Source organism: Runella sp. R0.1_18 (assembly GCF_057652155.1).
Map to the genome: position 1 here is coordinate 1 of NZ_JBYFCK010000026.1, position 57,671 is coordinate 57,671.

Here is a 57,671-nt window from a genome sequence, read left to right on the forward strand (position 1 = left end):
GCAACACTTCTCTAAGTTATCCACAGCTGCGCAAATTGCATCGGAATACCCTGCTCAATTACTATCGGAATACTCACTTAGGCTCGCTCAAGAATCAAAAAGCCCTAGAAATCAGAGGGAGTTTGGCCGCCAATGTACAGTTTTATCAGGCCAATGGTATCAACAATCGCCGCCAACCCTTCACATGGTACTTGACAGGTACGCCCGTCGTGAAGTGGTTTGGGATGACGTTCCCATTTACACTGGTGGTAAGCGAGCAGGAGCGTAGATTCTCTCAACCGTTCAATCAATACGGAGTGAGTCCTTATTATAAATCACTCAAACTCCATTTGGGATACCGAAATGTACGATTTTCGGATTACACCCTTGGGGGAGCCAATTTTTTGGGTGCAGGGGTTGAATATACCCCTAAAAACATTCGATTGGGGTTTGTATATGGGCAGTTTGCGCGGCCTGTAAATGAAGATGCGACGGGTCAAGATATTCGTTATCAGTACATTCGGCCAGTGTATCAGCGCATAGGATGGGCAGCAAAGGTGGGGGTTGGTTCACCAAAATCTTACGTAGATGTTAGCGTATTTAAAGCCAAAGATATCATCAGTTCAATCGCCGCGCCCTCACCGCAATCTAGGGTGTTACCCATGGAAAACCTTGCGGTGGGACTTAAAAACCACTTCGGCTTTTTTAAACAGAAATTAACATTTGACTTGGATGTGGGGGCTAGTTTACTGACTCGCAATTCACTCAAAGCAGACATTGAAAATCCCGAACCTTGGCAAAATAAATTGTTGGATATAGTGGCGGTAAACGCTAGTTCCAATTTTTTCACGGCGGGTACGGCAGCGATGGGTTGGAGGTTTAAAGAAGGAGCTATACGGGCAATATACCAGCGGGTAGATCCTGATTATCAGTCGCTAGGGGCGTATTATTTCCAAAACGATGTAGAACAGTTGACCATCGCACCCACCTTGCTACTTTTTAAAAATAAGCTAATTATCAACGGTTCCATAGGGCGCTCCCACGATAATTTGAATGGAAATAAGGGGGCGACTACCCATCGAAACGTGAGTTCGGTCAACCTCTCGATGAGTCCCATCAAACGCCTCACTGTTGGCCTTAATTATTCCAATTTTGGGGTAGGTCAAAGCCGAGGGTTGGGAGATTTTTTTAATGACTCGCTGGCCGTAAGTGTCGTTAATTCATCGTACAATGCCACGATTAACTATTCGCTTGGAAGTAAGATAAGTCAGCAATCATTTGGGATAACTGCTACGTACCAAAATACAAACGACCAAAATGCTTTTACGCGTCAATACACGGGAGCTTCGTCGATGATTGGAGTGGTGAATTATAGTTATTTTCTGCTGCCTAAGAAGCTGAATTCGACATTATCAGTAAGTTATGTGTCGATTGAGACGGGAGGGAGAGTGTTGATGACGGTTGGACCCGCGTTGACAGTTAGCAAAGAGTTAACCAAACTTAAACTCCGTGCTTCTCTAAATCATAATAGTCAGTTCAGAAAAACCAATGGCCAAGCTGATGGCTTTATGACCAACTCAGGTTTCAACTTATCGCACTTGTATAAAAAACAGAGTGTGTCACTAGGGGTTAATTATCTCTTTAACCAATTCGGAGTCCAACAAAACGCTTCAACGAATCGCAATTTTAGTGAAATCAGAAGTACTCTAAGCTATGGCATACGATTTTAACATAATACAAATGATGAAGAAGAAAGTCAAGCAATGGATTATCATTGCCTTTTTGATGATGCCAATCACTTTGTGGAGTCAGGCCGTCTCGATTACTTTTTCGGTTGCTACCCAACGCCCTCTTTCTCGCCTTGCTGAATTACAAGATTTGGCTAGTAGTGGGCAAATGATACTAACACTTACGAATTTAACATCGGTAAATCAGCCATTTCAGATTGAAGCGGAGATGTCGTCTCCTACAACAAGCTTTAAAATCGTTACCAATCCAAACGCCATTCCGTCAGGAGGGGTATTGGGACCCGCAGGAACCATAGCAGGTACAAAAACCTACACTGTCCAAGAACTTCAGGATTTATTTTATGAAGATAGCTTTATTACCAATGATGGCCAAACGCTTCGAGATTTCTTTCTAGGAAATCCAGATGGTCAAATTCCGTCGGGGAATTATCAACTTTGTGTGAGGTTACGCCCTGAAACGCTTAACCAACAAAACACCAATCTTCTTAGCAATATAGGTTGTGCAAATATCACCTTTCAGCAGTTTAACCCTCCGCTTATTAATAGCATTGGTAACCAGCCCTGTCCCTTCTGCAATGAAATTACCCCACTGCAAGATCCCAATATGCCGTTCCAAGTGGCCTTTACGCCTCCCGTATTTGAGCTGAACTCGGTGATTATTTCCAATTTTAGTTATACTTTATATATTGTCGAAATGCCAGATGGGGTTTTGGACCCAAATCAAGTTCAAGCTACGCTACAAGATCGAAACGATGGGAATTTTATCGTAAAGTCAAGTATTACGGGGACAGGTGCGCCTTTGCAGGTGGCCAATTTATTATCACAAGATTTTAGTAAGCCCATTGAAATTAGGCATCAGTATGCTATTTGGATAAGAGCATCGACTAATTCGGTGATAGATGCCTCGCTTCCCAATAATGGAAACAGTCAAGCAATTAGTTTTACGTACGGTGAGAACTCAACCAAACCCTACACCAGTTTCACTGCCAATGAAGAAGATCCCAGTTTGCCGTTTAATTGTTTGAATGGTAATTGTAATGAAATTCAACTACCAACGGGAGGGACACCAGCGACTTCGTTGGCGGTTGGAGATGAAGTGTATGTAGGGTGCTTCAAAGTAAAGATTACCCAAGCAACTAAAGAGGGAGACGGATTTAACGGAACAGGTTTGGTTAGAATACCTGTTTTTGCTGCTAAGTTTAAAGTAAGACTGGTTGGACTAAAAGTGAATAGATTTAGCAATAATGTGTTGGTAGCCATCGACGGTTTTGCTGAGGGTCTCAAAGATGAGTCATATCCAGAAAGCGGTCCCATTGCCGCCCTCTATAACGCTTTTCAAACGATTAAACCGCAAGTACTCCAAGCGACTGCTACCATCAAAAACGAGGTAAATCAGGCTGGTAATACCATAAATACAGCCGTAGATAACGTGGCTAATCAGGCTCAAACCGTGACAAATGTGGTAGAAAATGCGTCGGGTGGAGCAAGTCAGCTTCCTTTGCCTACCGATATTTCTAGAATACTCTACGGAGTTTCTGAGACTGCTGGAAATACTGGGCAAGCAGTCAGTGATGTTCAAACAGGGGTACAGCAGGCCGTATCAACGGCTAATCAGTACGCCAATGTTCTAGACGTATCGGCCAAACAAGCGGCCAATACAGCTCAAAGTGCTTTTGGAACGATACGGAACATTGACCGTACCCTCCAACAGCTAGCAAACGAAGATTTTGAAACAGGCTTGCCCATTGGATACAGCGGTAATGCAGGTAGTGAACCTATTCGCATTGGCATATTTGGTATGACGTTCACTCCACGGAAAGCTACAGCTACTCTTGTAGTAGAAACACCTTATATCGCTGGCATCAATAACCGACTCTATTTTGGCGCTTTGAATGTTTGTTTTTCTCCCAGGCAACTTTCGTTGGCTCAATCAACCTTTTACTTAGGAGGTGACTTGAGTTTCTCATTGCCCGATAATCATAAGCTTATTTTGAAAGGTTCTGGCAGTGATCAACCCAATGAGCAAGTAACCTATCTTACTTTAGATAATGGGAATTTTAAAACTATCAAAGTGTCGGGTGAAGTGAAGTTAGACACCACAACATTTATACCGAAAGCTCCAGCCAAAGGTGCCGTTACGATTGCGTTTAAAGGGGAAGCGGTGGATAATTTTGATAATCTGATTTTTACCTCTGATGTAACAACGCCGTTTACATTTAAAGATGCTCCTCAATGGGGTTTCTCATTAAACCAAGTTGCCCTCGATTTATCTACCCTCAAAAATCCAGAAGGGTGGGAGGCTATTCCCGCCGTCCTGAGAAATGGGGTTGCTTCAGAGGCAAGTTTGCAAAATACATGGACAGGCGTTTTTGTCAAAAAGGCGGTTGTCCAATTGCCCAGACAATTTAAAATAGGTAGCGGTACCCAGCCCCCTTCAGCCGAAATAAATGGCCTTTTGATTGGGTTTAAGGGAAGAGGTATTGCTTTTGATGCTCACGTCCGCAACATCATGACGATAGAAGGAGGGGGCAAATTGGCCAACTTTGGTGTATCGGCAGATACGTTGAATATGCAAATGATAGGTGGTGAGTTCACGGCCTTTAACCTAAACGGAAAACTGCATTTTAAACTTTTTGACAAAGGGAGTGCTTTTCCATTTCGTTTGGATATACTTGATCTTTTACGTCAACCTCCTACTGATATTCGAGATATTCCCGAGAAGGTGTCAGACGCCATTGATGACATACCTCCTATTGCGTTTAAGCTTACCTTACCCGAAAACGTCGATTTAAAAATAGAAAAACTCCATACAGTATTCACGTTGGGTGCAGGCTGTAGTATTGATTTTAATTCAGAAGGGCATAATGATGACCCCGATAAATTACTACTATTCAAATTAAATGGAAAGTTATCCATCATTGCAGAAGAAGACGGGATAAAGATGCCAGGTATTGGTTTTGAAAATTTCTATTTTGACGGTTCTAAAATTGTTACGGATAGCCTCAACGTTTCGTTTGCTAGTCCTCAGAAATTTGTGGGAGGTAGTGGGGCTTCCGACGATGATTCAAAAGCGGGAGGTTTTCCAATTTCAGTCGAAAAGTTTCGCCCTATTTTTGAGTTAGCTGCCGATGGCATTCGATTTGGGTTTGGCTTTGATGTAGTTCTCAATCTCAAAGAAGGAGCAGGCTTTGGCCTGACTACGGGGCTAGATTTAACAACCAAACTTAGTGCGGAGTTTGAGCCAATGCTTGATTTGGCCGTTGACTTTAAGAAAATATCCATTGATACCGATGTTTCGGTTTCACACATCAGCGGGTCACTTGAGTTCATTAAAAACGATGCAACGTTTGGAAATGGTTTTCGTGGATGTATCACCCTCGAAATGAAGATTCCCGCACCAATTATGGGCCAAGTTCAAGGAATGTTTGGTTCTGTAAGGGATAACGGCGAGGGTTTTCGTTATTTCTATATTGAAGGTTTTATCAAAGGTCTCAATATTTTGATTCCGCAGACACCCATTGCCATTGATGGTTTTGCGGGTGGTTTTTGGTATAATATGATGAAGGTTCCCAATGCTCCAAGTTTTGCCGCAAGGCTTAATCAAAGTACAGCCAATGGAGCGTGTTTGCCACCGCCTCTTATACCTAGCAAAGATACATTAGGGATAGGGTTAGGGGTAATGGTCAAAGAAGCGGCTTCACAAGGATATAGTCTCAACGGTGTAATGACGTTTGAGGCAGGGCTTACCACCAACCTTGCGCCAATTACATTTACGGTAGGAGGAGCGGTAAGGTTCTTAAAAATACCTGGGCCAGTACCAGAAAACGCTATAGCTATCTCGGATCCCATCAAATTGGCAGCGGATGTAAGTCTTACCTATGATTTTACTCAACATATCATAGCAGGGCAATGTAATGTGTATGTTAATGTCGGGAATGTCGTGAAAGGAACCGAAGGACCCGCTGATAGAGCTGGGCGCTTAGTAATGTATTTTGGGGGAGGTGAATGGTACGTTTATCTCGGCAATCCGTGGGGTAGTTCCAATCAAGGGCTGTATCACAGCGATTTGAGTGGAATGGGACGCTATGCACAAGTTTCCTTAATAGTTCCAGAGGTTGGAAATCTTCAATCAGGGGTGTATTTCTGTATGGGGACGTATGGTATTCGGCAAGTGACGGAATTACCACCACTAGATTTTCCCGAGTCGGTTAGGGCTTATTTAGCGAATCATCGTCCTGATTTTGACCCCCAAGCGTCGAGCGGTACAGGATTGGCTTTTGGGGCTTATTTAGGTGGGAATATTGGCGTTGAAACATCGGTAGTTACTGCATCTATCAATTTTGGGATGGGTTTTGACTTGGCGATGGTGCGTTACCTGACGCCACAATGTGGGCGTAGTGATGACAACTTCGGTATTAACAACTATTATGCTACTGGTCAAGTATATGGCTTTGCCAATGGGCAACTAATCATAGTTACTGATAGCGATTCGGTACGATTAGCTGCCATTTCATTGACGGCCGTAGCCACCTTTGGAGGGCCTAATCCTACTTGGGTGCAAGGACAATTACAATTAGATAAGGAGTCATTTACCATTGTGTTGAAAGCAGCCGCTGGAGTGGCTACTGGAGGTGTTTATACACTGGTTGATAACGGTGTAGAAGTAGCTGATAGAGCTTGGAATTGGGTAACTGGTTCTGACGAGGATGCCAAAGGAATTACCGATAGAATTGTAGATGAGGTAGCGCCGCAGGGGTTATTCATAGATTTTAAATTAGGAGAACCGTGTAGTATTGACAAAGCAGCATCGTTCAATGACCGAGAGAACTCCATGCCGATTATTGCGGCCATTAAGCCACAACTCAGTAGTGGAGAAAGCCTACCATCGTTAGAGCCTGTGCAGGCCATCACCGTGCTATATAATAAACCATTGAGTCAAAGTTGGACAATCAGAAAACCTGATGGGACTGTTCTGAGAAGAGTATGGTATGTCAAATCTGCCAAGGTAGTAAAAGGAAATGGGGAAGAAGTTCCAACACGTTTTGTGTCAGTTTCGTCAACAGAAGAAAACTACTGGCTTACTCCCAATTCTCCTTTGCCAGTAGGAGTAGTGCTAACATTTAGAATCGTGATGGGAGTTAAAGAAAAAATAGGGAATGGAACTTGGAAGGAAAAGCTTTCTTACCAAGATGGGGGCTCTACGGAATATAGCCAAGAGCAACGCTTCAAGATTGTACCTGTCAGCTACACGCTTAATGCGTCAGACATCAAATTTGCGTATCCTGCCGTAGATCAAAAATACTTTTTACAAAATCATGGCCAGAAGTTTGTCATTTTGAAAAAACAATTTCCTGAGCAGAAGACCTTGGCAGCTAGCGATTTGACTACTAAAATTTATAGTAATAATGAACTGATTGCGGAGGGGGTCTTTAAGTATAGAAACATCAATGAGGTAGAGGCGGCTATTGAGTACACAACCCCAAATTTACCAAATGATGCGGATATACGAATCGAGTTTTATGTACAACATCGAGTAGCTAATGCAAGCCAACCAGTTGGAAAAACCAACCAGCGGGAGTCAACAGTTGTTCAAAAACCTGAAACAAAAGGTATAGTAAACTCTATTACGACTGAGATAGCACAAATCTATCGTTTAACGTTTCATACCTCTCGATTCAACACCTTTGCGGATAAAATGGCGACGCTTAAACCATCACCGTGTTACCATCAAGGGCCTGATTCTTATGTGTTTACTAAAACTTTTGTATTGGACGAGGATTGGGATGATTTTGAAGTAGGAACAGAGCCAATTTATAAAAATCTCTACCGCGATGTATGGGTTGATAGGTGTATTTCGACGACAAAAGTGCCTCTGAATACCCCATGGCACAACCAAATGAAGTATATCCTCCAAACCGAATATAGTGCTGGGCAAGTTTCAAACGATCCTAGTTCTATTTTCAGAACTCAACCCTTGGATGTGGCATACTCTGGTGGTAAAATGTGGGTTACGTTTGATTACAACGAGTTTATTAGATATATGATTAGGCCAGAGAGACTTACTTCCCCTACTGCTGGAGATTATACGTTTACGTTTGACTATAAATACCCAGTTTTGGTTGACAATGTGGTTCAAAACAAGGGAGTCAGCAGTAATGCCACTGCGTCCACTGCTACCAATGTCCAACAGAATCAGTTAGCCAATCAGCCGATTTCGGTGTCACAGGCCAACAATGTACAAGGTTTACAATCAAACTATCGCACGGATGAACGTACTACCTATACAGCCCAGGTGCATTACGATGGGATGGATGCCATTGTGAAGAAGCAGCAAGAGGAGCAAAGCCAACTTGTGAGAAATGTAGTACGATTTAATAACAGTTTAAAACTTAAAACGACTCCATGAAAGCGTTATTATCGATCTTTTTGGGGCTTGGTATCGCTACCCAAGTTGTTGCACAGAAAGGTATTCGTACGTCCAAAACGTTTCCCAAAAGTAATCTTGCTGCCTGGAAACAATATCAAAACGATACGGTGAGGCTACGCTGGATGCCTATTGAGGCAACGCATTGGATTGATAATAACTCAATCGGCTATGTGATAGAACGAGCTGAAGTGATTAAAGGGAAAGCTCCTTTGTTTAAGCGATTAACTGTCCAGCCACTTCGACCAACGTTTTCTTCTCCAAATTCGGCAGAAGATAAGGCGGCCGTTAAAGTGATTAATGGAGACCCTGTTGCCACTTCTATTGATAACAAATTGGGTCAGTTAGAGGCTAGTCAGCTAATTATGAGACACCTCACGGCCAGTCTGATTGCGTTTAAATCATTTAAGACGGCGCAAAAAATGGGCCTTGGCTTTACAGATACTCATCTTGAAAAAGCCAAAACGTATGTATATCGTATTTATTCGGCTACTTCTGGTCTTCATGCTGAAAACAAGGTGGATACGGCTTATGTAGCCATTAACACCGCACGAAATACGACACAGAGACTCCCTCCCAATTTGCAAAAAGAAGAACATGAAAAAACTGTTTTGCTTACTTGGCCTGCCGCTTCCTATCTCAGCGACTTTGTGCTGTATCACATTGAAAAATCAGAAGATGGTAGAACATATAAGCGTATTTCTGATTTGCCTATTATGTACTCCAATAAAGAGTTAAAAGTAGCCTTTTTCAAGGATTCACTTGTTCAAAACTATCGCCCTTGTTTGTATAGACTGGTAGGCATCACTCCGTTTGGTAATTGGGTGACGAGTCCAATCTCCATCTTGGCGATGGGACGGGACCGAACACCCCCTAGCCAGCCACAAATAGAAGTGGCCAAACATCTTGGAGGGTCAAAGGTAGAAATCAAATGGAAAATGCCTGTAGCTGATACCGACTTAAAGGGTTTTTGGGTAAGCCGAGCTAAAAATGTGTCAAGTACTTACGAAAAGGTAGGGAGGTTTATACCAAAAGATTCTACGCGAGTAGTGGACTATAAAGCTGACCCAAACAGCGCTAACCATTATAAGGTGGTAGCAGTGGATACCGCTGGTAATGAGCGTGCTTCCTTCCCCGTCTATGTGGCTATGAATGATACTGTAGCACCCGCAGCACCAAAAGGTTTAATGGCTAAAGTAATCACAGATAAAGTCAATAAAGAGGGTGTGGTTACCCTTACCTGGAGACGTAATACTGAAATAGATGTACAAGGTTATTACGTATATTTTGCGAATGACCCAGACCACGAGTTTTCGCAGATTACTAAACGTATGGTAGCGGATACGGTACTCAAAGATACGATTACACTTCATTCATTGACAAAGAATGTTTACTACAAAGTCGTAGCCGTAGATAAACATTTCAATATCTCTGAATTTTCGACAGCAGCCCTTGCCAAACGTCCTGATATTATTAATCCAGTGGCTCCCCTGATAACAGAAGCTACTGTAAAAGAAGATAATACCGTGACGATTCGATGGCAGCGTAGCCCCAGCAACGATGTAACTGAATACCAACTTTACCGTCGAGAAGCTACCAAAGAATGGGTGAAAGTTAAAAGTTTTAAATCTCCCGAGGTCTTTGTAGATAAACTGCAAACCGATGCCATATTTGAATATGGCATCAAAGTAGTGGATGAAAGTGGGCTGATGTCGGAGTTGTCTATGGTAAAAACAGCCAAACGATTGCCCCGTAATTGGGTAGGCGAGACGCCTGTTTTGAAAGTGACGTATAATAAGGAGAGTAAGCAAAATCTTCTTACTTGGTTTTACCCACAGCGTACGTCGTACCGTATGGCTATTTATCGGGCTGAAGCCAAAAAAGGGTATCAATTGGTGGGCTTTGCTGATGCTAGTAAGGCACAATTTGTTGATAAACCGCTTCAACCTGATAGGTACAAGTATGTGCTTAAAGTTGTTTTTTCAGACGGTCAAGAAAGTCCGTTTAGTGTACCTGTAGAAGTGAAAATGTTGTAGTGGATTTTAAAAGAAGAAGAGACTTCTTAGAAAGTAAACATTAAATACCATGTCAAAGAAATTACTGTGGCTTTTAGTAAGCCTAATTATTTACGCCCAAAGCCTTGCCCAAGTAACCCCCACCGACTTTAAAGTCAACGAGACGACTACCTCTACGGTGAGTCTTGCATGGACGCATGATGGTAAAAACGTCGATAAGTTTCTAATCGAACGAAAACCACTGGACGCTACTACCTACACCAACGTAGGTGAGCCAAAAAGTACCGACAGGACTTTTGTTGACAGGAATTTGTCGCCCAATACCCAGTTTCAGTACCGAATCTATGCGGTGTTGAATGGGAAAAATGGCTCGCCCACGGCATTAATTACGGGCTGGACGCTCTCAACTGCCCCTACATTGAGTACGCCCGTAGTGGTTTCTGCTACGCAAATTAATGTGGCATGGATGAGTAATATAACCTCTGGACAATTTGAAATTCAGTATGCCAATAATGCCAATTTTACTAACGCAACTACCCTTCCCTCAACGAGTTCACGAAATTACTCTTTAACAGGGCTGTCACCCAATACGAACTATTACATTCGAGTTCGCGTGGGCAAACAGACGAGTCCAGTTGCTACCAATAACTCTGATTGGAGCGTTACCCAAGCCAAAACACAAGACCCAACGCCTGCTACTCCGTCAGGTTTAGCAATAAGTGGCAAGGCCGAAACCTCCATCGGAGTCTCGTGGAATGCCGTCAAAGAAGCGAATGCGTACCAACTGAGGTATGCCACTGATAAGACCTTTGTGAGAGGTGTCGAAACGATGGAGGTAAATGCTACGAGTGCGAAAATTGCGAACTTAGCCTCTGGGAACACCTATTACATTCAGGTACGCTCTACCGCAACGGTCAACAATACAACATACGCGTCTGGCTGGTCAGATGCAGTATCGGCTACTACTGATGTGACGTTGCCTGCGGCACCTACAGAACTCCAAATGCAAGTAAGTACGGATGGGACGCAAGTAACCCTCAATTGGAAGGATAACTCTAACAATGAAACAGGTTTTGATATAGAGTGGGGCGAAACCGGTACTTATGGAAAGGCGGCATCAGTAGGTAGTGGAGTAACCTCTTACCTAGTGACTGGGTGGGAAGCGTGCAAGGCTTTTTATGTCAGAGTAAGAGCCAAAAATGCTGGCGGTACTTCGGGTTGGATTGATACCAAAACAACGACGATTATTGCTGCCCCTACCGCTCCTCTAAATCTTTCGACGGGTACGATTACCGCTAATTCGATTGCGATAAATTGGCGAGATAATTCAACCAATGAATCTGAGTTTGAATTACAATACGATGAGAATAGTAATTTTTCCAGCCCTACGACTCAAAAATTGGGTATAGGCACGCAATCAAGTACGTTAAATAGCTTAAAAGCCAATACAACGTATTATTTTCGAGTTAGAGCGAACAATTGCGGCGGTTCTTCTAGTTGGATAGACAGTAAAGCTACCACGCTTGGACTACCTGCACAACCTTCTATTCCAAATATCAATGTGAGCGTCACGGGTACGGAAGCCAAAATTGACTGGCAAGATTTTTCATCAAACGAAACGGGATTTGAGATAGAATGGGGAGAAAGCCCAGCGTACGGAAAAAGTGCCTCAGTAGGGGCAAATGTGACCAGTTACACCATTTTTGGGTTGAGCCCATGTAAGGTTGTTTATGTACATGTTCGTTCGAAAAACGCCGCTGGAAACTCCAATTGGAGCGAAAATAAGGCAGAAACAAATCCGACTACCCCATCCAAACCCACGGGGTTACTAGCTTCGGCAACCAATACACTGGGAGAAATTAAGTTGAAATGGGATGATAACTCAACGAATGAAGAGGCGTTTGAACTTGAGTATGATGTAAAAGTTGACTTTAGTGCTCCACAATTAATCAAATTAGATGCTGGTACGACTACGACTGTATTAACTGGGCTAAAACAAAATACCGTTTATTATGTGAGAATAAGAACTAAAAACTGTAGAGGTGTATCAGATTGGGACGTAACTAATAATAAGACGTCGGGGCCGCCAACTGATCCAAGCAAATTGGTGATAACGTTCGTTGGCAGTAATCAAATTGATATGTCATGGACGGACAATGCAGATAATGAAACAAGCTATGAAATCGAGCGTAGCCTTGATAAAACGACTTTTACCAAAATTGACGAAATTAATGCCAACCTGACGAGTTATTCAAATAAAGGCTTGAGCGCTTCGACCCAGTACTACTACCGAGTTCGAGCCAAAAATGCCTTTGGAGCATCTGGTTATAGCAATATCATAGAACCCAAAACGTCGGCTTTGCCCGTGGTAGTTCCCAAGTCACCGAGTGAGTTGACGTTGACAGTAGTGAGCAGTAGTCAAATTGATTTGAAGTGGTTGGATAATTCGGACAACGAAACGGTTTTTGAAATTGAGCGGGGTTTGGACGGGGTTAGTTTTAGTAAAATTGGAGAAGTAGGTGCTAACGTGACGAGTTATTCCGACAAAGGCTTGAGCGCTTCGACGAAGTATTATTACCGAATACGGGCCAAGAACACGGCGGGCGTTTCTGACTACAGCCTGATGAAAGACGCAACGACGTCGGCTTTGCCCGTGTCAGTTCCCAAGTCCCCGAGTGATTTGACGTTGACGGTAGTGAGCAGTAGTCAAATAGATTTGAAGTGGTTGGATAATTCGGAGAACGAAACGGTTTTTGAAATTGAGCGGGGTCTGGACGGGGTTAGTTTTAGCAAAATTGGAGAAGTAGGTGCTAACGTGACGACTTATTCAGACAAAGGTTTAAGTGGCTCGACGAAGTATCATTACCGAATACGCGCCAAGAACACGGCGGGCGTTTCTGACTACAGCCCGATGAAAGATGCGACTACGTCGGCTGCACCTGTGGTAGTTCCCAAGTCCCCGAATGAATTGACGTTGACGGTAGTGAGCAGTAGCCAAATAGATTTGAAGTGGTTGGATAATTCGGAGAACGAAACGGTTTTTGAAATTGAGCGGGGTTTGGACGGGGTTAGTTTTAGTAAAATAGGGGAAGTAGGAGCCAACGTAACGAGTTATTCCGACAAAGGCTTGAGCGCTTCGACGAAGTATTATTACCGAATACGCGCCAAGAACACGGCGGGCGTTTCTGACTACAGCCCGATGAAAGATGCGACGACGTCGGCTTTGCCCGTGGTAGTTCCCAAGTCCCCGAATGAATTGACGTTGACGGTAGTGAGCAGTAGCCAAATAGATTTGAAGTGGTTGGATAATTCGGAGAACGAAACGGTTTTTGAAATTGAGCGGGGTTTGGACGGGGTTAGTTTTAGTAAAATTGGGGAAGTAGGAGCCAACGTGACGACTTATTCAGACAAAGGCTTGAGCGCATCGACGAAGTATGGGTACCGCGTTCGAGCGAAAAACACGGCAGGAGTATCGGGTTACAGCATTGCCCAAGATGCGGTTACGTTGGCCGTGCCTCAAAACGGCATTAATGCTCCGTCAAACCTAGCTGTAAAACAAACGCCAATGGCATTGACGCTTACTTGGTCGGATAACTCGCAAGACGAAACAGGGTTTGAAGTTTCTCGTTCTGTTAATAACGAAACAAGCTGGGAGGTAATTAAAGCAGACTTAGCGGCTAACACGACCGAATTTGTCGATAAAAATGTGCGCCCGACTTTTATGTATTATTACCGAGTACGAGGATTTAAAGGAGGGACTTTCTCAAATTACTCGTTGGTAGTTGGGGCAAATGGCCCTGTAATTACAGAAACGAATGTTTTACAAAATCTAACTGAAACATTGGTGTATCCGAATCCTGCCTCAGATGTAGTGTATATCATACCTCCCAATGGCACATCGGCAAAGTACCAACTTTTGACAGTTACTGGCAAAGTGGTGTCAAGTTCCATCGCAGAACAACAAACTCCCATTCGCCTGACAGGTTTAGAAACAGGAACGTATTTTCTGAAAATACACCAAAACGATGAAAAAGTGGTAACAATTAAATTGTTCAAACAATAGATTATGAAAGAGTTAAAGGTTTTGTTGAAAGCTATTGTATTTGTGGTAGGTGTTTTACTAGCTCCTGTCTCATGCCGTGTTCGTAACCTTGCGGATGTGACCAGTAACGCCCTTTTTTCGGGAAGTTTTGTGGCAAACGTCGTCAAAGAGGGTTCTGTGGTGGTTTACCGAAGAGGGACAACGGGAAATTATATCCCAGGATACTCAAAATTTCGGATTGAGTTTGTGGCGGGTTCAGGTAATAAAGTCCGATTCACTGAATACACAGGTGAAACGTTTGAGGGAATTTGGAGTTATTCAGAGGATAACTCTACCTTGTCCTTTCGACAATTAGTCCCTGTACCTTCATCAGGAAACAGCCTGATTTTTAAAGTAGAGAAAAAAGAAAGGAATGATTTCGTTTTAAGTAGTATTTCTCCAAACCCGAAGACGGGAAGTACACTGAATCAATACGCACTGATAAGTGAGTAAGGAAGAATATTTGCAAGATTCCAAAGAAATCCTAATTTTGGAATTCATTCGCTATCACTTCCTTACATCAATTGCGGGCTCTATTTTTACATCTTTGGAAAAGCTTTTTTGTACTAATCGGCTTAGGAATAAGTTTGGGTTGGGCGCAAAAAAAGTACCTTGTTTCTTTACTTGACGCCGACAAAGAGTACATTTCGGGCTCCATTTTTTGCCTTCATAAAGATAAAAAAGGCTTTGTTTGGATGGGAACGCCTGGAGGACTTTGCCGTTACGACGGGACTCAGATGCGCTTCATGGGTGATTCGGCCATTCGCGCGGTGGATTTGGTCAGAACTATTGTGGAAGACCCAAAAGGTAATTTTTGGCTGGGGATAAATAGGATTCCAAGTTTTTTTGAGCGGTATTCGACCGTCGCGTATTTCTTACGAACAACCGAACGCTTTGTTCACCTTAAAGAAAAAACCAAGGATGGATGGAGGCCGATGAAAGGGCAGCCTCTGGGACTGGTAGGGACCAGACTTTGGTGTATATCGCCTTCCAACCAACAGTTGTTTTATTTCGATGTAGTGACTCGGCGTAAAACCGTTGTGTTAACTCAAGTGCCTTTTTTTGAGGATAATGACTTCTACGATCATCAATCTATGTTTGATGGGAAACGTTACCTCTGGATTCACCTCTTGGAAGGTATTTTAAGGTTCGACACGCAGACATTTGAAAGCCGTTATATTTTCAGTAAACATCCGTTGAACAAACTGGGGAAACCCACCTTTTTTAGCCACTTTAAACTGACCGAAGAAGGGATTTATGCGGCAACCAAAGATTTTTCAGGAATGCTGATAAGTAATGATTTACGGGTCGTAAAACCGACGACAAAAACGCAGGAGTTTTTTGCGCCCCATCATTCAGTGGTGACTTTTCCGAAGGCAGTGTATCCTTACTATCCGCACTACAAAACTTTTGACGATGGGGTACAGTGGCTTTGGAACTTCAACTACGGCTATAAACTTAACCCGTTGATTCCCAAGTTTCAAAAAATTACTGCAAATACCCACGAAATCCCCATGAAGCTTTCAATTCGGGGCTTTTTGGTGCTCAATGACAGTCTGCTGAGGGTGAACCTGGACGATTATCAAGTGCTGCTGTACAATAAAAAAACGAATGAGTTGTTTCTTCCCAATCCGAATGACAAACTCAATAGCACAGGCGGACGAACCTTCCGAAGTATGGATGGAAAGGTTTGGATTATGGCAAAAAATAGGCTTTGTGTGTATGACCCCTCAAGGAAAATAATACGAACGTTTGTGAATCCTGACACGCTCCAACACGAATCTAAATTTGTCAACACCATTCGAGATATCTTTGAAGCAACTCCTACGACATTGGTGCTGAATACCGAATCGGGGATGTTTGTGTTTCATCGAAAAAGTCTTACTTATCAACGGATTCCTTTTTTTGGAAACAACGGACGCGTGTGCCTGCGCGACAAAGAAGGGCGGTTTTATGTGGGTTTTAATGGGAAATTACACATCGGCTATCTTCAAGGTACGGTTTGGCGGGCAGCTACTGCCCCGATTACAGGGGCGATTTTTCGCAATGGCTACGACGATGTAGTGCATAATCAGGTGCTAGGGGCAAGTGCAACGGGACTGTTTGTTATTTCTAAAGCTACGTGGAAAGTTACCAAATGGACTGCGAAGGAAGGGCTTGCCAGTGAGTATGTATATGATGTGTTGGCGGATAAAAAAGGACATTTTTGGATAAGTAGTGCGCGTGGAATGTCGAGGATAGACCCTTATCGTTCAAAAGTTGAAAATTTTAAGCTCACCGATGGATTGCAAAGCAATGATTTTAATTCACGGACTGCCTATCTTGCACCCGATGGGGAGATGTTTTTTGGTGGAAGTCAGGGTTTTAACCGCTTTTACCCTGAGGACATTTCAATGAATACTTATTTGAGTAAACCGTATTTGACGCAATTGACGGTCAAAGAAGCTCCCTACAAATTGCCCGTGGTTATCAGTGAAGCAACGTCCATCACGCTGCCTCCCGATAGCAATTCGTTTGCTATTCAGTACAGTGTTATCGATTATATTTCGGAAGGGGTCAATAGTTACAAGTTTCGGCTTTTGGGGTCGGATAGTACGTGGGTAAACGCCAATAAACAAACCATCGCACGCTTTATCCAAGTACCAGCAGGTAAGTACGTTTTTGAGTTAAAAGCAGCCAATAGTGATGGCGTCTGGAATCCGATTCCTACCCGACTCAAAATAGAGATTCGACCCTATTTTTGGCAAACGCATTGGTTCAAAGCCTTGCTATTTTTGGGAATGATGGTTGGCTTGTATTTCTTTGATAAATATCGTGTTCGGCAACTTTTGGCACAGCAACGAAAGGAAATAAAGCTAATGGTACAAACCCAAGAAATCGAACGAAACCGCTTTGCCAAGGAGGTTCACGATGGTATTGGTGCCAACCTAACCGCTCTCCGAATCATGGTGGGCTTGTTGGGAAATGTCGATATTGCGATTCTAAAAACGAAGTTGGAAAATGTGCTGGAAACGACCTTCGATGATTTGCGAGGACTAATCAATGATATGAGCCCCAGAAGTCTGAAAACCAAAGGATTGGTAGGGGTGTTGCGCGAGCGGGCTGCACTAATCAATCAAACGCAGAAGCTGTATGTAATTGTCAACGTGAGCCGTAAGTTTCCGAAATACTTGGCCGAGGAGTATGAGATGAACTTGTATCGGATTGCTCAGGAATTGCTCCAAAATACCCTTAAACACGCAAGTGCCACCGAGGTGACTTTCTACCTTGATTACAACAACAAAAACTTACTTTTAAACTATATCGACAACGGGCGGGGTTTTGATTTAGCGAAGATTAAACATACCAACGGGAACGGCATCGCCAATTTGTACGCGCGTGCGCAAATGCTCAACGGTACGATAGAGATGTATTCGGCAGCGGAGCAAGGAATAGAAGTAACTATCAAAATTCCTTACGATTTAGCCGTAGAATAATAGTTTTCTGATGTCAGTTTAGACCAAACTCATGGTTTTCCATGAGACAATATCATGGGAAACCATGATAAAGAGTGTAGAAAAAAATGAGGAGGTTTGTGCAGTTCTAAAACCCTGTTTTTTTAAACCTTTCAGACCTTATTATTTTATGAAAACGAACACTTTTATTCTGATTGTAACGGTTTACAGCTTGTTGCTGGGCTTGCCAGCGATTGTTGCTCCAATAATGGCTTCCGAATACTTTGGCCAGGTTTCCCCCAATGCCAACGAACTCTCTTTGTTTAATTTTTTAGGAGGCTACCAACTGGCCATGGGTTATTTGGGCTATGTAGCGTATCGCTCAACCGACAAAGCAACCCGCAGGGGCTGGCTGTTGTCCATCGTTTTCTTAACCGTTTTGGCTGAAGTAATCTATTATTACAACCTGAACGTGAGACACATGGCGCCTCATAAAACGATTGTGATGGACATGGCCATTTGGGCTATTATGGCCATTGGGGCTTTGTATTTTTGGAATAAAGAGAAGTAAATCTAAATTTTAATCCTTTACCAATGATGAACGCTTTATCTCATTTACCAAACTCAGGAAATTATTTGGTACTTCTACGTGGGCGTTTACGATTGCGTATAGCCGACATCGTTCGACTTGAAGCTGACCGAAACTATACCCGTTTTGTGCTGGCCGACGGTCGAACGTTGTTGATGGCGCGCACGCTTGGTTCCTTTGAAAAGGAATTACCACCTATATTTTTTCGGGCCAACAAGAGCGTTTTGGTGAATCGTTTACATATAAAAGTGTTGGCTAAAGATTGGCTCGAAATGATGGACGGTTTTGGGGTGGCCGTAGCGAGGCGTCGAAAAATATAAGAGACCAAAACAAGTTTTGAATGTACCACTGGAAGGTCGTAATATTGCAATTGAATTAAAACGACCAACCAGTGAAAAAAATACTTATCATCAACGGCCCCAATTTGAACCTGTTGGGCAAACGTGAACCCACTATTTACGGAAGCCAAACCTTTGAAGATTACTTCCAAACCCTTCAGCAACTTTTTCCTGAAGTAGAACTGCATTATTTTCAGTCGAACCACGAAGGGGCGCTCATCGACAAAATCCACGAAATTGGTTTTACGTTCGACGGAATTGTGCTCAACGCTGGTGCCTATACGCACACGTCGGTAGCCATCGCCGATGCTCTTTCGGCCGTCACAACGCCTGCGGTCGAAGTCCACATTTCCAACGTACACGCCCGCGAAGCTTTCCGTCACCACAGCTATCTCAGCAGCCGTGTAAAAGGTGTCATTGTAGGATTAGGATTAAGAGGCTACGAATTAGCGGTTCGGTATCTAATGAGCTAAAAGAATCTAATTGAACCGAAAAATGCAAAACTGAAAAATGTAAAACCGAAAGCTAAAAATGCAAAGTCGAAAATTTGATTTGGAGGAACGATTGATTGACTTTGGTGTTTTAATCATCGAAGCCAGTGAAAAATTGCCCAAAACAGCTGCGGGTAAACATTTAGCGGATCAACTGTTGAGGTCAGGAACGGCTCCTGCTTTACTTTACGGTGAGGCCCAAGCGGCGGAATCCAGAAAAGATTTTGTCCATAAAATGAAGCTGGCTCTCAAAGAGTTGCGCGAAACATCCATTAATCTCCGAATGTTGTCGAAAGCAAAAATGTATTCGGACGAGAACTTAGTAGGGGAGGCTCGACAACTGGTTGCAATTTTTCAAAAAAGCATTGATACGGCGCAGAGTAGTTAGTTTTACATTTTTCGGTTCATAAATTTTTCGGTTTTACATCTAATGATAACCTTTTACCCTGGTCCATCCAAAATTTACCCTCAAGTCGAGCAGTACTTGCAGGAGGCGTATCGTTCGGGGATTCTGAGCATGAACCACCGCAGCCAAGGCTTCATGGACGTGCTAAAAGAAACGCTGCGGTTGATGCACGAAAAGTTGGCGATACCCACCGATTATTCCATTTATTTGGTGTCGTCGGCCACGGAGGCTTGGGAGATTGTGGCGCAGTCGTTGACTCAGCAACACAGCGCCCACCATTACAACGGAGCTTTTGGTAAAAAATGGTTTAGTTACGCTTCGCACATCGTTCCGCAAACTTCGGGGTCGTTGTTCCCAATTGATCAAACCTTACCGTATCATTTGTTTCAGGAAGGAGAGGAGAGTGCGGCTTTCAATCGTCAACGCCTCAGCGATTACGAAGTACTGTGTTTGACCCACAGCGAAACCTCCAATGGTACACAAATACGGATGCAGGAGTTGGCTGAAATTCGTTCGTTGACCCCTGCCCTGATTGCTGTGGATGCTACTTCGTCGATGGGAGGAACTGCTTTTGATTGGACGCTCGGAGATGTCTGGTTTGCTTCCGTACAAAAATGTTTTGGTTTGCCCGCAGGCATGGGGATAATGGTATGTTCGCCCAAAGCCCTAGCAAAAGCGCGCGCTATCAATGATATTTTGCGCTACAACAGTTTATTATTTGTGCACGAAAACTTTGAAAAGTACCAAACGCATTATACGCCAAACACGCTTGGGGTATATTTGTTGATGCGGGTCATGGAGCAACTTGAGCCAATTTCTGCCATTGACCTACGAACGGTTGAACGTGCTGAAAGCCTGTATCAATTTATTGAAAATGAGACTAATTGGGAACCTTTGGTGACAAACAAAGCGACCCGTTCGGATACAGTCATTGCCGTTAAAGGGGAGCCTCAAGCGATAGCTGCGCTTAAAAAAGAAGCTATTTTGGCGGGAATTACTTTGGGTAATGGCTACGGCGAATGGAAAAATAATACGTTCCGAATTGCCAATTTTCCTGCTATTGAGGATGAGGAAATCGAACAATTGCGGTCTTTTTTACGAAAAATATAAGGTAGGAATCCAATAACTGATGGCTTTTGCTGATAAAAAAATGAGTTATGGCGGAACGTAAACTAAATTCGACCAACTACCAAAACCAAGTTTTTCTGGAGGAAAAATGTGCGCTCAATGAGTTGATTCATTTGTTGAGTAAACGATGGTTGACCGAAGTCATGTTTAGCATCGAAGAGGGAAATGGGCGCTTTTCGAGTATCAAAGAAGATCTTAAACACATCAGCGACAATGTGTTAGCCGACCGACTGAAACTTTTGGAAAGGTATAAGCTGATTACCCGAACGGAAAACGAAAAAGAAGTGCCTGTACGGGTAGAATATACGTTAACAGCAAAGGGAATAACGCTCAGTGAGTGGTTGGATGTGTTGTGTAACTTTGCCGAAAATGAAATGGATTTTTCAAATTAAGGGGCTTTTGCTTTGTAAATTGTGAGTGGAAAAATTGGCAACAGTATATTGTTTGGGGGAGTGAGGAGTTCTTACTTTGCTCTCCCAAATAAATTGGTTATACCTATGAAAAAATTATTCATTTTTGCCCTTGTGTGCTTGCTAGCTGGGTTTTCAGCATTGGCAAAGCGTGATTTTTACCAAATTAAAGTATATCATTTAAAAAACGAAGAGCAGGAAAGAAAAGTAGATGACTTCCTGAAACAAGCCTATTTGCCTGCGCTTCACCGTTTAGGTATCGCTCATGTAGGTGTGTTTAAACCCATTCCCAATCCCGAAAAACCTGCCGACGAAAAGCTGATTTATGTGTTTATTCCGTTTAAGTCGCAAGACGATTTTTTCAAATTAGAACAAAAATTAGCCTCCGATAAAGCCTATTGGGCCGACGGAAAAGCGTATTTGGATGCGGTTTATACCGAACCGCCGTACGACCGTATCGAAACCATTTTGTTGACGGCGTTTGAGAAGAATCCGCGCTACAATTTGCCTCAGTTGAAATCGCCGATGAAAGAGCGTGTATATGAACTTCGTAGCTACGAAGGGCATACGGAAAAGATTTCAAAAAATAAGATTAAGATGTTCAACGATGGCGACGAAGTGGGGCTTTTTAAACGCTTAAATTTCAACGCAGTATTTTACGGTGAAGTGGTAGCAGGAAGCCGAATGCCTAATCTGATGTACCTCACCACGTTTGAGAATCGCCCCGACCGCGATGCACATTGGAAGTCGTTTAGTGCGGATGAATACTGGAAAAAACTTTCCGCCATGCCTGAGTATCAAAAAAATGTGTCAAAAAATGACCAGCGCCTTTTATACCCTACCGATTATTCAGATATTTAGTCGATAGCTGTGGGTCGGGTTGCTCATAACCCGACCCACAGCTGTATTCAAAAATCCTTCATTCGTTACACTAAAAATTTCTCTCAAACGTTTTAAAATGAAGGTGTCACTTCTTTTGAAACGTTTGGTATGAAAAAACGATTACGTGAGTTGTTGTTGTGTAGTTTAGTGTTTTCTACACCTTATTGGGCTTCTGCTACCCATATTTTTGGAGGGAATTTTGGCATGAAACCGTTACCTCAAAAAGGCTTCTATCAAATCAGTTTGACGCTTTTTTTTGATATCGAAAGTAGTGCGCTTATCTCAAATAGTGAAAAAGCAGCTGAATGTAGTATTCAGTCGGTAGCTAATGGAAATATTATCAAAACCTTTACCATGTCGCGTGTGCGATTTGAACCTTTAGCTTATAAAAATGCCGTCTGTGTCCAACAAGGCAAATTACGAACTGCTACAGGGTACTTTTTGCATGAGCTTTTTTTAGACCCTGCTATCTTCAATGACCCAAAAGGGTATTTACTCGTTTATTCAAGTTGCTGTCGAAACAACACTATTACCAATATTCAGGACCCAATAACTGCCGAGGAAGTAGTCTCATTGCAGTTTCCTGCCATTACACAAAACGGGGTTGAGTTTCGCAATTCTTCCCCAGATTTTGGCGTTCCCAACGGTGATTATATCTGTATCAATAAACCGTTTGATTTTAACTCAAAAGCCACTGATGCCGACGGTGACGAATTACGTTACTCGCTGGTTACCCCTTACCGAAGACTAGGGCGGAGCGGTGGGTTTGATGAGGTAAAGTGGGCTACAGGCATAAGTTTGGCCAGCGTGATTCCAGGGCCACGTCCTCCTGTCATTCATCCTCGAACGGGCTTAATGTCGCTGACAGCGAATCGGCTAGGACTCTATGTTTTTACCGTTTTGGTGGAGGAATACCGAGGAGGAAAACGCATCGGTTACGTTCGGCGAGATTTCCAACTCCCCGTAGTTGATTGCCAGCGAAGTACGCTTGAAGTGCCTTTGGTTTATGATGCGACTAAGCCTAATCAGCCAGTTCAGGAAGTAGAATTGTGTGAAGGAGCGGAAATTACTTTGGTGACGGCAGAGAAGAAAGACTACGCCTATCAATGGCAACAGGATAATCTAAATTTATCGGGAGCGAATGCGACTTCCTTGCGCGTCACTCAGCCAGGTGACTACCGTGTAATCGTCAGTTCTCCCTTGACGTGCATAGGTGACACCAACTCGTTGACGATTAGCGTAAAGAATGCTCCTTCACCCACTGTTCAGCTAAATCCCTCTGACACCTTGCGTTTTTGTGCTGATGGAAATGGGGTGTTGCGCGTAACCGACTCCCCAACTTATCAGTACAAATGGTACAGAAACGGGGAAATTGTAGCGGGACAGGTAACGTCGCTATTGACTGTCCAATCAGCAGGAACGTATATAGCTAGGGTTACTACTCAGCTTCGACCTAACTGCTCGGTGTCGGCCTGGGATACGGTACAGGTAGTGGTTGTGGATAGACCATTAGCCAAAATTTCGGCCGACCGAACGGCTTTTTGCTTGGGAGATTCTCTTCTGCTTAAAGGTAGCCAAACCGCCCAGCAAGCAGGAGAATGGTATTACAATGATCAACTGATGATACCATCTTCTTCGACGCTTTATGTAAAGCGGGAAGGAGCGTATCGGCTCAAGGTAATTGAGGGGAGTTGCAGTAGCTTGTCAGAACCGATGAACGTGAGTCTGCAAGCGCCGCCAGTGATTACTTTTGACTCGCTTGGGCAAGTTTGTTTTAATTCATCGGGCGTTGTGCCTTTGCGGGCAATGCCTTCAGGAGGTGTTTTTATTGGTAAAGGAATAGCAGACAGTAGTCTAATTATTAGCGAAATAGGTGTAGGAAGTCATACGGTGAGCTACGAGTTTAAAGACCCTGCTACGGGTTGTATTGGCAGGCAGACCCGTTCGTTGGTTGTGCTACCCCTTCCTGAAATCAACCTTCCTGCTTCTCAAAGCGTTGCTTTAGGTGAAAATGTTACGCTAAAACCCCAAACAAAAGACCCAATGAATGAACAATTTCAATGGTCACCTGCGGAAGGACTTGATGACCCATTTTCTCCAACGCCTATCGCTTCGGTTCAACAAAATATGACTTATACGCTTCGAGTGACCGATAAAAACGGATGTGTCAATCAGGCTGCAACTAGGCTTGTTTTTTCCAATATAATCCTAGTCCCCGATGCGTTTTCTCCCAATGGCGACGGAGTAAATGACCGTTTGGAAATAAAAAAGAATGGCGATTTTGCTACGTTAGAAATGTTTATTTACAACCGTTGGGGGGAGTTGTTGTTTCATGTAAAAGATGCTTACCAAAATTCGTGGGACGGCATGTACCGTGACCAACGAGTTCAGGCAGGTGTGTATAGCTACGTGGTTCAAAACCAAGAAAAGGGAATAAAACAAGCGGGTCGCCTTTGGGTGTTGTATTGATGTATCAAAAATCAATATGTTCGTAAGCTTCATCCAAATGCAACGTGATGCCTAACGAACGAATCGACAAAAGCCCATCCGTACCCTGCGCTGCCGTTTTTTGCCACGTGTTTTCTTCCAATTGATACCAAGACTCAACAAGGGGAGTATGTTGCTCAACGATGATATATTCTTTGAGCGAAGGAAGCCGCTGGTACAACATAAATTTTTCGCCTCGGTCGTAGTTTTGGGTGCTTTTTGATAGGACTTCCACGATGACAAAGGGATTGACAATGATGTCCTCGCGGCCGTTCCAAAATTCAGGCTTTTTACAAATAACCAAAGCATCAGGGTAAACAGTCGTATCTTCTGAATCGATTCGAATCTTTTGATCGCTATTCAAAACAAGATATTTCTGCCTTAATCCACGAACAGCTATTTTTAAGGCTGTGGTAATATTGGTGGAAATTTGATTGTGTAGAAGGGTTGCGCCAGCTACAGGAACAATTAATCCGTTATAAAACTCATTCTTGCTTTTTGTTCGTTCTTCAATACGTAAATATTCTTCGTGCGTGTAAATTTTGTTGGAGCGTGGCTTGCGTAAAACTCCCATAATAAAGACCATATCTTTCGGCGTTTTTGATGAAATTATAAAAAAATGGTCAAGGTACTTTCAACTAGTTGATGATTTTGCTGGGAGTAAAAATCGGGTTGTGAGCAACCCGATTCACCCTTTATTGCTCCAGAGGAGCTACATCTTAGTAGAAAAAATGAATTAGATTAGAATCAAAGAGCCCCATCGGGGTGACATCTTTTTCTAATTTACAATGCCTTAAAACGCTCAAAACAGGCTTTTTCGAGTTCTTCGCGGTCGTCGGGGTGGGCAATGTTGATGAGAGCTTTGGCGCGTTGACGAAGGTTTTTGCCAAACAAATAAGCTGAACCGTATTCCGTAATGATGTAATGAGCATGGGCGCGGGTAGTGACCACGCCAGCCCCTTGTTTGAGGAAAGGCACAATGCGTGATACGCCTTTTTGCGTTCGCGACGGTAAGGCAATAATCGGTTTTCCCCCCTGACTCAACGCCGCTCCCCGCATAAAATCCATTTGTCCACCCACGCCCGAATACTGCAACGTTCCAATGGAATCGGAACAAATTTGACCCGTTACGTCCACTTCCACGGCGCTGTTGATGGCCACTACTTTGGGGTTTTGTTTGATGATGTGCGGGTCGTTGACAAAATCAATGTCTAAAAACGAAAACGCAGGGTTATCATTGACGTAATCGTACAACCGCTTGGTACCCAAGGCAAAACCCGTGACGGTTTTGTTGGGGCTGATGACTTTACACTTATTGTTGATGATGTCTTTATCAAACAAATCAATCAAGCCGTCGCTGAACATTTCGGTGTGTACTCCGAGGTCTTTGTGGTTGTACAAACATTGCAGCACCGCGTTGGGAATGGAGCCAATGCCCATTTGAAGCGTACTGCCGTCGTCGATGAGCTCGGCCACGTAGCGGCCAATTTGTTGGTCCACTTCCGAGACCGCTCCCCCAAACTTACCTTCGTGCAAGGCGTTTTCACAATAGACCATGGCATGAAAACGGCTGGCGTGAATCATCCCATCGCCGTGGGTGCGGGGCACGTTAGGGTTGACTTGGGCAATGACATAACGAGCGTTGTTGACGGCCGAACGGGCAATGTCAACCGAGACTCCCAACGAACAATACCCGTGCTGGTCGGGTACCGAAACGTGGACAATGGCTACATCGACAGGCAGAATTTTTTGGTTGAATAATTCTGGAATTTCACTCAAAAAAACGGGTACGTAGTCGGCACGGCCTTCGTTGACGGCCTTGCGGATACTTTCCGAAACAAACAACGAATTGATGTGAAAATGCCCTTTAAATTCAGGTTTGTCAACATAAACATCGCCATAAACGGTAATAGACACAATTTCCACGTCCTGTAAACGAGGAGCTTCTTGGGCGAGGTGACGAAGTAAATACGTAGGCGTTTGGGCACTGCCGTGAACAAATACGCGGTGGCCAGATTGGATGCAAGCGAGCGCTTCTTGGGGTGAGGCGTAACTAATGTTGGGTCGCAAGGTGTGAGTGAGTTGGTTTTGGAAACAATGCTAATCGTCTATACTTGCTAAAAAAATGATGTTTGTCAGAATTACTTGTCTAAAAGCCGTTTTTCTGCTTTTTATCTACGCAAAGCCCAAGTAGGTCATCATTTTATGGAATAATGGGTAATTTTTGTTTGTTTTGGTCATTTAATGTCTTTATTCAAACACTAACTCTTCATCTTACAACCCTATGAGCCAAATTTTCCGCGCATTCTCACTTTGTTGCGCTGTTGTGGTGAGTTCATTTTCTTTGTTTGCCCAAAAACTCGCCCCCCTTTCCGTTGATAAAATCATGCGCGACCCCAAGTGGATGGGAGTAGCACCGTCGAACCCGTTTTGGAGCGAAGACGGAAGCAAGGTTTATTTTAGTTGGAACCCCGATAAAGCCACCAGCGACTCCCTGTACGTGTATGACCTTTCGTCGAAACAAACCCGTAAAGTGACTCCCGCTGAGCGTCGAGCGTTGCCTAGCCAATTTGGAGTCTATAATCGGGCATTTACCCAAAAATTATATACCAAAAATGGTGACTTGTTTTGGTTGGATTTGAAAACAAACCAAACGCGTCAGTTGACAAATACAACTGATAATGAGTCGAATGTGTCGTTTAATGGCGATGAAACCAAAGCCGTTTTTCGCCGTGGTCTTAACTTGTATGCCCTGACGTTGGCGACGGGAGAGTTGACCCAATTGACTAGTTTTCAAGCAGGAAACAAACGCCCCGAAGCCGCCGCAGGTGAGCAAGAAAAATGGTTGAAAGCGGATCAATTGGCGATGTTTGAGATTTTGAAAGAACGCTCCGACAAGAAAAAAGAAGGAGCGAAGATAGCAAAAGCCGATTTGCCAAAGCGCCCGAAGGATATTTATACGGGTGAGGGGCAAGTTGATAACGTGACGTTGTCGCCCAAAGGTGATTTTGTGACGTATCGTTCGGTAAAAGCAGCGACAGGCACCAAGCCGACGATTGTGCCTAACTACGTGACGGAGTCTGGCTTTACGGAAGATATTCCTGCGCGTACCAAAGTAGGGGTGGCGCAGCCTACGTCGCAGTTGTTTGTTTATAACATTGCCCGCGACACGGTGTTGGAAGTATCGACCAAAGACCTGACGGGTATCAACGATAAACCCGATTATTTGAAGGACTACAAGCAAGATACCACCAAAGCGAAAAAGCCTGCGGCGCGCAAAGTAAACTTTATGAGCTTGTCGTGGTCAGAAGATGGCAAGTATGCCGTGGTGATGGTACGTTCGCAAGACAACAAAGACCGTTGGATTGCGCTGCTAGACCCTGCAACGGCCAAATTAAAAACCCTCGACCGCGTTCGCGACGAAGCGTGGGTAGGTGGTCCTGGGAGCTTTTCGTTGAATTGGATTGATAACGAGACGATTATGTTTCATTCGGAAGCGAATACTGGTTTTTCGCATTTGTACAGCGTCAACGTAGCCAATGGCACCCGCAAAGCCTTAACTTCGGGGAAATTTGAAGTACAACAGGCGCAAGTATCGCGCGATAAAAAGTCGATTTACTTTACCTCAAACGAGGTTCACCCAGGCGAGCAGCATTTCTACAAAATGTCGGTAACGGGAGGAGAACGGACGGCGTTGACCAAAATGACGGGAAGCAACGACGCGACGCTTTCCCCCGATGAGTCTAAACTTTTGATTCGTTATTCGTCGAGTACGCAGCCTTGGGAATTGTATTTGCAAGATAATCAGGCCAATGTGACACCGACCAAAATTACCAACTCTACGTCGGAAGAGTTTCGCAGTTACGCGTGGCGCGAGCCTCAAATTATTACGGTAAAAGCCACCGACGGTACCGACGTATATGCGCGTTTGTACGTTCCTAAAAAGAAAAACGGGGCGGCTGTGGTGTTTGTCCACGGCGCAGGGTACTTGCAAAACGCCCACAAATGGTGGAGTCAGTATTTTAGAGAGTATATGTTCCATAACTTGTTGGTGGACATGGGCTACACGGTGCTTGACATGGACTACCGTGCGTCGGCAGGCTATGGCCGCGACGTACGTACGGGCATTTACCGTTTTATGGGCGGAAAAGACCTTGACGACAACGTGGACGGGGCAAAGTACTTGGTAGAAAAGCACGGCATCAACCCCAAACGTATCGGGATTTACGGGGGCTCGTACGGGGGCTTTATTACGTTGATGGCGATGTTTACCAAACCTGGCGTATTTGCGGCGGGAGCGGCCTTGCGCCCCGTGACAGACTGGGCGGCTTATAATCATGGTTATACGGCCAACATCCTCAACGAACCCCAAACGGACTCCTTAGCGTACCGCCGCAGCTCACCGATTTACCACGCCGCAGGCTTGCAGGGGCATTTGTTGATTTGCCACGGGATGGTCGATGTGAACGTACACATCCAAGACTCGTACCGCTTGGTACAACGCCTCATTGAGTTGAAAAAAGAGAACTGGGAAATGGCCGCCTATCCGATGGAAGACCACGGTTTTGTAGAAGCCTCAAGCTGGACCGACGAGTACAAACGTATTTTAAAGTTGTTTCAGGAGAAACTGAAATAGCCCTTTTTTCTTCTTAATAACTTTTTCGGCAGGTTTATGACTTTTTAGTTGTAAATCTGCCTTTTTTTGATTTGGTTGGTGAAGGTTTTCGGTAACTTAATTTTGGAGGTAAAAATGGCTTTTTTGTATGGTTCGGATAACATCGAGGTTTAACAAGGTCTCATTTGTAAATTATTAAAAATTTATCACTACAAAAATAATCAAAATTATGGGATTTAATTTTTCAGGTATTGCTGTAAATAAAAACCTCCAAGATGAGATTCACTTTCTTGAACGACTATTATCAAGGCAACTAACCTATAACAAGGAAATTTATTTTGAGGAAGCTATGACTTATCATAAAGATAATAATGATTGTGATATCTACTTTACAGAAAAAGGGACACTAGTTTTTCTATCTGAACCGATAGAATATAGTTTGAATGATTTTTCAGAAGGTCTTAAAATATCACAATTTGTAGCGTCGGAAACTTCAATGGTTTTTGCATTGGAACTTTCTGAAAATCAGAATACTATTAGAGAAGTACAAGAATTCAATGGTGAAAGAATGTATGATGATGGTGAAAAAATTGAAGGAGAGACTGATGAAGATGATGGTTTTTATGTCGTGACAAAATCTATTGAATATATAATTGGAGAAGATTTTTGGGAAATTGAACCTGATTCTAAATCGTTTAGGTATAAAATGAATTAAATCATTTATGATCAATATTTTACCAAGAACCAGTTTTTTGGTTTTACTTTTTGATTTAGTGAGAAATATTAAAGTGGAACTCATTAAAATAAATAACTGCGATTCATTGCTCCAGAGGAGCTACATCTTAGTAGTAAAATAAATTAGACATTCCCCAAAGCCCCATGGGGGTGACATCTTTCACCAGGTGTCGGTCACCTCGATGGGGCTTTGGGGTGGTGTTTATTTGCCTTTTTCTACTAAGATTTCACCTCTCCGAGGCTCCTTTATTTTTAATGCGTTTAACCTGAGCGAATTTGTATTAATAGGTTTTCAATCCAAAGTTTAACCAACTTGTAGCGTTTTCACTTCCGTGGTCTATAAAATCCTTGTGGCCTAGTGTCTCCGCAGGCTATTTACAATACAGTTAAGAATTTGAACAAAAATTTTGAGGAATTCAAATTAGCCTCGGTAGAGGCGCAACATTTGTAGAGCAGGAGTTTTTTTAAATTATTGCTTCGGACGGGGTCGCCCCTGCGGAAGCATAACGTGTTGTATTGTTATGCTTCTCCGAAGCAATAAGATTCGAACTTGATGGACGACTCTCTACTCTCTACAAAGGTTAAGCTTCTCCGAAGCAATACAAACTAATACTCTAAAACTTATGCGCAACTATTTTGTATTAAACAGTGTGTTTGCGCCAAAGTAAGTGCCAAATCCGCTTTTGTATGCTTTCAAACAAGTGGTTTTAGACCTCTATGAGGTGACAAAGCAAAGTTATTTGTATTCTTCTACAAAGAGAATGCGAATGTTAAATAAAGGATATCTTTGCAATGTGTTGATTATCAGTTTGTTTTTGCCTGTATTTTTAAATGGTTTCTTTTGTGTAACTTTGCCGTATGGACATAGCAAACGACAACGGAAGATTTATTTCAATCCTCTCGGATTACGGATTTAAGGCTACTTTTGGTAATGAAAGTGATACCACTTTTCTTAAAAAGGCTCTCCAAGCCTTGATAAACTCGTCTGTTGCTATCAAAGAGGTTAATTTTGTCAAAAATGAACTTACGGCTATAACTGTTGATAGTCGAAGTGGTATCTATGACATTGCTTGTATTGACGAAAATGACAGCCACTTTATCGTAGAAATGCAATTAAGTGAGTATCCCGAATTTATCCAGCGTATGAAGTTTTACGCACTTCATCGTTTTAATACTTTGGTGAAGAAAGGGGAGTATCGTTTTGAAAATTTGCCTAAAATTTACTGCATTGGTATTCTTGCAAAGACTATTTTTTTGCAAATTGCTGATTATCAAAATATTGCTATTCTAAGAAATGACAAGAACGAAACTATTGACGACCAACTTACGTTTGTTACGGTAGAATTGGACAAATTCGAAAAACAAGAAAATGATATTGAAAATGATTTAGATAAACTGATATATACGATGAAAAACTTACATAAAGTTACAGACACATCCCAGTTTCCTAAATTTTGGGACGAAGAATGGTTAAAAAAAGCCATCTCAGAGGTGGATTTACGAAATATGACACCAGAACAAAAATTAGCCTATGAAATGACACTTTCGGCTAATGCTTTGGCTGTAAAAAATGAGAATAAAAAAATTCAAGAAGCTACTTTACAAAAGGCTTCACAGGTTGTAACAAAATTACTTTTAAAGAATAAAAATACTATTGAAGATATTGCGGATGTGGCGGAGGTGAGTATCGAGTTTGTAAAGTCTATTCAGCAAAAACTATCTGCTGATAAGTAGTTGGAGTGCTTTTTTATCCAGCTGAGAGGCCAAAACCTGTCGATTTTCTTTTTTGTACATTATTCATTTTAGCTTTTTCCAGAAATAACCTCAATAAGGTAAAACTTTACAACATTACTATTATGCTCCTATGAGGCTAAGATGGCTTCATTTGCCTCTTTTTCTACTAATAGTACGTTCTTAGGAAGCTTAAAAAAGAATGTTGGAATTAAAAGGGTTCTAAATTCGCTATTTTTGGTTAAAAATACTTAAATATAATACTATTGTATGTACCCCAGAGAACTATCAGGGAAGTTTGAAAAATACCTAAGCTCAGTTTTTAATCTTTGTGAATCCCCAATTGAGCAACAATTTTTAAATATAGTAGTTGATATGTTTCTTGAAAGTTACATTGCTAATTATGACGTTTTAGGTACTCTAAGTTTGAAGTTTTTAAGTAAATGTATTAATAATAATAAGCCTTATGATTCATCATCTAATTACACTATTTGGAACGGTCAAAGGGTCAAAATACATGGAATACAGATTAGCACAATAGAAACTACTCATGTTGAAAATAGTTTTTTTAACATAGATGGAGATGAGTTTAATATAGATGATGTTGTTAATCCGAAATATCGAGCTAATCAGAATAAAAATTTTTATAACAAAATTACACGTAATGAAACTATAATTGGGATACTAGAAATCTATCCTCAATTTGAAATTCGTGAGTATAGAATTGATTTTGCATTTGTTTTAAAAAAGTTCCACGATAACGAATGGCATAAAATATCTAAATATGCGATTGAATGCGATGGATTCGATTATCATCATACTAAAGAACAAATAGCTAATGATAATCGTAGGTTAAGGGATTTAACTACAGAAGGATTTACAGTGGTTAAATTTAGTGGTTCTGATATTTATAAAGTTAACCCAGTTAAGGATTTTATTACTAAAATGATGCTAAAAATGAGGGGAAATGAATGAAAAAATCAAGAGATATTTTCATGTTGCGAAATCTTCTTTAGGGAGATTTTACTCTAAAATAAACAGTGTGTTCGCGATACGGATAAGTGCTAAATCAGCTTTTATATGCTTCCAAACAGGCGGTTTTAGACCTCTACGAGGTGACAAAGCGAAGTTGTTCACTTTCTGCTTCCATAGTCAGTAAAATCCCCGTGACTAAAAATAAACAGTGTGTAATACGGACAAGTGCCCAAAACCGCTTTTGTATGCTTCCAAACAAGCGGTTTTAGACCTCTACGAGGTGACAAAGCGAAGTTATTTGTATTAAGCCTCCGAGAGGTGCAATCGTCGTCAATTAAAGCTCTTCGATTTCTTCTTTGGATAAGCCCGTTGCTTCGATAATTTGTTCAAGGGGGAATGACATCGACAACATTTTTTTTGCAACTTTCTTGACGCCATCTAATTCTGCGGTTTTTACGACTTCTTTTACTTCAATATACGTTAACAAACTTTCTTGATATTCAGCATATTGAGAGGCCGTCATGTTGGCTATTTCGGCAATTCTGAAGGCTTTTTCAAAGATAGGTTCTTTCAAAATAGCGGGTATTTCATCAAAGCCTTCTAGCTTTTTTAGGAAGTAAATCCATTTATCAAAATGAGTTTCCAGCTCGTTTTCCTCTTTTGTAAAGAGTGGCATCTGCAAAAACTTGAAATTCAATTTCTCATAGAAGACATCGCCATCCTGATCTTTCAGCTTTACACTTCTGAGAAACTTCTGTTTTTCTTCTTGTTCATCGTACTGAAAATCCAAAATGGCAATCATGTAAATAGGAGTTAGGCGAAAATCCCACTCACCTCTTTTGGCCTGCTCACGGATGGGAAAAGTAGAATAAAAAAGTGAGCGGTCTTTGAAGAAGTTTACCTTAGCTTTTTGCATTTCCACAATGATTTTCTCACCACTTTGGGTTTGGCAATGAATATCAAAAATAGCTTTGCGTTCATGAATTAGTTCGGCAAAACTCTCTACATTGCGAAAATTCAAATTTGTAATTTGGTGTTTTTGGGGTAGTAGTTGGTTTAGAAAATCAATCAATAAATCTTTGTTGGCATCTTCACCGAATAATTTTTTAAAGCCAAAATCGGTATAAGGATTGATATATTTAGACATATCTAGGCGGGTTTTTTATGCAATTTACACCTTTTTCTGCTCAAACTCTCTGTAAAGTAATCATCTACCAACAGGTTGTGTAATACATAGCCAAAGCAATAGCCTCCGCGAGCCACAAGCTTCGTCGGTGTTGAAAATTATTCTCCATCTTCCATTTTAGTGGCTTGGTTGGGCGTTAAAAATGGGCTTGCTTTGGCTTTTAAAGCATTGACGTACCATTTTTTTCTATCACCAAACTAATCACATGAGAAAACTAAGTTACCTTCTCGTTGTCATTCTCCTTGTTTCGCTTAGCACCAGAGCGCAGGACGAAATCTTAAAAAAACTCGAAGCCATTGCGGTCATCGACCAAAAAGTAATGATGCCCATGCGCGATGGCGTTCGGCTGGCCACCGATATTTATCGGCCCAAAGGTGACAAACCTGTCCCCATTATTTTCTCCCGAACGCCTTACAATTTCAACTCATGGGGGAACGGCGAAATGCGTACTGGAACGTACCAAGCGGCCTACGAAGCCGTGCGGAGAGGGTATGCGTATGTGGTTCAGAATGAACGCGGTCGCTTCTTTTCGGAAGGAACGTGGGATATTTTAGGTACGCCGCTGACGGATGGCTATGACGCCTTTGAGTGGATGTCGAAACAGCCGTGGAGCAACGGCAAAATCGGGACGCTTGGCTGTTCGTCCACCGCTGAGTGGCAAATGGCTGTGGCTTCTCTCGACCACCCTGCGCACGCGGCAATGATTCCCCAAGGATACGGAGCAGGCGTAGGTAAAGTAGGGGAGTTTTGGGAACAGGGCAACTGGTACCGTGGCGGTGCGCAACAAATGCTGTTCACGGCTTGGCTGTACGGCACTCAAAACGACGTGATTCGCCCCGAATTTCCCAAAAATGCTACCCAAGAGCAACTCGTACGCGTATCGCGGTACTTCGATTTGGCAACCGAAATGCCTCCCGTCGATTGGTCCAAAGCCTTGCGTCACTTGCCCGTTTCGGACATTATCAAAAATGTAAACGGACAACAGGGGGTGTATGAAAATATGATTCGTCGTAAACCCAATGACCCTGAGTGGTTTAAGGGTGGACTGTATCACGACAACATGCCGTTCAACAAGCCGAGCTACTGGTTTGTGTCGTGGTATGATGTGTCGTCGAGTCCCAACTTGGCGTTGTTTAACCACGTTCGTAAAAATGCCAAAAACAAACAAGTTGCTGATAATCAATTTTTAGTGATTGCGCCTACGCTCCACTGTGCCTACAAACGGGCGACGGAAAATACCGTAGTGGGCGAACGCAGCGTGGGCGATGCGCGCTTGGATTACGACAGCATGACGTACGGTTGGTTTGACCTGCACTTGAAAGGAGAGGCCAACGGGTTTGCGGAAAAAACACCGCGCGTTAAATATTATACCATGGGCTCAAATAAATGGCAATCGTCGGAGACGTGGCCGCCTGCTAATGCCGAAATGACGACTTATTATTTGAACAGTGGGGGACGGGCCAACAGCCTACACGGCGACGGGAAATTGACGACTCAGCCTTTGACCAAAGACGATAAAATGGATTCATTCACCTACGACCCTGCGTATCCAGTGCCTTCGTACGGTGGCAACGTGTGCTGTACGGGCAATGCCGTCCAGGGTGGTTCGTTTGACCAGCACCAAATGGAATCGCGGAATGATATTTTGGTTTATACGACCGAACCGTTCAAAGACGGCGTAGAAGTGACGGGTTCCATCGAAACGACGTTGTACGTGTCTTCAGACGCGAAGGATACTGATTTTACGGTAAAAATCTTGGATGTATATCCCGACGGCAAAGCGTATAATTTGGACGAAACGATATTGCGCGCACGTTATCGCGAAGGGTTTGACAAGGAAGTGATGATGGAAAAAGGCAAAGTTTATAAATTGACCCTCAGCCCGATGTCCACGTCTAACTATTTTGCGCCAGGCCACAGCATCCGCATTGAAGTTTCGAGCAGTAATTTTCCTCGTTTTGAACGAAATTTGAATACGGGTGGTAATAATTATGATGAAAAACAAGGAGTAGTGGCGCATAACCAAATTCACCACTCAACCCTGTATCCGTCACAAATCCGTTTGCCAATTGTAAAAAAATAACAGCGTGGGAAAGTTTTATCCAAAAATCGAAGAAGCGCACCGGGCGTTTGTCGAAAAACAACATCTATTTTTTGTCGCTACGGCTCCGAGTAGTACGGAAGGCCACGTCAACCTATCGCCAAAGGGAGTGGATAGTTTCAGAATCCTATCCGACACCGAGGTGGGGTACATGGACTTGATAGGAAGCGGAAACGAGACTTCGGCCCATACCCTCGAAAATGGGCGAATCACGTTCATGTTTTGCTCATTCGATAAAACGCCCAATATTTTGCGCTTCTACGGTCGCGGAAAAGTAGTGTTACCTCACACGCCTGAATGGGAAAAGTATGCACCTCATTTTACGACTTTTCCAAGTACGCGTCAGCTCATCATTGCCGAAATCAACTTGGTGCAAACCTCCTGCGGGTTTGGCATTCCGTTGTTTGACTACGTAGGCGAGCGTTCGATTCACTTCGATTGGGCTGAGAAAAAAGGTGAAGAGGGATTACGTGACTACGTTGGAGAAAAGAACCTGATTAGCCTCGACGGCCTTCCCACGCACTGGGAGCAGGAGTTGGGGAAATAGCAAAAGAAAAGGGAGGCTTTGGCCTCCCTTTTTTGTTTAAAACAGTGTATCGACTTTTATTTGTCGCCTTTTTGAGTATCCCCTGACTTGGGTGCGAAAACGGCGTTTTTCTCGTTTCCACCTGCCATCAAGTACGCCATCAAATCTTTCAATTCTTCTTCGTTAAGGCTATTGATCAAATTGCCATACATGATAGAAACTGGCGAGTACTTATGAGAAGCTACGTTTTTCTTGAGCAACTTCATCGTTTTTTCGGGCTCGTACGGGTTTTGCGATACGTAGAAGGCATTGGCATCTTCGTTGGTCAAACGACCCACGATTGATTCCCCGTTTTTGAGCGTAAAGTGCGTTGCTGCGTATTGGTCAGAAATGCTCTTATTAGGTTCGATGATAGCCTCAAGCATGTCTTTGGTTGAGAAACGTGTACTCAATTGTGTCAAATCTGGCCCAATACTACCACCGTCACCGCGCATACTGTGGCAACGGTTACAAGTGATGGCTTCGTACATGTTTTTGCCATTTTCAAAGTTACGACCTGTCAATTTACCATCTACGGCTGCTACGGCGTTATCAAGTTTCCACTGACGACCTGGGCCTTTTGGATAGGTGACTTTTGTAAGGTCATTGCCATTTTTGGTCAATAACTCACCACCCGAAAGCTTGTCGTAGTAAGCCGTTTTACCTTCTGGTACGTTTTTCAACGCTAGTTTACGCGCACGGTCGATAAAACCAACGTAACTGCGTCCACCTTTAAAGCTAAATGCTTTGTAGAACCACTTGAAATAACGCTCGTGGAGCTCAGGAGTCCATCCTTTTTTCGCTAAACTAAGCATGGTGGCATAGTACGTCTGCTGGGCAGGAGGCATACTTTTCAACATGTCAGCAATGTCCAAACCGTATTGGGGGTTACGCATGATCAACTCAGCCGATGCGGTTGCCGTTTCACCACCTGCGGTAAGGTTCGTAGGTTGTTCTTTGGCTTCCAACAAGGCCAATGTTTTAGGGATTACACCTGGAGCTTCTAAGTAAATCAGAATTTTGCTTAATTGACGGTTTAGGTCAGAGCTGTTAGCATTTGCGGGGAAAGATGGATTCAACGCTGCGGCAATTTTTGAACCTGTAGCAGCATCGGGAGCTCCTGTGCGCAAGAACACCAACTCGTAGGCACGTAATAAATCAATTTGCTGAGGTTCAGTCAACGACTTGAAGTTAATGCTTAACAATGAGTTAAGCATTGCTCCTTTTAACTCAGTTTTGTTTTGACGAGCAAGCGCGATGATGGCGTTGATAGACGTAATTGGGTCTTTTTCGCTAATGGCTTTGTCTTGCCATTCTGCAACGGGTTGGTGCTCAACGGCTAAACGTGCTGCATAACGAATGAAACGATCTGGGTGTTTCAAATAAGGCCAAGCCGTTGCTACTGCTTTTGCGTTTGGCTCGCCGTGGAATTTTTCCAAGCTACGACGAAGCTCGTTTTCTTTTGTAAGAGCTGTTGGGGCAGGAGAGGCAGTGCTTTCTGTTCCTGTGTAATATACCCGATATACATCCGACTCAAGACGACGACCACCCGTCATGAAGTACAAGGCACCGTCTGGGCCAACAACCCCATCCGTAAGTGGAAGCGGAATACCCGAAATAAACTCTTCGTGTTCGCCCGTATAAGTTGAACCTGAAGGTTTGAGGTGAATGGCATGCATGATACCAAAACTCCAGTCGAAAGCCAACAATGTTTTCTTGTATTTAGCGGGGAATTTGGCATCTCTCAAATAAACAAGGTTGGTAGGAGAGCCTTGCCCAATGTTCATGATAGCAGGCATGTTGTCAGGCCAAGTCGCAGACCACTTGCTGTTACCTGTTCTCCAGCCAAATTCAGTGGCGCTCGTAGCGTGACAAATACGGGTTGGGCGGTACCAAGGTAAACCAAAATCCCATTCCATGTCGGCATCATAGACAAACAAATCACCTACTTCGTTGAAGGCCATGTCAAAGGCATTACGATAACCTGCACTGATCAACTCCCAATTTTTGCCTTCTGGGTCAACGTTGGCAATCCAGCCACCAGGTGCCATACGGTCGTTGGCGTGGCCGCGTGGGTCTTTGATAAGCGGGAAAAGGTTATCTTCCTGCCAAGTCGCAGGCAAACGATACGCATCCATTTTAGGAACGTCGGTATGGTTTCCTGAAATGACATAAAGTGATTGTTTATCAGGCGATAAGATAATGCTGTGAGGGCCGTGTTCGCCATCGCCAGCGAGCTCTTTTAGCAAGGTAAGCTTGTCGTATTGGTCATCATTGTCAGTATCTTGCAAACGGTACAAACCACTTTTACGTGGGAATGTTTTGTTGTTTTTACTGTTGTTAATCATCACATACAAGCTATTGAACGCATACAATAGCCCGTTTGCATACCCCATTCCGAGTGTATCAGCTGTTGCACCTTTTCCCATTTTTAGAGCTTCCACTTTGGGTGCCCCTGCGCTACCAATTGGGGGTAACTCAAGACGATAGAGTGTGCCATACTGATCAGAAGCAATCATACGGCCCTTGTTATCAAAGGTCATAGCAACCCAAGAACCTTGCTTGTTCTCAGAGGGGCTGTACAAATGCTCGGCTTTGAAACCAGGCTGAAGACGAAGTTTTTCCACCTTCGGGTTGTCGCGGCCGTTGACAGCGGGCTCCGTTTTGTTAAGGATTGTAAAAGACGCCGCTAGTGTAAACAGGGCGGAAGCCACTAGAAATGCGCGGATAGAGCGGTGTTTAGTGAACATAGGAATAGAAATATGGGTACAAATTTAAGTTCAACGTTCTAATGGGTGGAATCGTAATTATACTGTAAAAGAGACTCTAATATCTTGTTTTACCTTATTTTTTGAAAAATAGGCTACGTAGCCCTCCATGAATCCAAAAAACTTCGAGCCGACTGCGGCAATCGGCTCGAAGAAATTGGTTAGAAATTAGGACTCAAATCTGCCTCAGCAGCAGGTAGTCCGTAGTAAGGGGTGATGATGGTAAAAGCATCACTTGGTACAAAACCTGATTCAGGGAAATAGTACCGGAACTTATCGGCTTTCACACGGTCACCATAGGCTTTGATTACCGTTTCAAGGCGGCCCGTACGCACTAAGTCATGCAGGCGCTTTGATTCAAATGCTAACTCAACCCGACGCTCTTGATAAACGGCATCGCGGAGAGCCGATTGAGTAGCAGCAGTTGTATTTGCCAATCCTGCACGTGTACGAACTTGGTTAAGGAACGGAGTCGCATCTGCTAACTTGTTTTGCTCAATCAATGCTTCAGCCAAGAACAACAATACTTCTGAATAGCGATAAATAGGCCAGTTCATGCCGTGGTTGTTGTGCAAAGCGTGAGGTTTAGCGTACTTTTTGGCATAAGGGAAAGTTTTATTGGCATGTAAAGCACCACTCAATGTGATCATGCCAATAGTCGCATCCTTACGCTTGTCACCCGTTTCGTAGGCTTCAATCAAATCAGGCGTTGGAATGTTATTACCTTCTCCTGATAAAGGTTGAGGATTGGAAGTACCCGTAATGGTTACCAATTCACTGGCCGACATTGGGTAAGGAAGCATACCGTACAAAAAAGTACCATTTAGCCCTTGTGAACCTTCTAAGTATTGTACCTCAAAAACTGATTCTTTGGTGTTTTTGTTTCCAGTACTTGTTGAGAAAGCATCAGCATAATTAGGCATCAAGCTGTATTCGCCGCTTGATACAATGGCACGAAGTTGCGTTTCGGCATCTGCCCACTTTTTCTGAATCATGTAAACATTGGCCAACAACGCACGCGCCGATCCAGAAGTAGCACGACCAGCTTCTTGTGCCGATTTGGCTGGAAGAAGGCTGATGGCTTCTGTGGCATCTTTGATGATTTGAGCGTACAATTGATCACCAGTAGCGAGGGCTGCTGCTGCTTCTGAGCGGGCACTTACTGGGGTCAATTGGAGCGGTCCACGATTAAAGTAACGGGCTATTTCCAAATAAGCCAATGCTCTCAGAAACAATGCTTGTCCCTTTACGTTCTTTTTCGTAGCATCGGGAATTGTAGCTGCATCAATTAACGCCAATATCTGATTCGTCCGAGCGATGATCAAGTAGTTTTGGCGATAGGCCGTCAACACGTTACCATTGGTGGTGATACCATTGGCAGTGGGTACGTTGAAATCTGCCAAGTTTGATTGGTTTTCGGTAGCACCAAACAAAACGTTACGTACGTAGCGAGCATTGTCCGAATGTTGTTCAGCAAGCAAGTGAGAGTTGCCGTTGTGTAATCCACGTAAAGGCACGTATGCTGCATTCACAGCCTGAATAAAATCAGATTCGGTCTTGAAAAATGTGGCCGAACTAAGAGCGGTTTCGGGCGTTACGGTAAGAAACTCGTCGGTGTTGCAACTAAAAGCACCTAAACTTAAAGCAATAGAAAATATGAGTGATTTTTTCATGTTCTTCAATGATTTTGGTTAAACCCTTGGTTTAGAAATTAAAGTTTACACCAATGGTTGATGTACGTGGTACAGGGTAGTTGAACAAGTCAACGCCTGGGCTGAGGTTACCACCATCGCCGCCACCATCTTGTTGCGCACTGGTTTCAGGGTTAGATCCACCCCAGTACTTCGTAAACACTACTGCTTGTTGGATAGAAGCATAGATACGTGCCGAACGGAAGAGTTTGTTTGGCTTGTTGATGGTATAACCTACCGTGATGTTTTTGATGGTAAAGAAAGACGCATCAGCTACAAAGCGGCTATTCTGCCAGTCACGCTCGATACCTGTAGCAGTACCTCCACCTACGGTCGTGCCATAGAAGCCTTTTCCTGGATTAGCCTCCGAACGGAAACGGTATTTTACTTCTCTGTGAAGGTTAAACACCCCATCTAAGTTAGCCGTACTGTACAAGTGGCGAACCCAAAGTTGATTGCCCTGCGAACCCGAACCAATAATGCTGAAGTCAAAGTTGCCATAGTTTAGGTTGGTGGTGATTCCATACGTAAAATCAGGGAATGGATTACCCAAAATGGTACGGTCGTCTTTGTCACCACCGTTGGTAATTACCCCGTCACCGTTTATATCCACCAACTTAATGGTTCCAACAAACGAACGTCCTGGAACAACAGGAGAGTTTTTAAGGTCTTCTGCATTCATATATACTCCGTTGGCCAAGTGACCATAGAATTGGCCAAACGGCTTACCTACTTGGGTAATGTGGTGCAAGCCATACACGCGGTCAATACCATCAGCCAATGCAAGTACTTTATTACGGTTGAACGAAATGTTTCCATTGACAGTCCACTTGAGCTTGCTTGTGCTAAGAATACGGGTGTTAAGCGCGATTTCGTGTCCCCAGAATTTAATTTCACCAATGTTGTCATTGAAGTTGGTAAAACCTGACTCTTGTGGAATCTGAACGGCATACAACAAGTTGGTGGTATTTTTGGTATAGTAGTCGTACGTCAATTGGAAACGGTCATTGAGGAAACCAATGTCAAAACCTAAGTCTAATTGACGTGTAGTTTCCCAACCGAGGTTCGGGTTGGCCAACGAAGTCAATGCTGCCCCTGCTGCTACGTTATTCCCAAACACAGCATTTACCGTGTTGTTGATAAGTGCATACTGCGTATAGTTACCGATGTTATTGTTACCAGTTACCCCTAAACTAGCTCTAACTTTAGCAAAAGAGATCTTGTCAAATGTTTTCATGAAATCTTCATCCGACACAACCCATCCTGCTGATATTGATGGGAAAGTACCCCAACGGTTGTTTGAACCAAAGCGAGAAGAACCGTCGCGACGAATAGATGCTGTGAGAAGGTACTTGCCTTTGTAGTTGTACGATAAACGTGAAAGCAATGAAGTAAGTCTCCATTCCTGTACGTTGCTGTTGGTACCACCACGAGCGACGTTGATAGCTCCTTGGATTGTTGGAAGGCGGTCATCAGCGTACGTATCGGCTTGAATACGGCTTGACTCACTGCGGAAGCTCTGGTTGGTATAACCCGCCAAAAGTTCAAAGTTGTGCTCATTGAACGACTTAGAATAAGTAGCCAAGTTTTCGTTCAACCATCCAAAGTTATCTGTGGATTGACGAATCGAAACTGCCGTAACAGGAACTGCCGTGTTGATGGCACTCGTCGCCGTAGAAGGGTTAAAGAAGAAGAACTTCTGATTTAGCAATTCAACGTTGAACGTTGATTTTAGCGTTAAACCTTTAATAGGGCTATAGGCAATGTACGCGTTTGAAAGAATGTTGGTTTGTTTTGTTTCATTCTTCAACTCATTTGCCGCACGTACCCAGTTCGGATAAGCAAAGATATTACCTGTGCTTGAGGGGAAACGATTGAATAAAGTAAGGTCACCTTTTTCGTCGTAAATAGGCATCACTGGCCAAGTGTGGATGGCGTTAAACAAGATACCAGTACCACGGTCACCATCGGTACGAGGAGTGTTATCAAAAACGTACTGAGGCGCAATGTTCATCCCAATCGTTACTTTATCGGACACTTTGTACTCGCTGTTCAAACGGAGTGAATAACGCTGATATTTGGTGTTGATAACCACCCCTTCTTGGTTGAAGACCCCCGCTACCAACGAAGTGTTTACTTTGTCTTTATTAGAAGTCAAAGTTAAGTTGTAACTCTGAAGGGGAGCACGACGAAGTACTGCATCGTACCAGTCGTTGTTTTTACCTTCATAGATTGAAGGGTTTTGGAACTCTGCTGGAACAGGTTGGTTGGCATCTTCGTAGTATTCTTTTTTGAACTGCGCAAACTCAACGGCATCCATCATTTCAAAGCGACCTTTCTTAGGTACAACTTGAGTCCCTGTAAATACGTTGAAACTCACGTTCGTTTGTCCGCTTTTACCTCTTTTTGTCGTGATAAGAACTACCCCGTTGGCAGCCCGAGAACCGTACAATGAAGTTGAGGCAGCATCTTTCAAAATCGAAATGTCTTCAATTTCATCGGGGTTTAACGCACCGATGTTACCCGTAATTGGGAAACCATCGACCACATAAAGGGGCTCGCTACCACCCGATACTGAAAGTTGCCCTCTGATACGGATGTTCATCCCTTGGCCTGGGCGACCTGTTGTTTGGTTGATTTGAACCCCCGCTACTTGTCCTTGAAGTTTTTGGCCAATCTGCGATACAGGTAAGTCTTTGATTTCTTTTGAAGAAATGGTTTGAACAGCTCCTGTTACTTCTTTTTTGGTTTGGCTACCGTATCCGACTACGACAACTTCACTCAAAATTTTGTCATTCGTTTCGAGCGTCACATTAATGGTTGCTTGAGAACCTACTGAAACTTCTTTGGTAAGGTACCCAATGTAACTAAATACAAGGGTTGAGCCGTTGGGCACGTCAAGTTTATAGTTTCCCTCGGCATCGGTGTTGGTACCACGGGTAGTACCCTTGATGGCGACGTTTACCCCAACGAGACTTTCTCCGTCTTTGGCAGAGACTTTTCCCTTGATGGCGTTTTGGGCAAATGAGCTGGTAGCTACAAGTAATAGTAAGGCAATGATGCCTACACACAAGTTGCCTCTACCCTGAAGTAGGATAAACTTTTTTTGCATGGTGTAAAAAATTAAGTGTTTATAAATAAATAGAATGGTACCAAGGCTTTAAATAATTCTATAAATCCCTGACATTATACAAATATGCTTTGAAAGGCTGAGAGAACTATCCTATGCAATCCTGTATCATTGGTATAAAAAAAGGGGATAAACCGATTTTGCATGGTTTTCCCCTTTTTGGTTTTTGTTAAATCTATATTTTTCAGATAGTTACTGATTTTTAGCCATTGGTGTTGATTGAAAAAATGTAATTTTGTTTTTAAAAAATATTTCTTTTACAACACTATTTCAGGAACGTTTCTACGTTTTCCTTGGTCACGAGCTGAAAGGGAATCAAGGTTTGTTTTTCAAATTTTTCCCCTTTTACAATTTTAACGGCCGTTTCGAGGGCGTTTGCACCTTGCTGTTCGGCGTTTTGGAATACAGTTGCGTTGAGCGTTCCTTTTTTGACAGCTTGTAGCGCGTCTGGAATGGCGTCAATACTGACTACAATTACTTTGTCTTTCATGCCAGCAGCCGTCAGGGCATTCACGGCGCCCATGCCCATTTCGTCGTTTTGGGCAAAAACCGCATTGACATTTGCCCCGTAGGATTGAATCCAGTTTTCCATGAGCGACATGGCCTTGGCGCGGTCCCATTCGGCTGTTTGGTGAGCGAGTAATTTTAAATTAGGGTTCTTTTGTAGGATTTCACGGGCGCCTTGTTCGCGTTTGATTTGGGCGGCTTGTCCCATGTAGCCGTGCATCATCAGGACATTCCCTTTTCCGCCGAGTTTCTCCGCAATAAAATTCATCGCAATTCGCGCCGATTCTACGTCGTCTGAGCCCACAAAGGTAGTAGGTGCGGCACTGGTTTCTGAATTAACATTGACAATGGGTATTTTAGCTGCCAATGCCTTAGTCACGGCTGGCGAACTGGCTTCTACTTCGCAGGGGTTCATAATGATGGCATCGACTTTTTGGGCAATGAAGCTTTCGACTTGCTCTACTTGCTTGAGGGCAGAGCGCTCAGCATCGACAACAATAAGCTCTACGCCCATTTCCTGGGCTTTTTTCTCGATTTCATCGCTTACTTTCACGATAAACTCATTTTGCATACTGAGCATCGTCACCCCAATCTTAATTTTTTTGTCTCCATTGGCTTCTTTGTTATCGCTGCTTCCTTGGCCGCAACCTACCAATAATAATGCGCAAAGCGCCGAACCAATTAATGTACGTTTCATTGTCTTTTTATGTCAATTTATGTAGTTACTATGCCCGAACATTTTTAAATCCATAAAAACCGTTTTTAATCCGTCTCATCCGTGTGCTACTATCGACGATTTGAGCACATGGATGATAAAACCCCATAACTCCAAACCGTAAACCCCAAACTACTTCTTCTGATTCCAGCTATCAAGTACTACGGCGCCGATGATGATCGCCCCCATGACCACTTGTTGGTAGTATGAGGTGACGTTGAGGAGGTCGAGGCCATTGCTGATGACGCCAATCAAGAGTGCGCCAATGAGCGTTCCTGTCATCGTTCCTGTTCCACCAGAGGTACTGGTACCGCCAATTATGGCTGCTGCGATGGCGTCAAGCTCAAAGCCCGCACCTGCGTTGGGCTGTCCCGTGGTGATACGTGCCGTAAGAAGAATTCCCGCCAAACCCGCCAAGCCGCCACACAAGGTGTAAACCGCCATTTTGACTTTGTTGACCCGAATCCCTGATGCAGTTGCCGCATGTTCGTTGCCCCCAACGGCGTAAATATACCGTCCCAACACCGTTTTTTTGAGAAGAAGGGTACAAAGAATAAAAAAGACGACCAAAATGAGAATGGGAAAGGGAATCCCCAAAACACTTCCTCCGCCAATGAAATTGAACGAATCGGAAAGGTTAGAAATAGGGCGGCCTTTGCTCAAAATCAAGGCCAAACCGCGCCCGATGGTCATCATTCCCAGCGTCACAATAAACGGCGGAACTTTGCTTTTGGTAATGACCAACCCATTGAGAGCACCCATGGCGACGCCCGAAAGTAAACCGATTCCAATGGGAACAATCACTGGATAAGTATCAGGATGCGCTAATGATGCTGCTACGACACCCGCCACGGCGACCATCGAGCCCAACGATAAATCGATGCCGCCCGTAATAATGACAAACGTAACCCCAAAGGCTAACAGGGCATTGATGGAGACTTGAGTGATGATGATGGTCCAGTTGGAAACGGTCATAAACTGGGGATTGATGATTGCTAATCCCAAGCAAATCACCACAAAAGCCCCAAATATGCCGTATTGGCCTAGGTTTTTTGAACGAGTTAAAAGTGTATTCATGTTTGTTGGTTTCCTGTTTCCTGTTTTGGGTTTCCTGTTTTGGGGTTTTGTGATACCGACGTTTGTCATACCGACGTTTGTCATACCGACGTTTGTCATACCGACGAAGGAGGTATCTACATCCCTCGCCCTACTGCATCGCATATTTCATAATCACATCTTGCGTAGCTTCCTCTCTGGCAAGCAATGCTGTTTGTTTACCTTTCGACAGCACCAGTATTCGGTGGCTAAGTCCTAAAATCTCGGGCAATTCCGACGAAATCATCACTACGGCGATACCTTGCGCGGTGAGGTCGTTGATGAGTTTATAAATTTCAAACTTAGCCCCAATGTCGATACCCCGCGTAGGTTCGTCCAGAATGACTACGTCAGGAGACGCCTGAAGTACCTTGGCGATAACCACTTTTTGTTGGTTCCCACCGCTGAGGTGGCTTACTTTTTGGGTCGCGCCCGTGGCTTTGATGCGCAGGTTTTGCATCATGCGCGTGGCAACGGTTTCTTCGCTGTTGGTCATTACCCAGCCTGCTTTGGCGTGTTGCGGGAGGCTCGAAAGCGTAATATTATCTTGAATGGTCATGGCGGGAATAAAACCTAAACCTTTGCGGTCTTCGCTGACATAACCAATGCCCAGAGCGATGGCTTCGGCGGGAGAGCTTATTTGAGTCAGTTGCCCTTTGAGCTGAATTTCACCACTATCATAACGGTCTAGTCCAAAAATGGCCCGCGCCACTTCCGTCCGCCCCGCGCCCATCAAGCCTGCCAAACCCAAGACTTCACCTTTACGGACGTCAAAAGTGATGTCCGAAAAAACGCCTTTGCGGGTGAGTTGATTTACAGAAAGAATTACTTCGCCTTTGGTGGGAACAATTTCGGGAAAAAGGTGGGTGATTTCGCGCCCAACCATCATGGAAATCAACGTTGGTTGGTCGAGCTCGGAGGCAGGTTTTGTTCCGATGTATTGCCCATCGCGCAAGACGGTAATGGTATCCGAAATCTGGAAAATCTCGTCCATTTTGTGCGAAATGTACAGGATTCCGACGCCTTGCTGTTTTAAGTCTTTGATGATTTTAAACAAGGTTGCCACTTCCTTGTCCGAAATAGCCGAGGTAGGCTCGTCCATGATGATGACCTTGGCGTTGTTGGAAATGGCCTTAGCGATTTCGACCATTTGCATTTCGGCCACGCTCAGGTGTTTGAGCAGGGTAGTGGGGGCGATTTCCACGCCCATCTGCTGCAAAATGGCTTCGGCTTGGGTGTTGGTATGCGCATCGTCGAGCCAAAAGGATAGCCAATTGGTTTTTTCTCGCCCTAAAAAAATGTTTTGGGCAACGGTCAATTCAGGCACGATGAGCATTTCTTGGTGAATCATTGAAATGCCGCGTTTGAGGGTTTCGTTGACGTCGGCGTTTTTGAGTCTCTCTCCTTCCAACCAAATTTCACCCGAATCGGGAGAAAGCAATCCCATCAATAGTTTCATGAAGGTGGACTTACCCGCCCCGTTTTCGCCCATTACGGCGTGCACTTCGCCTTTTTTAAGGTCGAGCTGGACTTGGTCGAGGGCCTTTACGCCCACAAACGACTTAGAAAGGTTGCGTACTTGGAGTAAATGGTCAGGTTGGTGGGTCATTAGGAGGAAAGCCCTTTGGTGGAAAAACAGTGTACTAAGGCAAAAAAGGGCTTTCCTTACTCGTTTTTGAGGTGAAAAGTGGGGAGGAGTTGGCAGTTCCTTGACAAAGGGGCTTAGAGATTACTGTCTTTTTTGATCCTTAGAACAAAGTCAGATGTGGTATTAAAATCTTCTGCAATTTCTGCAACGCTTAATTTACCCCGTTTAAGGGCTTTGATAATATTGGTTGTTTTTTCCTTCATTACGCCGTCATCAAATGCAGAATCTATGACATTTTTTAAGTCACGATATGATTTTAGGCTTTCTTCGTATAATTCTTTCTCCTCGGAAGTAAATTTGGCGATTTCAGCAGCTTCAAAAAGTCGTTGAAAGATTCGTTCTTGCAAACTTTTGGGTCTATCAGTAAAATGCGGAAGATACTTTAATACATACAACCACTTGTCATATGTGGTTGATAATTCTTCTTCTTTTTTATTAAAATGGGGCATTTCTAGGTAAATAAATGTCAACTTATCGTAAAAAACTTCACAATGTTGGTTTTTTAATTTTACTTCATGCCTTACTTCTTTGGAAGATACGCTATTTCTAGATTCTTCATCACTAAATGTAAAATCAAGAATTCCTACGGTATAAATCGCAGTTAGTTGGTAATTCCAATCTCCTGTTTCTGCTTGTTCTTGTACTGGAAATGTTGAATAAAATACACTTCTATCTTTGAAGTAATTTTGTTTGGCTTTTTGCATTTCAACGATAAAACGCTCTCCAGTAGAACTGATACAATACAAGTCAAAAATGGCCTTTCTGTCTAATTCGGTCTGTCCAATATGCTCATTTCTACTGTATTTTAGCTCTGCAATCTTTTTATTATTGGGAAGAACAACTTCATTCAAAAAGTCAATTAATAAGTCTTTATTAAGCTCGGAGCCGAATAATTTTTTGAAGCCAAAATCGGTAAACGGATTGATATATCGTTCTTTGAGTGACATATTATTAGCAGTGTTTGGCTGAAAAATAGGCACTTATCAAATAAAATACAAATGAACCTGCAATATCTCTTTGTCGATTCTTTGACTAACCATCCAAATCACGTTTGCGTATCCATGGTAAATTTTGTATTCTATTTAATAGGCAATGAGAGCCGTTGAAGATGAAAATGTTACACAAAAAAAGGGAAAATTTTACGGATGCTCAAACAACAGCCGATACACAAAGCCTCCGTCGTTGTATTGGAGCTGTAGCATAGATTCGGACAGCTCAGTGACTTTGTATTCGTACAAACCCAAGCCAGAATCCCCCGTTTTGATGTTGATTTTGAGGGTATTTCCATCTTCGCTCAACGACCAAATTCCCGTATGAATAATTTGCGGGTCGTTGGGGGCGCATTTGGTTGCGCCAGCGTTGTATTCGTATTGTTTTTTAGCAGTAAAAACGTAAATGTCGTCTCTGAAGCAATTGGGTGTGGCCGAAAGCCTATCTTCGTAGCGACTGCCCAGTTGGACGGTATAAGCCGTGACGTACCACGGTTTGTCGCTCAAAAAACGTTCTTTGGGTGGTAAGCTGGGTTCTTTGGTGCAAGAAACCAAGGAAGCAACGAAAAGAAGACCAAAAATGAGGGATTTGAAAAGCGTGTTCATGGGATTTGTGTTGTTTTTTGTTCAAAACAACGACACGCTTCTGTCTCCCTCAAGTGAAAATAGACGAGCAACGCTTTTCTTCGACAGACGACCGCTTTTGCCCCACTTTGTTAGGCTCACCTGTTTGATGGTACGGTAGGCATCTAAAACTTTGTCCTTGGGGAAAAAGTCAATTCCTGTATTTCTCTTTTTTGCGAAACACAAATCCAGATCGGCTAAAACTACTTTCTGGGACGGTATTTTGTGGGAACGCATTGACGTACTCAAAGCCAAGACTTGACATTGTATTCAACAAATCGGTTTGGTTGCTAATTTTTAAGTAACTTTTGTTCTCTAACAGGTCTTCTAACTTTTGTAGAGGTACCCCAAACTTTGAGTTTTTGGCCTGAATAGCGATTCGAATGCTGCTACTTAAAATAGAAGTTACATTGTCGCAATTGACGATAATATATTCTGGAAGCTCTTCGACCTTAACAGTTTTGCCGTTTGAAGATAAAATCTGTGCGTAAGAATTGGTTAAAAATAGAACGGCAAAGAGTGGTATGATTAAATTCTTTTTTTTCATGGGCTATGTTGGTTGATGGGTGAATAATAGGGGAGGCGGTTTTCCTTTGGGTATAAAACAATTCAACTTTTCAGATTGTTTTAAGTGCTAGAACAAAAAACGCTGTTTTTGGCCTTTTGACTTTTTACTTTTCCGAGTTTGCAATCTTCCGTAATTAATTTTAAAAAAATCGTTAAAATCTGCGTTTTCACTGGTTTGAATAACCATTGAGTTTTCGGCGTTGTTGTTGATGTCGGTGTAACAGTAAGCAGCGATGGTTGCCCAGGGGGTTTTGCCAGTGGTGGAAAAATCGCCAAGTGTCACAAAAAGTTGTCTTGGCCATTTATTTATCGTCGAATTTTTAGTGCTTTTTTGTAATCAATTGAAAGATGTAAAACTCTCAAAGAAACGGGTTGCTTCATTTTTGACTACTCCTGATTATTTTCAAACCACTTGACAATGGAAGGCATATTTCGTTCAAAACCACCTGGTATAAAAAAATTAAGTACACCTGATTTTTCATTTGTATTGTTCGCAAAGTCGTGAAAAGTCTTTGCTGGTATTCTTAAAAACATTCCTTTGCCGACATCTATCCATTCGTCACCCACTAGAATAGAAGTAGTACCCTCAATGCCATAAAATACCTCATCATTGTCCTCGTGCTGATGTACCCCTGGCCCTACGGAGTTTGGCTCAAGCCACCACTCAGATATACTGTACTTGTCAGAAGTTTCGTTTTCGTCGGCCTTGAAGACCGCAGTCATTGTTCCGCATTTGTAAACTCTACCTTCACCTGCTTTAAGAAACAATTTGTCAGAGGCATTTTGGGGGTGTGTCATAGTTGATTAAGTGTAACGACGGTCATTTTAATCGTTTCGTCGTCAAGATACCATTATTTTTTCTCCTAAGAATTGTTGAGTAGGCCAATTTTCTGCGGGGGATTGGAAAAATTTCAGATAAACTCCCAATAGTTGGCGCGGTTGATACACGTAAAGCTAGAAGCAGGATAGGCTTCCAGCCACGATTGTGGCGGTTTGGCTATTTTTTCGGAAAATTTAAATTCAAAACCTGCCAATTGGCCATCGGCTTCTTCGATATAATCCAGTTCGGCACCTGTGTAAGTTCTCCAAAAGTAGGAGTTGACAAAACGTCTTTGGTACGCATTGTTTTTAAGGCGTTCAACAACGAGAAAGTTCTCCCAAAGTTGCCCAGCATCGGTACGAAAATCAAGTGTATTGAAATTGTTGATAAGGGCATTGCGTACGCCTAAATCATAGAAATAAATTTTGTCCATTTTGACCACTTCTTTTCTGAGATTTCGGCTAAAACCTGACAAACGAAACACTACAAATGCCTTTTCGAGTAAATCTATGTAAGACGCTACCGTTTCTTTGCTCATTTGCAGCGTATTTCCCAATTCATTGAGCGACACCTCCGAACCCGCTTGGAAGGCCAACAATTTTAGCAGTTTTTTGATTTTATCGGGGTGCTTAATCGTGCTTAGTTCCAGAATGTCTTTGTATAAGTACGAGCGAGTCAGTTGGGTAAGAAATTGCACTTTATCGGCTTGATTAGGCAACGAAAATACGTCTGGATAAGCGCCAAAGCGCAGAAAAGTCTCTAACCCGTGATTCAATTCAAAAAGATTTTGTTGTTGCCTAAGCTCAGAAAAAGAGATAGGAAAAAGCGAAAAAGTCCAAGTACGGCCCGTTAGCGGTTCTTGGGTGCGGTTGGCTAATTCAAAAGACGAAGATCCCGTGGCAATAATTTTCAATTCGGGCAGGGCATCGTGTAAGATTTTGAGGTTGATACCTATGTCTGGGATTCGTTGGGCTTCATCAATAAAAAGCAATTCATAACCATCGGTAAGCATACGCATTTTCGTCAGGTCACGGCTCGAAAAAACGTCGTTGTATTTTTCTTCATCGGCATTGATAGACAGGCTTTTATAAGGTAACTGTGAAAGGAGCTGCTTTACTAAGGTTGTTTTTCCTACCTGTCTTGCTCCGTAAATAAGGATGATTTTCGAGGAATGATTAAGCTTCTCTAGTAGCTCAGTCAGTAAGAATCGTTGTATCATATTCTCTAAATTAGCGTTAATTAGGCTAGTTTATTAGCTAAATTAGCGTTAATTTGGAGAATAACAAAATAAAACGCCATGCTTCACAGAAATCCTCCTGAAATCAAATAGCCTTTCCAACACTCATCGCTTTATAAAGACGTTCTTTCTGGAAAGGTCGAATCTTTTTTGTCATGCCGTAGGCATCTAAAATCGTTGGGTTTTTCAAGCGGAAGACAAAAGATTGAAGCCTTTTGATAGTTGTTGTTTGCAAGATGCGAACGACTGCGTGGGAATTTGAATTCAATTCTCAATACCTCAACACGTCCACAACCTCATTCCTCTTATATAGCGAACCCAAAAACTGTGAGCTCATACGGAACTGACTACGGCGTTTCACAACGGGTTTTACGGAGATATTTTCCATTTTGATTCCTGGGTCGTAGTAAATATTGCCCAAGTGCATCTGTGCCAAAAATAGCTGAAAGTCGGCTTCTTCACCAAGCGTAACAAGATTGCCGTAGCAATACTTCTGAAGTGTTATTTTTTCTTTGTACCTTCTCCTCGTTATATTTTAAATCGTTCTTCGTTATGATATTTCAAAAACTCGACGTCAGGTAAAAAACGTGAAGGAAGAATAATTGGTTGATTGTCAAACTTACCAAAGAAATCGAGCGTATGTTGATTTTTGTTTTTTAGTATTAGTGGCGAAACTTTCACTATATAATCAGGGGTAATTGTAATATATCCTGTCTCAAATGCTTTGTCGTGTAAAGAGTTGATTGCTATTCCGTTTCTTGGATTTAATCTATTCTTTTCATCAATCCCCCACGGGCGAATGTGTCCTGCTATTAAAAATTCAGGCTTATTAATTCCAGTAATACAACAAGTATTATTGTATGCAGCTAATATCGAACTCCTAAAAAATGATTGATTAACTCTTACTTTTACAATCTGTTCTCTTGTTTTTCCTTCTTTTAGCAGTTCATCTTCGGGAATTTGGTGTAATTGCTCTACAGTTGTTTGCTTAAATTGTGCCAATAAATTTTCGCTCTCATAGGAAAGTATATCCCAATTGTTAAAAAATTCATTCCAAATTTCATTATCTGCTTTACTTGCATTAGAAGCTCCATTTATGCCTCTCGCTTTTAGACTTGGGTCTAAGCTGGCAAAGTTTACTAATTTATATGCTACTGAACTTGGCGTCCTATTTATCAGATTGGCAAGATTTATTACTTCTGGATTTAATCGATGTAAACGGCCAAAGGGCAATTTACAATACAAGTTAATTGCCAATATCAATTCGTCTTTTGTCCATAGTCTTTGACCTTGTTTCATAATAAATCTCCATTATTAAAATCTTCATCATATTGCATTTCAAACTCTTTTTTGCATTTTATATTGATACACTTATGGATTTGAGTTTGATATTTTGTTTGGGGTATCTCTAAAATTATCTCTGACCTTGAACCACAATTTGGGCAAGTTGCTGGCTGGTCAGAGTAGATAAAAATCTCAGAAACAGGGTTCACTAGAAGGTAGTTTTTGTAATATTAGAGATTGAATGGAAAATTCTATCCATTAAGAATAATTCAGCAAAATAAAAAAAGTCTTCTTACCAATAGAAACTTAAATAAAATGTTTAACGAATGGCTAGATGAATTGATAAATGAAAAAAAGCCATGATTACAAAATACAAAGTTTTGTGTAACCTTTCCAAGGTTCAAAACCTTGGAAAGGTTAAAATTATTATCCAATCGCTTCCGCCCCCGTATCTTTCCAGCTACGAGAGTTAGCAGATTCGATTACCGCTTCGCATACCTTTTGAGTTTGGAGCGCGTCTCTGAACGTTGGGCCGCAAGGTGAGCCGTCTTCGAGGCTTTTCAAGAAATCGGCTACTTGGTGGATAAAGCTATGCTCATAGCCAATACCGCAACCTGGAATCCACCAACGGTTCATGTACGGTTGGTCGCCGTCGGTCACGTGGATAGAGCGCCATCCGCGTACGATAGATTCGTCCTTGTGGTCGAAGTATTCGAGGCGGTTCAAATCGTGCAAATCCCAACGAATCGAAGCGTGTTCGCCGTTGATTTCAAACGTATAAAGGGCTTTGTGGCCGCGTGCATAGCGCGTTGATTCAAACAAGCCCAACGAACCATTGGCAAAATGACAGTGGAAAAGACACGCATCGTCGATGCCCACAGGCTCTACTTTGCCCGTGAGCTGGTGCATCCGCTCTTTGACGAAGGTTTCAGTCATGGCCGATACGTCGGTGATGGCGCCGTTGAGCCACATCGCGGTGTCGATACAGTGCGCCAACAAGTCACCTGTTACGCCCGAACCCGCCGAGGCTACGTCCATGCGCCACAAACCCGTTCCTCCTTGCGGTAGGTCGGCGTTGATGGTCCAGTCTTGTAGGAAGTTGGCGCGATAGTGAAAAATCTTGCCCAATTTTCCCGAATCAATGATTTGTTTGGCCAATGTCACCGCAGGAATCCGACGGTAGTTGTACCAAACGGTGGTTTTTACGCCTGCTTTTTCGGCCGCTTCCACCATGGTTTCGCCTTCGGCCAAGGTGCGCGCGAGTGGTTTTTCGCACAAAATCATTTTTCCCGCTGCCGCCGCTGCCAACGCGATTTCGGCGTGGCTGTCGTTGGGTGTACAAATATCAACCGCGTCGATGTCATCGCGGGCAATCAATGCTTTCCAGTCGGTTTCGTACGACTCAAAACCCCACTGCTCGGCAAATGCCTGTACATTTTGAGGGTTACGTGAGCAAACGGCCTTTAATACTGGGCGGTACTCCAATTCTGGGAAGAAATTGGCAATTCGGTTATATCCATTGGCGTGGGTACGGCCCATCAAACCCGTCCCAACTAATCCGATTCTGATTTCTTTTTTAGCTGACATAATGAATGTTTTTTGTCAATTCTTTATTATTTCTTTGTCATGTTGAGCGGCAGCGAAACATCTAAAACCACGTACGGGCAGCCCCATCCTATCTTCTGAATGACAAAAGGGAGACTAGCCTACCCAACCGTGTGCTTTGCGCACTTTTATCATAGCCGCAAGGATGTCATTCCACGTTTGTTGGTTGTTCATGACCGCGTTCGGGAACATACAGCCGTCCCAGCAAATGTGTTTGAAAGCTTTGGTCAACTCACCGCTTTCGTCACGGAGCCAAAGCCCTGCGTCGTTGGTGATGTCGAGTTTACCGTTGGGGTCAGTTGCTTGGCAGTGGCGGCCTGTTTTGTCGTGCGAGCCAGAACCAAACACGGTACCGTCGTTTTGAGCCACGTGGAAGTCAATCGTCCAAGGACGAAGCGCCGCCGTCAATTTGCGTAAACCTTCGAGGAACGTTTCACGGTCACCCCATTGAAAATCTTCGGGCAACACGCGGTGTTCAGGGGCATTGTAACCCAACAAATAGAGCGTTGTGTGCGACATATCAGCTTGGAAACCAATGTTTTTACGGTCAACGGCCTCCAATGTGTCGAGCATGTATTTCCACGAGTGCATCCCGCCCCAGCAAATTTCTCCTTCGGCGGCTAGGCTTTCACCAAAATCAGCAGCTACGTCGCAGGCTTCGCGGAAGGTTTGGGCGATGAGTTTGGTATTTCCCGCAGGGTCATTTGCCCAATCGTGCGGGCTACTTGCCGAGTCGATACGCACAATGCCGTTCGGACGAAGTCCCCACTCGCGGAGTTTTTGGCCGATGTGGCATGATTTACGTACCATTTCTACAAATTCGGCACGTTGTTCTTTGGTACCCATCGCTGGCCCACCCCAGATAGGAGCTACCAAGCTACCTACTTCGAGGCCGTGCTTGGCTACTTTGTCGGCGAGGCGTTTGATGCCGTCGTCAGATATATCAAGGTCGTAGTGCGGGTCAAAAAGACCAACGTCCACGCCGTCAAATTTTACGCCATCCACTTCTGCTGCCGCAGTCATTTCGAGCATGGTGTCAAATGCAATTGCGGGCTCTGAATCAGGGCCTTTACCCACAATCCCAGGCCATGTGGCATTGTGGAGTTTTGGAAAATTGTTTTCTGCCATTGTTAGAAAAGTTTACGTTTTGGTTTGGGGTTTGTGATTATTTTACTATTACTAAATCAGGGTTATTAGGCCCGAAGTGCTTCAACATCACGATAGGGTCAGTTGACGAATAGTTGGTAATCGTTACGCCTTCTTTTGCGGCTTTTTCAGTCACAAAAAACTCGTCGTTGGTCAACTGTCCGTAGCGAATCAAGGCAGGCGTTTCGATGTTCCAAACGCCCATTTTACCGTGTCCTTGCATCATGATTAAACCGTATGCCGCGCTGTCTTTGATGGTTACGGTAGCGCCAGGCAAGACGGTGAGTTCTTTGGCACTGTATGCTTCGGATCTATAACAAATCCAGTTTTCTACGTATCCTTGGGCTTGCATATCTTCCAACGGATGTACGGGCCTAGGCATCATAAAGTGATTGGCGGCAAAATTAGGGTCAACGTTGGCTTCCCAGTCAATCACCGAAACCAACTCATCATAATCTCCCATCTTGTCTTGTGGCGTGCCGTTCCAAAGTAATTCTTCTGGTACAATTGCCTCATTGACAAGGCTTTGGTACATTGCGAAAATGTCAGATGCTTTTTGTGGTTCGTAGGTACACAAGCTACCTGGCGCGTGCAAAATTCCTGGAGGTACGTCCCAGCCTGTGCCTGGCTCTAACTTATAAGCTGACGAGAAATTGGTAATCTTGTTGTCGCCTTTATTGAAGTCCATCAAGCATTGCTTAATTTGTTCTTTGGTCGTACCTGGAGTGATTCCGAAGAAGGTATAAGGGAAATCACCACCGTGGTTGTTGAGTTGGGGAGGGAAATAATAGGCTTCGGGTTTTCCATTTTGCCCTACCAAAGCTGCCTTTTCGTCGTTGTGGTGAATGTGGTGAGGAAGAGGACCCATGTTGTCAAAAAACTTGGAGTACATCGGCCAGCTTTGGTATTCGTCCCAAAGGCGGTCTCCAACGATTTCGCCTTTCAATTCGTCGATGACGTCTTTTAATAACAGTTGTTCAGTTTGTCCACCGTCTTCATACACTACTTTGCTCAAGCCTTCATGTTCGCCCGTTAGTGGGCCATTTTTGGCAGGAGTCGTAGAAGAAAGCCAACGCTCGTCGATACCACCACGAACACCGCCTAATACATAATAATCGTCGGGGTGAAGTTTAATACGACGACCAGGAACGCAAAATGAGCGAGGAACCCACGTGGGGGCTAGACGTAAAATACCTTGCCCTTGCTCTAACGCTTTTGCTGCTATACTTGAATTTGCCATTTTTTCAGGGGGTGCAATTGCACTTGTTAAGAGTTAATGAATGAAAGTTGTGTGTGTATAATTTGAGTTAACCAACAAAATCGCGAAGTGCGGCCGAGTCAGTAATGATTTCAATTTCAAGGGTGTAGCTCCGCTTTTCGCCTGGAGCCAATTCGATGAGGGTGTTCTGAGCCCGTGCGGCGGCTTGCCCAATCGGTGGGTGGGTGCCAGGCTCCAGTCCCGTTACGTACTCGCCTTTGCCCCAGTGCTGCCAGTTGGTGAGCCAAGGTAGCTGTGCTTTGGGAA

The 57,671-nt window shown here is 43.3% G+C and carries 40 protein-coding genes (1 of these 40 running past the window's edge); 20 read left to right on the forward strand and 20 right to left on the reverse strand.

Annotated elements, in window-relative coordinates; translation table 11 throughout:
* From AC23P2_RS27510 to AC23P2_RS27575, 14 genes are all read left to right on the forward strand, one after another.
* On the forward strand, positions 1-1,709 hold a 1,709-nt coding region (locus AC23P2_RS27510; protein ID WP_487776165.1), incomplete at its 5' end, for a hypothetical protein.
* Between the two features lie 10 nt (positions 1,710-1,719).
* Positions 1,720-8,133, forward strand: a complete 6,414-nt coding sequence (locus AC23P2_RS27515; RefSeq protein ID WP_487776166.1) for a hypothetical protein — start codon at positions 1,720-1,722, stop codon at positions 8,131-8,133.
* Positions 8,130-10,187 (forward strand): fibronectin type III domain-containing protein, encoded by a 2,058-nt coding sequence (locus AC23P2_RS27520; RefSeq protein ID WP_487776167.1) that lies wholly within the window; start codon positions 8,130-8,132, stop codon positions 10,185-10,187. The genes AC23P2_RS27515 and AC23P2_RS27520 overlap by 4 nt, the downstream gene beginning before the upstream one ends.
* 49 nt (positions 10,188-10,236) lie before the next feature.
* Entirely contained in the window at positions 10,237-14,229 is a 3,993-nt protein-coding gene (locus tag AC23P2_RS27525; RefSeq protein ID WP_487776168.1) for a fibronectin type III domain-containing protein, read from the forward strand.
* Positions 14,230-14,232: 3 nt separating this feature from the next.
* Positions 14,233-14,700: a hypothetical protein gene (locus AC23P2_RS27530; RefSeq protein WP_487776169.1), complete on the forward strand. Its 468-nt coding sequence runs from the start codon at positions 14,233-14,235 to the stop codon at positions 14,698-14,700.
* A gap of 71 nt (positions 14,701-14,771) precedes the next feature.
* Positions 14,772-17,723: a sensor histidine kinase gene (locus tag AC23P2_RS27535; RefSeq protein ID WP_487776170.1), complete on the forward strand. Its 2,952-nt coding sequence runs from the start codon at positions 14,772-14,774 to the stop codon at positions 17,721-17,723.
* 148 nt (positions 17,724-17,871) lie between these two features.
* Complete coding sequence (locus tag AC23P2_RS27540; protein ID WP_487776171.1) at positions 17,872-18,252, forward strand: hypothetical protein; 381 nt, start codon at positions 17,872-17,874, stop codon at positions 18,250-18,252.
* A gap of 23 nt (positions 18,253-18,275) precedes the next feature.
* On the forward strand, positions 18,276-18,590 hold the full coding sequence (locus tag AC23P2_RS27545) for a LytTR family transcriptional regulator DNA-binding domain-containing protein (protein ID WP_487776172.1): 315 nt from the start codon (positions 18,276-18,278) through the stop codon (positions 18,588-18,590).
* Between the two features lie 71 nt (positions 18,591-18,661).
* Positions 18,662-19,081: a type II 3-dehydroquinate dehydratase gene (gene aroQ / locus AC23P2_RS27550; RefSeq protein ID WP_472491918.1), complete on the forward strand. Its 420-nt coding sequence runs from the start codon at positions 18,662-18,664 to the stop codon at positions 19,079-19,081.
* A gap of 58 nt (positions 19,082-19,139) precedes the next feature.
* Positions 19,140-19,487 (forward strand): four helix bundle protein, encoded by a 348-nt coding sequence (locus tag AC23P2_RS27555; RefSeq protein ID WP_472491919.1) that lies wholly within the window; start codon positions 19,140-19,142, stop codon positions 19,485-19,487.
* A gap of 42 nt (positions 19,488-19,529) precedes the next feature.
* Positions 19,530-20,615: an aminotransferase class V-fold PLP-dependent enzyme gene (locus AC23P2_RS27560; RefSeq protein ID WP_487776173.1), complete on the forward strand. Its 1,086-nt coding sequence runs from the start codon at positions 19,530-19,532 to the stop codon at positions 20,613-20,615.
* Between the two features lie 47 nt (positions 20,616-20,662).
* On the forward strand, positions 20,663-21,025 hold the full coding sequence (locus AC23P2_RS27565; RefSeq protein ID WP_487776174.1) for a winged helix-turn-helix transcriptional regulator: 363 nt from the start codon (positions 20,663-20,665) through the stop codon (positions 21,023-21,025).
* Positions 21,026-21,130: 105 nt separating this feature from the next.
* On the forward strand, positions 21,131-21,904 hold the full coding sequence (locus AC23P2_RS27570; protein ID WP_487776175.1) for an NIPSNAP family protein: 774 nt from the start codon (positions 21,131-21,133) through the stop codon (positions 21,902-21,904).
* 129 nt (positions 21,905-22,033) lie between these two features.
* A complete protein-coding gene (locus tag AC23P2_RS27575; RefSeq protein WP_487776176.1) occupies positions 22,034-24,394 on the forward strand; it encodes a T9SS type B sorting domain-containing protein in 2,361 nt (786 codons plus the stop codon).
* Positions 24,395-24,398: 4 nt separating this feature from the next.
* Here the strand turns inward: AC23P2_RS27575 and AC23P2_RS27580 are convergent, their stop codons facing one another.
* On the reverse strand, positions 24,399-24,998 hold the full coding sequence (locus tag AC23P2_RS27580) for a Uma2 family endonuclease (protein ID WP_487776177.1): 600 nt from the start codon (positions 24,996-24,998) through the stop codon (positions 24,399-24,401).
* Positions 24,999-25,195: 197 nt separating this feature from the next.
* The gene (locus AC23P2_RS27585; RefSeq protein WP_487776178.1) at positions 25,196-26,482 is read right to left on the reverse strand and encodes an acetyl-CoA hydrolase/transferase family protein; all 1,287 of its coding nucleotides are present in this window, start codon (positions 26,480-26,482) and stop codon (positions 25,196-25,198) included.
* Positions 26,483-26,696: 214 nt separating this feature from the next.
* On the opposite strand from AC23P2_RS27585, the gene AC23P2_RS27590 reads away from it, so the two are divergent.
* From AC23P2_RS27590 to AC23P2_RS27605, 4 genes are all read left to right on the forward strand, one after another.
* Entirely contained in the window at positions 26,697-29,048 is a 2,352-nt protein-coding gene (locus AC23P2_RS27590) for a prolyl oligopeptidase family serine peptidase (RefSeq protein ID WP_487776179.1), read from the forward strand.
* Between the two features lie 208 nt (positions 29,049-29,256).
* Complete coding sequence (locus tag AC23P2_RS27595) at positions 29,257-29,742, forward strand: hypothetical protein (RefSeq protein WP_487776180.1); 486 nt, start codon at positions 29,257-29,259, stop codon at positions 29,740-29,742.
* 878 nt (positions 29,743-30,620) lie between these two features.
* Complete coding sequence (locus AC23P2_RS27600) at positions 30,621-31,496, forward strand: Rpn family recombination-promoting nuclease/putative transposase (protein WP_487776181.1); 876 nt, start codon at positions 30,621-30,623, stop codon at positions 31,494-31,496.
* Between the two features lie 267 nt (positions 31,497-31,763).
* Positions 31,764-32,468, forward strand: coding sequence for an endonuclease domain-containing protein (locus tag AC23P2_RS27605; RefSeq protein ID WP_487776182.1), 705 nt, complete (start codon positions 31,764-31,766; stop codon positions 32,466-32,468).
* A 334-nt stretch (positions 32,469-32,802) separates the two neighbouring features.
* Here the strand turns inward: AC23P2_RS27605 and AC23P2_RS27610 are convergent, their stop codons facing one another.
* The gene (locus tag AC23P2_RS27610) at positions 32,803-33,615 is read right to left on the reverse strand and encodes an Rpn family recombination-promoting nuclease/putative transposase (RefSeq protein ID WP_487776183.1); all 813 of its coding nucleotides are present in this window, start codon (positions 33,613-33,615) and stop codon (positions 32,803-32,805) included.
* A 244-nt stretch (positions 33,616-33,859) separates the two neighbouring features.
* On the opposite strand from AC23P2_RS27610, the gene AC23P2_RS27615 reads away from it, so the two are divergent.
* A complete protein-coding gene (locus tag AC23P2_RS27615; RefSeq protein WP_487776184.1) occupies positions 33,860-35,737 on the forward strand; it encodes a CocE/NonD family hydrolase in 1,878 nt (625 codons plus the stop codon).
* A gap of 4 nt (positions 35,738-35,741) precedes the next feature.
* A complete protein-coding gene (locus AC23P2_RS27620; RefSeq protein ID WP_487776185.1) occupies positions 35,742-36,302 on the forward strand; it encodes a pyridoxamine 5'-phosphate oxidase family protein in 561 nt (186 codons plus the stop codon).
* A gap of 56 nt (positions 36,303-36,358) precedes the next feature.
* Here the strand turns inward: AC23P2_RS27620 and AC23P2_RS27625 are convergent, their stop codons facing one another.
* The 17 genes from AC23P2_RS27625 to AC23P2_RS27705 all read right to left on the reverse strand — a co-directional run.
* Positions 36,359-39,070, reverse strand: a complete 2,712-nt coding sequence (locus AC23P2_RS27625) for a c-type cytochrome (RefSeq protein ID WP_487776186.1) — start codon at positions 39,068-39,070, stop codon at positions 36,359-36,361.
* A gap of 179 nt (positions 39,071-39,249) precedes the next feature.
* Positions 39,250-40,761 carry a RagB/SusD family nutrient uptake outer membrane protein gene (locus AC23P2_RS27630; RefSeq protein WP_487776187.1) on the reverse strand — a complete coding sequence of 504 codons (1,512 nt, stop codon included), beginning with the start codon at positions 40,759-40,761 and terminating at the stop codon, positions 39,250-39,252.
* Positions 40,762-40,792: 31 nt separating this feature from the next.
* Positions 40,793-43,891 carry a SusC/RagA family TonB-linked outer membrane protein gene (locus tag AC23P2_RS27635; protein WP_487776188.1) on the reverse strand — a complete coding sequence of 1,033 codons (3,099 nt, stop codon included), beginning with the start codon at positions 43,889-43,891 and terminating at the stop codon, positions 40,793-40,795.
* A 283-nt stretch (positions 43,892-44,174) separates the two neighbouring features.
* Complete coding sequence (locus AC23P2_RS27640; protein ID WP_487776189.1) at positions 44,175-45,113, reverse strand: sugar ABC transporter substrate-binding protein; 939 nt, start codon at positions 45,111-45,113, stop codon at positions 44,175-44,177.
* A gap of 150 nt (positions 45,114-45,263) precedes the next feature.
* On the reverse strand, positions 45,264-46,208 hold the full coding sequence (locus tag AC23P2_RS27645) for an ABC transporter permease (protein WP_487776190.1): 945 nt from the start codon (positions 46,206-46,208) through the stop codon (positions 45,264-45,266).
* 130 nt (positions 46,209-46,338) lie between these two features.
* Positions 46,339-47,835 carry a sugar ABC transporter ATP-binding protein gene (locus AC23P2_RS27650; protein WP_487776191.1) on the reverse strand — a complete coding sequence of 499 codons (1,497 nt, stop codon included), beginning with the start codon at positions 47,833-47,835 and terminating at the stop codon, positions 46,339-46,341.
* A 113-nt stretch (positions 47,836-47,948) separates the two neighbouring features.
* Positions 47,949-48,821: an Rpn family recombination-promoting nuclease/putative transposase gene (locus AC23P2_RS27655; RefSeq protein ID WP_487776192.1), complete on the reverse strand. Its 873-nt coding sequence runs from the start codon at positions 48,819-48,821 to the stop codon at positions 47,949-47,951.
* Between the two features lie 192 nt (positions 48,822-49,013).
* Entirely contained in the window at positions 49,014-49,469 is a 456-nt protein-coding gene (locus AC23P2_RS27660) for a lipocalin family protein (RefSeq protein WP_487776193.1), read from the reverse strand.
* 169 nt (positions 49,470-49,638) lie between these two features.
* Positions 49,639-50,034: a hypothetical protein gene (locus AC23P2_RS27665; RefSeq protein ID WP_487776194.1), complete on the reverse strand. Its 396-nt coding sequence runs from the start codon at positions 50,032-50,034 to the stop codon at positions 49,639-49,641.
* A gap of 407 nt (positions 50,035-50,441) precedes the next feature.
* A complete protein-coding gene (locus tag AC23P2_RS27670) occupies positions 50,442-50,852 on the reverse strand; it encodes a cupin domain-containing protein (protein ID WP_487776195.1) in 411 nt (136 codons plus the stop codon).
* Positions 50,853-50,965: 113 nt separating this feature from the next.
* A complete protein-coding gene (locus tag AC23P2_RS27675; protein ID WP_487776196.1) occupies positions 50,966-52,093 on the reverse strand; it encodes an ATP-binding protein in 1,128 nt (375 codons plus the stop codon).
* 289 nt (positions 52,094-52,382) lie between these two features.
* A complete protein-coding gene (locus tag AC23P2_RS27680; protein ID WP_487776209.1) occupies positions 52,383-52,643 on the reverse strand; it encodes an MvaI/BcnI family restriction endonuclease in 261 nt (86 codons plus the stop codon).
* Entirely contained in the window at positions 52,640-53,410 is a 771-nt protein-coding gene (locus AC23P2_RS27685; protein ID WP_487776197.1) for an HNH endonuclease, read from the reverse strand. Before AC23P2_RS27685 ends, AC23P2_RS27680 begins: the two co-directional genes overlap by 4 nt.
* A gap of 411 nt (positions 53,411-53,821) precedes the next feature.
* Complete coding sequence (locus AC23P2_RS27690; RefSeq protein ID WP_472491959.1) at positions 53,822-54,982, reverse strand: Gfo/Idh/MocA family protein; 1,161 nt, start codon at positions 54,980-54,982, stop codon at positions 53,822-53,824.
* Positions 54,983-55,096: 114 nt separating this feature from the next.
* Positions 55,097-56,128, reverse strand: coding sequence for a sugar phosphate isomerase/epimerase family protein (locus AC23P2_RS27695; RefSeq protein WP_472491961.1), 1,032 nt, complete (start codon positions 56,126-56,128; stop codon positions 55,097-55,099).
* Between the two features lie 37 nt (positions 56,129-56,165).
* On the reverse strand, positions 56,166-57,386 hold the full coding sequence (locus AC23P2_RS27700; RefSeq protein ID WP_487776198.1) for a hypothetical protein: 1,221 nt from the start codon (positions 57,384-57,386) through the stop codon (positions 56,166-56,168).
* A gap of 67 nt (positions 57,387-57,453) precedes the next feature.
* A protein-coding gene (locus AC23P2_RS27705) for an aldose 1-epimerase family protein (protein ID WP_487776199.1) crosses the window boundary here: on the reverse strand, positions 57,454-57,671 show its 3' portion. 850 nt of this gene lie beyond the right edge of the window; the window shows 218 of its 1,068 coding nt (coding positions 851-1,068); its start codon lies off the right edge, out of view — the gene reads right to left on this strand; its stop codon occupies positions 57,454-57,456.

Excerpts from the sequence above, each read along its gene's own strand:
- AC23P2_RS27515 (WP_487776166.1), top strand. The coding sequence starts at position 1,720 with ATGATGAAGAAGAAAGTCAAGCAATGGATTATCATTGCCTTTTTGATG.
- AC23P2_RS27520 (WP_487776167.1), top strand. The coding sequence starts at position 8,130 with ATGAAAGCGTTATTATCGATCTTTTTGGGGCTTGGTATCGCTACCCAA.
- AC23P2_RS27525 (WP_487776168.1), top strand. The coding sequence starts at position 10,237 with ATGTCAAAGAAATTACTGTGGCTTTTAGTAAGCCTAATTATTTACGCC.
- AC23P2_RS27530 (WP_487776169.1), top strand. The coding sequence starts at position 14,233 with ATGAAAGAGTTAAAGGTTTTGTTGAAAGCTATTGTATTTGTGGTAGGT.
- AC23P2_RS27540 (WP_487776171.1), top strand. The coding sequence starts at position 17,872 with ATGAAAACGAACACTTTTATTCTGATTGTAACGGTTTACAGCTTGTTG.
- AC23P2_RS27545 (WP_487776172.1), top strand. The coding sequence starts at position 18,276 with ATGATGAACGCTTTATCTCATTTACCAAACTCAGGAAATTATTTGGTA.
- AC23P2_RS27555 (WP_472491919.1), top strand. The coding sequence starts at position 19,140 with ATGCAAAGTCGAAAATTTGATTTGGAGGAACGATTGATTGACTTTGGT.
- AC23P2_RS27560 (WP_487776173.1), top strand. The coding sequence starts at position 19,530 with ATGATAACCTTTTACCCTGGTCCATCCAAAATTTACCCTCAAGTCGAG.
- AC23P2_RS27565 (WP_487776174.1), top strand. The coding sequence starts at position 20,663 with ATGGCGGAACGTAAACTAAATTCGACCAACTACCAAAACCAAGTTTTT.
- AC23P2_RS27570 (WP_487776175.1), top strand. The coding sequence starts at position 21,131 with ATGAAAAAATTATTCATTTTTGCCCTTGTGTGCTTGCTAGCTGGGTTT.
- AC23P2_RS27575 (WP_487776176.1), top strand. The coding sequence starts at position 22,034 with ATGAAAAAACGATTACGTGAGTTGTTGTTGTGTAGTTTAGTGTTTTCT.
- AC23P2_RS27580 (WP_487776177.1), bottom strand. The coding sequence starts at position 24,998 with ATGGTCTTTATTATGGGAGTTTTACGCAAGCCACGCTCCAACAAAATT.
- AC23P2_RS27590 (WP_487776179.1), top strand. The coding sequence starts at position 26,697 with ATGAGCCAAATTTTCCGCGCATTCTCACTTTGTTGCGCTGTTGTGGTG.
- AC23P2_RS27595 (WP_487776180.1), top strand. The coding sequence starts at position 29,257 with ATGGGATTTAATTTTTCAGGTATTGCTGTAAATAAAAACCTCCAAGAT.
- AC23P2_RS27600 (WP_487776181.1), top strand. The coding sequence starts at position 30,621 with ATGGACATAGCAAACGACAACGGAAGATTTATTTCAATCCTCTCGGAT.
- AC23P2_RS27605 (WP_487776182.1), top strand. The coding sequence starts at position 31,764 with ATGTACCCCAGAGAACTATCAGGGAAGTTTGAAAAATACCTAAGCTCA.
- AC23P2_RS27610 (WP_487776183.1), bottom strand. The coding sequence starts at position 33,615 with ATGTCTAAATATATCAATCCTTATACCGATTTTGGCTTTAAAAAATTA.
- AC23P2_RS27615 (WP_487776184.1), top strand. The coding sequence starts at position 33,860 with ATGAGAAAACTAAGTTACCTTCTCGTTGTCATTCTCCTTGTTTCGCTT.
- AC23P2_RS27625 (WP_487776186.1), bottom strand. The coding sequence starts at position 39,070 with ATGTTCACTAAACACCGCTCTATCCGCGCATTTCTAGTGGCTTCCGCC.
- AC23P2_RS27630 (WP_487776187.1), bottom strand. The coding sequence starts at position 40,761 with ATGAAAAAATCACTCATATTTTCTATTGCTTTAAGTTTAGGTGCTTTT.
- AC23P2_RS27635 (WP_487776188.1), bottom strand. The coding sequence starts at position 43,891 with ATGCAAAAAAAGTTTATCCTACTTCAGGGTAGAGGCAACTTGTGTGTA.
- AC23P2_RS27640 (WP_487776189.1), bottom strand. The coding sequence starts at position 45,113 with ATGAAACGTACATTAATTGGTTCGGCGCTTTGCGCATTATTATTGGTA.
- AC23P2_RS27645 (WP_487776190.1), bottom strand. The coding sequence starts at position 46,208 with ATGAATACACTTTTAACTCGTTCAAAAAACCTAGGCCAATACGGCATA.
- AC23P2_RS27650 (WP_487776191.1), bottom strand. The coding sequence starts at position 47,835 with ATGACCCACCAACCTGACCATTTACTCCAAGTACGCAACCTTTCTAAG.
- AC23P2_RS27655 (WP_487776192.1), bottom strand. The coding sequence starts at position 48,821 with ATGTCACTCAAAGAACGATATATCAATCCGTTTACCGATTTTGGCTTC.
- AC23P2_RS27660 (WP_487776193.1), bottom strand. The coding sequence starts at position 49,469 with ATGAACACGCTTTTCAAATCCCTCATTTTTGGTCTTCTTTTCGTTGCT.
- AC23P2_RS27665 (WP_487776194.1), bottom strand. The coding sequence starts at position 50,034 with ATGAAAAAAAAGAATTTAATCATACCACTCTTTGCCGTTCTATTTTTA.
- AC23P2_RS27670 (WP_487776195.1), bottom strand. The coding sequence starts at position 50,852 with ATGACACACCCCCAAAATGCCTCTGACAAATTGTTTCTTAAAGCAGGT.
- AC23P2_RS27675 (WP_487776196.1), bottom strand. The coding sequence starts at position 52,093 with ATGATACAACGATTCTTACTGACTGAGCTACTAGAGAAGCTTAATCAT.
- AC23P2_RS27685 (WP_487776197.1), bottom strand. The coding sequence starts at position 53,410 with ATGAAACAAGGTCAAAGACTATGGACAAAAGACGAATTGATATTGGCA.
- AC23P2_RS27690 (WP_472491959.1), bottom strand. The coding sequence starts at position 54,982 with ATGTCAGCTAAAAAAGAAATCAGAATCGGATTAGTTGGGACGGGTTTG.
- AC23P2_RS27695 (WP_472491961.1), bottom strand. The coding sequence starts at position 56,128 with ATGGCAGAAAACAATTTTCCAAAACTCCACAATGCCACATGGCCTGGG.
- AC23P2_RS27700 (WP_487776198.1), bottom strand. The coding sequence starts at position 57,386 with ATGGCAAATTCAAGTATAGCAGCAAAAGCGTTAGAGCAAGGGCAAGGT.